General features: G+C 68.5%; 50 protein-coding genes, 3 tRNA genes and 1 pseudogene. 23 read left to right on the top strand and 31 right to left on the bottom strand.

Features of this window, described 5'->3' with window-relative positions; all coding sequences use genetic code 11:
• Window positions 1-144 precede the first annotated feature (144 nt).
• Window positions 145-903: a hypothetical protein gene (locus BEP24_RS04015; protein WP_065960584.1), complete on the bottom strand. Its 759-nt coding sequence runs from the start codon at window positions 901-903 to the stop codon at window positions 145-147.
• A gap of 244 nt (window positions 904-1,147) precedes the next feature.
• Here BEP24_RS04015 and BEP24_RS04010 point away from each other — a divergent pair, with 244 nt between their 5' ends.
• Window positions 1,148-1,480: an Lsr2 family protein gene (locus BEP24_RS04010; RefSeq protein WP_366556877.1), complete on the top strand. Its 333-nt coding sequence runs from the start codon at window positions 1,148-1,150 to the stop codon at window positions 1,478-1,480.
• Between the two features lie 11 nt (window positions 1,481-1,491).
• The gene (locus tag BEP24_RS04005) at window positions 1,492-3,924 is read left to right on the top strand and encodes a hypothetical protein (protein ID WP_141693342.1); all 2,433 of its coding nucleotides are present in this window, start codon (window positions 1,492-1,494) and stop codon (window positions 3,922-3,924) included.
• A 325-nt stretch (window positions 3,925-4,249) separates the two neighbouring features.
• Here BEP24_RS04005 and BEP24_RS04000 read toward each other — a convergent pair whose 3' ends face one another.
• The 12 genes and pseudogenes from BEP24_RS04000 to BEP24_RS03945 all read right to left on the bottom strand — a co-directional run bounded on the left by BEP24_RS04000 (window position 4,250) and on the right by BEP24_RS03945 (window position 15,541).
• Complete coding sequence (locus BEP24_RS04000; protein WP_065960509.1) at window positions 4,250-6,085, bottom strand: hypothetical protein; 1,836 nt, start codon at window positions 6,083-6,085, stop codon at window positions 4,250-4,252.
• 126 nt (window positions 6,086-6,211) lie between these two features.
• A pseudogene (locus BEP24_RS03995) lies at window positions 6,212-6,490 on the bottom strand (transposase); the annotation flags it as partial.
• Window positions 6,491-6,923: 433 nt separating this feature from the next.
• On the bottom strand, window positions 6,924-7,109 hold the full coding sequence (locus tag BEP24_RS03990; RefSeq protein WP_065960501.1) for a hypothetical protein: 186 nt from the start codon (window positions 7,107-7,109) through the stop codon (window positions 6,924-6,926).
• A gap of 48 nt (window positions 7,110-7,157) precedes the next feature.
• On the bottom strand, window positions 7,158-7,532 hold the full coding sequence (locus BEP24_RS03985; protein WP_065960498.1) for a type II toxin-antitoxin system death-on-curing family toxin: 375 nt from the start codon (window positions 7,530-7,532) through the stop codon (window positions 7,158-7,160).
• The gene (locus BEP24_RS03980; protein WP_065960496.1) at window positions 7,529-8,080 is read right to left on the bottom strand and encodes a type II toxin-antitoxin system antitoxin SocA domain-containing protein; all 552 of its coding nucleotides are present in this window, start codon (window positions 8,078-8,080) and stop codon (window positions 7,529-7,531) included. The genes BEP24_RS03985 and BEP24_RS03980 overlap by 4 nt, the downstream gene beginning before the upstream one ends.
• 390 nt (window positions 8,081-8,470) lie before the next feature.
• Entirely contained in the window at window positions 8,471-9,958 is a 1,488-nt protein-coding gene (locus tag BEP24_RS03975) for an ATP-binding protein (protein WP_065960494.1), read from the bottom strand.
• A 136-nt stretch (window positions 9,959-10,094) separates the two neighbouring features.
• The gene (dnaB, locus tag BEP24_RS03970; RefSeq protein ID WP_139197519.1) at window positions 10,095-11,423 is read right to left on the bottom strand and encodes a replicative DNA helicase; all 1,329 of its coding nucleotides are present in this window, start codon (window positions 11,421-11,423) and stop codon (window positions 10,095-10,097) included.
• 711 nt (window positions 11,424-12,134) lie between these two features.
• Window positions 12,135-12,587, bottom strand: a complete 453-nt coding sequence (rplI, locus tag BEP24_RS03965; protein ID WP_065960488.1) for a 50S ribosomal protein L9 — start codon at window positions 12,585-12,587, stop codon at window positions 12,135-12,137.
• Between the two features lie 14 nt (window positions 12,588-12,601).
• Window positions 12,602-12,859, bottom strand: a complete 258-nt coding sequence (gene rpsR, locus BEP24_RS03960; RefSeq protein WP_017887834.1) for a 30S ribosomal protein S18 — start codon at window positions 12,857-12,859, stop codon at window positions 12,602-12,604.
• A gap of 47 nt (window positions 12,860-12,906) precedes the next feature.
• Window positions 12,907-13,491, bottom strand: a complete 585-nt coding sequence (locus BEP24_RS03955) for a single-stranded DNA-binding protein (protein ID WP_065960487.1) — start codon at window positions 13,489-13,491, stop codon at window positions 12,907-12,909.
• Window positions 13,492-13,494: 3 nt separating this feature from the next.
• Window positions 13,495-13,878 (bottom strand): 30S ribosomal protein S6, encoded by a 384-nt coding sequence (rpsF, locus tag BEP24_RS03950; protein ID WP_065960486.1) that lies wholly within the window; start codon window positions 13,876-13,878, stop codon window positions 13,495-13,497.
• A 226-nt stretch (window positions 13,879-14,104) separates the two neighbouring features.
• Window positions 14,105-15,541 carry a CCA tRNA nucleotidyltransferase gene (locus BEP24_RS03945; RefSeq protein WP_065960484.1) on the bottom strand — a complete coding sequence of 479 codons (1,437 nt, stop codon included), beginning with the start codon at window positions 15,539-15,541 and terminating at the stop codon, window positions 14,105-14,107.
• A 130-nt stretch (window positions 15,542-15,671) separates the two neighbouring features.
• Between BEP24_RS03945 and BEP24_RS17975 the strand changes: the two genes are divergently transcribed.
• The 6 genes from BEP24_RS17975 to BEP24_RS03915 all read left to right on the top strand — a co-directional run bounded on the left by BEP24_RS17975 (window position 15,672) and on the right by BEP24_RS03915 (window position 24,701).
• Window positions 15,672-19,865 (top strand): DUF6049 family protein, encoded by a 4,194-nt coding sequence (locus BEP24_RS17975; RefSeq protein ID WP_253181558.1) that lies wholly within the window; start codon window positions 15,672-15,674, stop codon window positions 19,863-19,865.
• Window positions 19,866-20,095: 230 nt separating this feature from the next.
• Window positions 20,096-21,088 carry a thioredoxin-disulfide reductase gene (gene trxB, locus BEP24_RS03935; RefSeq protein ID WP_065960482.1) on the top strand — a complete coding sequence of 331 codons (993 nt, stop codon included), beginning with the start codon at window positions 20,096-20,098 and terminating at the stop codon, window positions 21,086-21,088.
• A gap of 80 nt (window positions 21,089-21,168) precedes the next feature.
• Window positions 21,169-21,495 (top strand): thioredoxin, encoded by a 327-nt coding sequence (gene trxA / locus BEP24_RS03930; protein WP_022832611.1) that lies wholly within the window; start codon window positions 21,169-21,171, stop codon window positions 21,493-21,495.
• A 174-nt stretch (window positions 21,496-21,669) separates the two neighbouring features.
• Entirely contained in the window at window positions 21,670-22,974 is a 1,305-nt protein-coding gene (locus tag BEP24_RS03925) for a PLP-dependent aminotransferase family protein (RefSeq protein WP_065960480.1), read from the top strand.
• 38 nt (window positions 22,975-23,012) lie between these two features.
• Window positions 23,013-23,975, top strand: a complete 963-nt coding sequence (locus BEP24_RS03920) for a D-alanine--D-alanine ligase (RefSeq protein WP_065960478.1) — start codon at window positions 23,013-23,015, stop codon at window positions 23,973-23,975.
• Between the two features lie 81 nt (window positions 23,976-24,056).
• A complete protein-coding gene (locus BEP24_RS03915) occupies window positions 24,057-24,701 on the top strand; it encodes an ElyC/SanA/YdcF family protein (RefSeq protein WP_171898719.1) in 645 nt (214 codons plus the stop codon).
• 669 nt (window positions 24,702-25,370) lie between these two features.
• On the opposite strand, the gene BEP24_RS03910 is transcribed toward BEP24_RS03915, so the two are convergent.
• From BEP24_RS03910 to rpmH, 8 genes are all read right to left on the bottom strand, one after another.
• Window positions 25,371-26,351: a ParB/RepB/Spo0J family partition protein gene (locus BEP24_RS03910; protein WP_065960476.1), complete on the bottom strand. Its 981-nt coding sequence runs from the start codon at window positions 26,349-26,351 to the stop codon at window positions 25,371-25,373.
• Entirely contained in the window at window positions 26,351-27,244 is an 894-nt protein-coding gene (locus BEP24_RS03905; RefSeq protein ID WP_290439171.1) for a ParA family protein, read from the bottom strand. Before BEP24_RS03905 ends, BEP24_RS03910 begins: the two co-directional genes overlap by 1 nt.
• A gap of 77 nt (window positions 27,245-27,321) precedes the next feature.
• Window positions 27,322-27,969 carry a 16S rRNA (guanine(527)-N(7))-methyltransferase RsmG gene (gene rsmG / locus BEP24_RS03900; RefSeq protein WP_065960470.1) on the bottom strand — a complete coding sequence of 216 codons (648 nt, stop codon included), beginning with the start codon at window positions 27,967-27,969 and terminating at the stop codon, window positions 27,322-27,324.
• Entirely contained in the window at window positions 27,966-28,565 is a 600-nt protein-coding gene (locus BEP24_RS03895; protein ID WP_253181557.1) for a R3H domain-containing nucleic acid-binding protein, read from the bottom strand. Before BEP24_RS03895 ends, rsmG begins: the two co-directional genes overlap by 4 nt.
• The gene (yidC, locus tag BEP24_RS03890; protein ID WP_065960468.1) at window positions 28,566-29,528 is read right to left on the bottom strand and encodes a membrane protein insertase YidC; all 963 of its coding nucleotides are present in this window, start codon (window positions 29,526-29,528) and stop codon (window positions 28,566-28,568) included.
• A 7-nt stretch (window positions 29,529-29,535) separates the two neighbouring features.
• Window positions 29,536-29,916 (bottom strand): membrane protein insertion efficiency factor YidD, encoded by a 381-nt coding sequence (gene yidD, locus BEP24_RS03885; protein WP_065960467.1) that lies wholly within the window; start codon window positions 29,914-29,916, stop codon window positions 29,536-29,538.
• Complete coding sequence (gene rnpA / locus BEP24_RS03880; RefSeq protein ID WP_065960465.1) at window positions 29,913-30,278, bottom strand: ribonuclease P protein component; 366 nt, start codon at window positions 30,276-30,278, stop codon at window positions 29,913-29,915. Before rnpA ends, yidD begins: the two co-directional genes overlap by 4 nt.
• 43 nt (window positions 30,279-30,321) lie before the next feature.
• On the bottom strand, window positions 30,322-30,459 hold the full coding sequence (rpmH, locus tag BEP24_RS03875) for a 50S ribosomal protein L34 (protein ID WP_043595303.1): 138 nt from the start codon (window positions 30,457-30,459) through the stop codon (window positions 30,322-30,324).
• Window positions 30,460-31,058: 599 nt separating this feature from the next.
• Between rpmH and dnaA the strand changes: the two genes are divergently transcribed.
• The 10 genes from dnaA (at window position 31,059) to BEP24_RS03825 (ending at window position 42,673) form a co-directional block, all read left to right on the top strand.
• Window positions 31,059-32,519: a chromosomal replication initiator protein DnaA gene (gene dnaA, locus BEP24_RS03870; RefSeq protein WP_253181561.1), complete on the top strand. Its 1,461-nt coding sequence runs from the start codon at window positions 31,059-31,061 to the stop codon at window positions 32,517-32,519.
• Between the two features lie 625 nt (window positions 32,520-33,144).
• Complete coding sequence (gene dnaN, locus BEP24_RS03865; protein WP_065960459.1) at window positions 33,145-34,290, top strand: DNA polymerase III subunit beta; 1,146 nt, start codon at window positions 33,145-33,147, stop codon at window positions 34,288-34,290.
• A gap of 70 nt (window positions 34,291-34,360) precedes the next feature.
• The gene (gene gnd / locus BEP24_RS03860; protein WP_139197518.1) at window positions 34,361-35,248 is read left to right on the top strand and encodes a phosphogluconate dehydrogenase (NAD(+)-dependent, decarboxylating); all 888 of its coding nucleotides are present in this window, start codon (window positions 34,361-34,363) and stop codon (window positions 35,246-35,248) included.
• Window positions 35,249-35,278: 30 nt separating this feature from the next.
• Complete coding sequence (recF, locus tag BEP24_RS03855) at window positions 35,279-36,622, top strand: DNA replication/repair protein RecF (RefSeq protein ID WP_065960455.1); 1,344 nt, start codon at window positions 35,279-35,281, stop codon at window positions 36,620-36,622.
• The gene (locus tag BEP24_RS03850) at window positions 36,622-37,122 is read left to right on the top strand and encodes a DciA family protein (protein ID WP_065960451.1); all 501 of its coding nucleotides are present in this window, start codon (window positions 36,622-36,624) and stop codon (window positions 37,120-37,122) included. Before recF ends, BEP24_RS03850 begins: the two co-directional genes overlap by 1 nt.
• Before the next feature lie 133 nt (window positions 37,123-37,255).
• Window positions 37,256-39,265, top strand: a complete 2,010-nt coding sequence (gene gyrB / locus BEP24_RS03845; protein WP_065960448.1) for a DNA topoisomerase (ATP-hydrolyzing) subunit B — start codon at window positions 37,256-37,258, stop codon at window positions 39,263-39,265.
• Between the two features lie 117 nt (window positions 39,266-39,382).
• Window positions 39,383-42,013, top strand: coding sequence for a DNA gyrase subunit A (gyrA, locus tag BEP24_RS03840; protein WP_065960447.1), 2,631 nt, complete (start codon window positions 39,383-39,385; stop codon window positions 42,011-42,013).
• Window positions 42,006-42,413 carry a DUF3566 domain-containing protein gene (locus tag BEP24_RS03835; RefSeq protein WP_065960445.1) on the top strand — a complete coding sequence of 136 codons (408 nt, stop codon included), beginning with the start codon at window positions 42,006-42,008 and terminating at the stop codon, window positions 42,411-42,413. Before gyrA ends, BEP24_RS03835 begins: the two co-directional genes overlap by 8 nt.
• Window positions 42,414-42,489: 76 nt before the next feature.
• Window positions 42,490-42,566, top strand: a tRNA-Ile gene (locus BEP24_RS03830).
• Window positions 42,567-42,600: 34 nt separating this feature from the next.
• Window positions 42,601-42,673, top strand: a tRNA-Ala gene (locus BEP24_RS03825).
• A 743-nt stretch (window positions 42,674-43,416) separates the two neighbouring features.
• Here BEP24_RS03825 and BEP24_RS03815 read toward each other — a convergent pair.
• Entirely contained in the window at window positions 43,417-43,992 is a 576-nt protein-coding gene (locus BEP24_RS03815; protein ID WP_083230051.1) for a hypothetical protein, read from the bottom strand.
• A gap of 116 nt (window positions 43,993-44,108) precedes the next feature.
• Between BEP24_RS03815 and BEP24_RS03810 the strand changes: the two genes are divergently transcribed.
• Together BEP24_RS03810 and BEP24_RS03805 are read left to right on the top strand one after the other, a co-directional pair.
• Window positions 44,109-44,648: a peptidylprolyl isomerase gene (locus tag BEP24_RS03810; RefSeq protein ID WP_065960438.1), complete on the top strand. Its 540-nt coding sequence runs from the start codon at window positions 44,109-44,111 to the stop codon at window positions 44,646-44,648.
• Window positions 44,649-44,654: 6 nt separating this feature from the next.
• Window positions 44,655-45,509 (top strand): rhomboid family intramembrane serine protease, encoded by an 855-nt coding sequence (locus BEP24_RS03805; protein WP_065960433.1) that lies wholly within the window; start codon window positions 44,655-44,657, stop codon window positions 45,507-45,509.
• Window positions 45,510-45,957: 448 nt separating this feature from the next.
• Here BEP24_RS03805 and BEP24_RS03800 read toward each other — a convergent pair whose 3' ends face one another.
• The gene (locus BEP24_RS03800; RefSeq protein ID WP_058741043.1) at window positions 45,958-46,212 is read right to left on the bottom strand and encodes a cell division protein CrgA; all 255 of its coding nucleotides are present in this window, start codon (window positions 46,210-46,212) and stop codon (window positions 45,958-45,960) included.
• 80 nt (window positions 46,213-46,292) lie between these two features.
• Between BEP24_RS03800 and BEP24_RS03795 the strand changes: the two genes are divergently transcribed.
• Window positions 46,293-46,937 carry a gamma-glutamyl-gamma-aminobutyrate hydrolase family protein gene (locus tag BEP24_RS03795; RefSeq protein WP_065960429.1) on the top strand — a complete coding sequence of 215 codons (645 nt, stop codon included), beginning with the start codon at window positions 46,293-46,295 and terminating at the stop codon, window positions 46,935-46,937.
• A gap of 270 nt (window positions 46,938-47,207) precedes the next feature.
• Here BEP24_RS03795 and pknB read toward each other — a convergent pair whose 3' ends face one another.
• The 7 genes from pknB to BEP24_RS03760 form a co-directional block, all read right to left on the bottom strand.
• Window positions 47,208-49,010 carry a Stk1 family PASTA domain-containing Ser/Thr kinase gene (gene pknB, locus BEP24_RS03790; RefSeq protein ID WP_290439170.1) on the bottom strand — a complete coding sequence of 601 codons (1,803 nt, stop codon included), beginning with the start codon at window positions 49,008-49,010 and terminating at the stop codon, window positions 47,208-47,210.
• Window positions 49,011-49,131: 121 nt separating this feature from the next.
• The gene (locus BEP24_RS03785; RefSeq protein ID WP_065960425.1) at window positions 49,132-50,889 is read right to left on the bottom strand and encodes a protein kinase; all 1,758 of its coding nucleotides are present in this window, start codon (window positions 50,887-50,889) and stop codon (window positions 49,132-49,134) included.
• Entirely contained in the window at window positions 50,886-52,340 is a 1,455-nt protein-coding gene (locus BEP24_RS03780) for a penicillin-binding protein 2 (protein ID WP_065960423.1), read from the bottom strand. Before BEP24_RS03780 ends, BEP24_RS03785 begins: the two co-directional genes overlap by 4 nt.
• On the bottom strand, window positions 52,337-53,788 hold the full coding sequence (locus tag BEP24_RS03775; RefSeq protein WP_065960574.1) for an FtsW/RodA/SpoVE family cell cycle protein: 1,452 nt from the start codon (window positions 53,786-53,788) through the stop codon (window positions 52,337-52,339). Before BEP24_RS03775 ends, BEP24_RS03780 begins: the two co-directional genes overlap by 4 nt.
• Window positions 53,788-55,182 carry a Stp1/IreP family PP2C-type Ser/Thr phosphatase gene (locus BEP24_RS03770; protein WP_083230050.1) on the bottom strand — a complete coding sequence of 465 codons (1,395 nt, stop codon included), beginning with the start codon at window positions 55,180-55,182 and terminating at the stop codon, window positions 53,788-53,790. The genes BEP24_RS03775 and BEP24_RS03770 overlap by 1 nt, the downstream gene beginning before the upstream one ends.
• A gap of 7 nt (window positions 55,183-55,189) precedes the next feature.
• Window positions 55,190-55,747, bottom strand: a complete 558-nt coding sequence (locus tag BEP24_RS03765; RefSeq protein ID WP_065960419.1) for an FHA domain-containing protein — start codon at window positions 55,745-55,747, stop codon at window positions 55,190-55,192.
• Window positions 55,744-56,424, bottom strand: coding sequence for a DUF3662 and FHA domain-containing protein (locus BEP24_RS03760; protein ID WP_065960415.1), 681 nt, complete (start codon window positions 56,422-56,424; stop codon window positions 55,744-55,746). The genes BEP24_RS03765 and BEP24_RS03760 overlap by 4 nt, the downstream gene beginning before the upstream one ends.
• A gap of 110 nt (window positions 56,425-56,534) precedes the next feature.
• Between BEP24_RS03760 and BEP24_RS03755 the strand changes: the two genes are divergently transcribed.
• Window positions 56,535-56,621, top strand: a tRNA-Leu gene (locus BEP24_RS03755).
• A gap of 121 nt (window positions 56,622-56,742) precedes the next feature.
• On the opposite strand, the gene BEP24_RS03750 is transcribed toward BEP24_RS03755, so the two are convergent.
• Window positions 56,743-57,477, bottom strand: coding sequence for a phosphotransferase (locus BEP24_RS03750; protein ID WP_171898718.1), 735 nt, complete (start codon window positions 57,475-57,477; stop codon window positions 56,743-56,745).
• Between BEP24_RS03750 and BEP24_RS17400 the strand changes: the two genes are divergently transcribed.
• Window positions 57,478-57,671 (top strand): FhaA domain-containing protein (locus BEP24_RS17400; RefSeq protein WP_253181556.1); only part of this gene is annotated, 194 nt, incomplete at its 3' end. It abuts the gene before it with no gap.

The following is a 57,671-nucleotide window of genomic DNA, read 5'->3' as shown; positions in this document are numbered from 1 at the left end:
CAGCCATCGTTCGGCTTCCCCCTTTTGTCAGACTAGAAAGCGTAGCCGTCGGTACCGTCACGCCGCTGACCCCCGTCCACGGCACAGGCTGTTGCAGTAGTTGCTTCAACCGTCCTCAAACAGGCAGGAGCGACTCCCGGGTACTCACTCGTCCCCGACGTCCCCGTCGCGGTCGCGGTCGCGGTCGCGAAGGATGGCGACGATATTGTCGCGATAGCGCGGCTTAACACGGTGCCTGATCCCCGTCGCCATCTCCTGAACGATTTTCTGCAACGCGGGCGCGTGCTTGAAGCCCCCACCTACGGCAAAGTACGCGCGCAGCCAAAATGTAGGGTCAACGGGATATCCCTCGACTGCGAAAGCTCTGACGAGTTGCACAACGGCGTCTTTGCCCTTACCAGAGCTAAGCCCGTTGTAGTCCTCGCTCTTGATCATCCCGGCCGCGGCGAGCAAAAGGGAGTCCTCGACGCCCGCGGTCTTCCGCGTGTGCAGGTTCAACGCTCCCATGCCATCGAGCCACGTACGCACGATGTCGTCGCCTGACCACACGAGGATGAACAGCTTGCGCAAGCTGTTCGCATCAGCCACCTTGCGGATCGCTTCGAGGTCGCTCTCCTCGAATGGATGTAGGACGACCACCGTCTGAAGCGTGACGTCAGCACTTGTGGAAAATCGCGGAAGCCGCCGGGTACTCAGGACGCTTCGATTGACCGCATCCGCATCGAGGTACCCTGCCGCTTCGGCATCCGCATCATGATCATCCACACCGAAAGCGCCCGCGTCCGACACTGCGAAGACGTAGGGTCCCGGACCGAGCCAGTCCCGGATGACCACACTCTGGGCAGTCATCCCCGTCCCCTGTTGACCCCAGTCGGCCCGGACCATGTACGCGAGTTCTGTCATGTACACAGTGTCCTGGTACCCGCCGACACGGGGAACGCAGCCGCTGATGCGACGTCCTCCTTCGAAAGACACGTGTTGCACGACAAAGGTAATCAACGACATTCTCGCCGAGGCAGGACAGCCGCGCAGCTCGTGAGTGAGAACCGCCCACCGACGAACGCTCCGACCATTCGACTCCGCGGAGGTTATGCCACAATGATGAGCAACCTCCCCTCCCATGAAAGGCATTCCAGTGGCACAGCGAGTGACTACACACCTCATCGATGACCTCACCGGCGACACGATCACCGAAGGCAAGGGCCGCACCCTGCGCTTCGCTTTCGACGGCAGCGAATACGAGATCGATCTCAGTGACGAGAACGTGGAGGCGCTCCGCGGGGCCCTCTCCGACTACGTTGCGGCCGCCCGAAAGATGGGCGATAGAGCCGCTCGCCGGCGAAGCGGCTCCGCCTCGAAACGAGGCAACGCAGACGAACTGGCCAAGATCCGAGAGTGGGCAAACGCGAACGGTCACGACGTGTCGTCGCGTGGGCGCATCAGCCAGGTAGTCCGCGACGCGTACAACGCTGCGCACTGACACCGCGTCCCGTGCCGACGCTGCACCGCTTCGTCGGCGCGGGAACCGGAGTGTTGCAGGTGTCCGCCTCGTTGGACGGCGATCCCGCGGCGCGGCAAGATGAACCCGTGCCAGCCGCTCTGGAACATCACGAGATATCGACGTCGTACCGACCACCGCGCGTGGCGGTTCTGACTTATGCCGGGTCCTCCTGGCAGGCGTGGGCACGCGAAGCTCTCTCCGCGGTGTCAGCTATCTGGGGTGGCGAAGGCTTCGTCTTGATTCCGTACGGACGGGAGGGCGAGATAGACCCCGGCCTGCTCGCGCAGCTACGCCATTACGATCCCGATTACCTTGCCGTGTATGCCCCCGGAGAGCTGATTTGGTCCGCGTTGTCTCCGGAAGCCTTGAGCGACCGATTGAGCAATGACGGAGACGTCGCTGACTGCGACTCGATGGCTCCGGCCGCGGCGGCGATCGCTGCTGCGACCGCGGGCGCGGAATGCGAGCTGCTTCGTGGATTCACCGACGGCTTGCCGATCCCGCAATACCTTCGACTCCGAGCTGTCGGCGAGAGGCTCCCCCCGCAACTGCTGGCTGCTACAGCGCTCACATCCCCGGTGGCAGCGCAAGTAGCGAGGACCCACTGGAAGTCCAGCGCCGCACTGTTCGCGGCCTTTATCACCGGGAAGCCGCCAATAGGGCCCGCCGAGGACTCGGAGCCGGCCGCTCCGCCAAGCGACCTCATCCGGTGGATCGCCTCACGGGACAGTTCGCACGCTCCAGACGCCTTGACCTGGTTTGCGAACATGGTCCTCTCGTCACGCAGCAGCGACCTGCAACCATGGTTCGATGCAATCGATGACGGCCTGACCTGGTGGGGCAACGAGACACAGCCGGCAACCGTCACCGCGTCAGTCGGGGACACCGCGGACGATTTTGCGCTTGCCGTACTGCTCGACCGGCTGCATGGACAGGCGGTGTGGATCACCACCCCGATGCTCGAGCAGCCGGCTGAGAGCACCGCTCTTGCTGCGGGGCTCGCCGGCCGGATGGCGACCGATCCATTCGAGCGTCCCGCTTATCTCGCGTCAGCTTCCATGTCCGCCGACGAACTAGAAGCGGCGGTACGTGTACTCGGGTCACTCGTCCGAGACGCGGGACTGGAAGACGCCGAGGAGCGTCTGCGCGGAAGCGACCTCCCCATCCGTGCGCCACAGCGGCGCCTACTCGTCGCCGCTCACGCCGATCGTCGGACCACGTTCCCTTTCCTCATCGAGCGCGATGGGACGGCGGTATTGGCCCACGAGCCGACACTCCCACTGCCGTCTACTGCGTCGCCTCTCCTGGCCGACGCCGAACGACCGGGGTGGTTGGTCGACGCTGCGATCGACCATCCGCAGTCCCCGCGCGGGCGAGGAACAGTCCCAGGGAGCCTGCAAGCGGATGGCCGCGCGACTTGGGTAAACCTTCGCGACGCGAAGGACGGCATCACCTTCGATGCTGCATTCACCGGGTACCTTCCGCCCGAGACTCCGCTGGAGCAACGGATGGCCCGGCCCCGACTGCAGTTCCTGGGACTAATGCCGTGGGTACAGCAGACGGCTATCCGCGGAAACATGAGGGCCACCCTGTCCCGCCCGGGGCAACTCGCCGACCTCGTCGCGGATCGGCTCGGCGGACGTGGCGCCTTCCGCCAGCTTGTCGTCTCCTCACGCGGTCGGATGCTCCGCGCCTTCCAAGCCGAGGAACCGTCGGAGGGTGGTCGCGTCCGACTTCGGCGAGACGCCGCCTACGAGTCGTTTCTCACTTTCGATGCACTCCTCGCCCAAGGGTCGACCCCCGATGCGGCGGCGCTGCGGGACGACCTCGACGAGCTGCTGCGGTCGTCGCTACTCACGCGCGGCTTCATGCTCAACTGCGGAGAGTGCAGAACCGTGCAGTTCACGCCCATTGAGCGCGTCGGAAGGACCTACCCGTGCACTCGTTGCGGCGCGCTCAATTCCCTCACGGGTGACCGATGGCATCGGGCAGGAAGTGAGCCCGAGTTCTACTACGACTTGCACCCCGCGATGCGGACCATTCTGAAGGACAGCGGCGATCTCACACTCCTACTTGGCAATCGTCTCGCTCGCCTCGCCGAGGAGTACAGCGACCTAGCGGAGGTCGAGTTCGCCGAGGAAGGTGCCGGTAAACCATCGTTCGAGATCGATCTCATCGCGCATCGAGATGGGGACCTCGTCATCGGCGAATGTAAGGAAGGCGACCTCGGCGGCGGCCAGACACGTCAGCAGCTGATAGCGAAGCGCCTCGACGCCGCGGAGCTGTTGCGAGCGGATCGAATCGTCTTCGGTACCGCTCTTCCGGAGTGGCCGACGGGTGATCAGGACGCAGTCCGCACGCTCGCATCATCGAGAGGGATCAAGGCACAGATCGACTTCATCGCAGACCTCCGACGACACTGATCGCGAGGCCGCCGCTTCGACAACCCGGCGTTAGCTGTGATGCCCTGAGTAGATCGACCGGGGTGGCAGCGGCCACATGCAACGTCAGTTGATGACGCCCAAGCACGCAGCCGCGGACCGCAGTGCAAGGCGTTGCGGGGCGAGACCCGCGTCGCCTTCCGGGTGCGTACGAGCCTTATCGGGACTCATTCCCTATCTCCGCCAGTTCTCGGCAGACTTGCCCGCTAGTTGATTCGCGCCACTCCATGGGCCCGGCTAGCGTCGAGCAACGATCGAACTTGCCACCGACCTCGATGGCTGCTGTTCGCCCCCGAGTGCAGGACCGTCAGACGCGCACAAACCGCCATCGCAGTGGAAGGGGTTGGGGAACTGGCGTTTGTAGCTTCGAACGAGCCCAAGCCGCGTCGCGAGAGGTCAAGTCTGGACTGGTGAGGAGCACCATCAGTCCAGCAACCCGCAACGCAAGAGCAGCTTCTGTGCGGTTGAACGAGAGCTTGAAGCCGTGAGCGAGCGAGTTACGGAGGTCAAAGCCTTCGGGCGTGAGCACAATCCGTAGCGCGCGGTCCCAGTCGGGATCCAGGCCGTTCTTCAGGAGGGCGTTGAGGTAAAGATCTAGAGCGGGGAAGCGCCCGGCGCTACTGCCGGACTCGACGCGGTAGAGCGGCTCGTCGAGCAGTAGGAGCATGCCGCGGGAAGCGGCTTCAGCCAGCGGGGTCGCGAGAGCACCGGCGTCGCTGAAATTGCCACTGAGGAAGACCGCGAGTGCATGTGCAAAGGCTCGTGTGAGTTGCTCGTCAGCGCCGTACTGCAGGAGATGCGCCGCGATGCCTTCCTCATCTAGGTTCGGAAAGCGCGCTGCGATGTGTTCGAGGGCAGATGCCAGCAACGTCCCTCGTACGAGCGCGTTGTACTCCTCAAGCCGACGCTGACGACGGAGCACGGCTTCATCGGTCCTGTGCGTCTTCTGCGGCAGGCCGTGGCCACCGAACTCGACCTGTGTGACGAGGGCAAGCAAGCCCGAGCCCTGCTCTCTTGCTAGCTTCTCGTTCGCTATTCGAGAACCAGTAGGCGCCGCGGATCGCAACCAGGTTTCCAAAGCATCGGTCCAGTGCCGAGCCTGACGGTAGGGCCGGAGCGTGTGCGCTACGGTCCATTTCGGGATCGTCAGGGGCAGGTCGTGCCGGTGCCAGGGCACCGTCGATTGATCGACGCGCTGCAGGGAGATCACGGCTCGATCCCGCTCGGTAATCAAGCCATACCCCGATGCGAGCTTCGCCGCTTCGTTGAGCATCCAGATTTCGCGGAACCCGGACTCGACCAACGCGCCCGACATGTAGCTGTTCACGTGAAGGCGTTGCGCGTCGCGTCTGCCTTCGTCGTCTTCGGCGAAACGAAGCGCAGATCTGGCTAGTGCGTCAGTATTGAGGCCACCGCCGTTGAACAGCTTCCACGCTCGGTCGAGGAGCTTCTCAACCCGCCGACGGAGCGCATCCACCGTCGCAGATCTCGGAGGAACTGTAAGCACGTCGAGCGCTCTCAACGTCAGTCCGGCCAGATCGGTGTCGTCAAGATTGCGCTCCGCGAACTCAAGAAGTCGCCGGCGTGCGGATTCTTCCTGGGGAGCAAGCTTCAAATTACGGGCGATCGTATTGGCCCGCGCGGTGCCGACGACCCACTGCAAGGTCTCGTCTTCCTCAAGCGCGAGATACGCGTCCGCAACATCCCGGCCTGCATCTAAACCAGTCCGTCTGCGAACTGTCCACAGCAGGTCCGCGAAGTGGGCAACGAGCGCGGGCTGCTCCACCGCGTCTCCAACTGCCTCCCAGAGGTCTGTCGTCACTGGCAGGGTGTTTCGGAGCGGGCGCATCCATGCTGCCTCAGTGGCTGCATACGGCTCTAGAGTGATTTTCCCGGGGTCAGTCTCATCCTCACTCAGCTCGTAGCTCAGTGCGCGCGAAATCGCGTGGTCACGGGCTCGCTCTCGATCATCTTCTGCAGCCCGCTCCCAGCGGAAAGCAATTGCCATGAGGTCAGGGGTTGTGGACGACTCGACGCGGACCGCTTCGTCGAGCGCTGGGGCGACAGCGGCGCCGTCGGTGGGGTCGAAGACGTAGGCGCTCTCAATGTCATCGGACACCGAATCGCTGTCGCTACCAGTCATTGCTGAAGTATCCTCCAGTTCATAGTGCCGAAGGGCTCGACGCGCTGCAGCGCGGACCTTCGCCTCGTTGACGGGTTCCTGACGGAGCGGCGAGGACCAGCGGGTAGGTCATTTTGGGAGTTGCGACTGGGCGAAGTACGCGGCCGCCCGGCGGAGGATCTCGTTCTCCTGCTCGAGCAGCCGGATCCGTTTTTGCGCGTCCCGCAGCTCCGCCTGCTCCACCGCTTTCACCGACGGCACCACTGCAACACTGATGCCATCATCGCGGTCCGCGAGCCGCAGCCAGCGGGCCAGGCAGGACTCGGACACGCCGAAGTCCTTCGCGACCTGCCGCACCGTCATCTCGCCCTTCCGGGCGACCGCGATCACATCACGGCGGAACTCTTCCGGATACGCCTTCACCATGGCACACCTCCTTCCAGCAGGAGCCAACGCCCCTACCTCTCAGGGGTCAACCAAACCTGCAGCAGTCCCAGGCATGGTGACTCCGTGTCGATTGCGGCGGCTCGTGTTGCCACGCTCGTGAGGGCATGGCAAAATCCGGACTGGATCGACCATCCGCAAACTCAACAGAGTGTCACCCGGGCTGTCATCCCGGGCCCCGATTTTCAGCGGAGAGCTTCGGCTCGTCCGCTGATTCTTGTGCCCACAAACTAGTCCATGTTCGACAGCCATGCAACCGCAGATGCAACGTGAAACCCCAGATCAGCGTGCTGTTACGGACTAACTCGGCACTGCTCACGTTTGATTTTCGGTGACCGCGACGGTGGCCAGACGGCCGGTGAAACTCGAAGGACTGCCGACTAGCCACCGGCAGTCAGTGTCTGATCGAGACCAGCTAGCCTTCCGCCCGCTCGGCAAGAAGTTCCTCCATGTACCGAGACAGGATCTCCACCTGCTCCTCAAGTCGGTAGATGCGCTCTTCGGCACTGACCGGAAGCTCGACGTCAGGCTCTTGCGCTGTTCGGGCACGCTCAATGTCGTCACGGAACCGCGCCGTAACGTCGCTCTCAGAGGCTCCCATGCGCTCACGGTACTGGCTTTGGGTGCGAACCGCTCGCACCGTCAGCCCTCAGAAGCTGAGGCTGTGTTCGTACAGCCACATCGCTATGGCATCGATGTCGTGTGCGTCCGTCGCCACGGCCTCGACGTAGTCAGCCATGTCGCTCTGTGAGATGCCGGCGAGTTGCTGGTCGTTCATGTCAAGGAACACCACGGTGCTGATCCACGCGCAACGCTTGTTGCCGTCGAAAAAAGCATGGGCCTTCACCAGCCCGTGGAGCAGGGCGGCCGCCTGTTGCCAGAGGGTTTCGAAGACGAGATAGTCTCCGAAACCGCTCTGGGGACGGGCGACCGCCCCTTCCAGCTTGCCGCGGTCGAGCAGCACAGCATTTACCTCAGCATCGTGAAGCGCAATGACTTCGTCGACTGTGAGGAAGACCGTCAACGCTCCGCGAGGATAGCCAGGCCTTCGCGCCAGCTCGCCCTCGCTCGTGCCCCCGCAGTCATCGCCTCCACCGAAGGGGCGGCGCGTCCGAGAAGCCGACGCTTGGGCCGCTCCTGCCCGGTGAGCGCACACCTCGTGTAGTAGTCACGGATGCGGTCGCGTGACACGACGCGCCGACTCCGCTCCTCCTCGGCCAGGCCCTCACGCGTCGCCTTCCATGGCGAGTGCGAGTGAGTGAGGTCGACAAGCTTCGTGAAAGAATGCTGCCCGTAGTAGTCGAGGACGGAGTCGATGATCGACCGCTGGTCCTCGTCGAGGCTCACGCCGTCGAACTTTGGAACCACGCGGTACCGCTGCTCCGCGTACACGGACATCACGACCGGCCCACGTGGCCAGGCTTCAATCTCGTCTCGGAACAGGGGCTTCCCCGTCCACGCGAGCGCCCAAGCCTGCGAGAAGTACACGAGCTTCTGCAGCTTCATGGTGTCGTAGGAGGGGAGCTGGAGGGCGTCGCGAATGTAGCTAGCGACGTTCAGTGCGGTAGTCATGACACTCCTCTCTCTCCTAGGGAGTCAACCTAGGCTCAACACTACCCATTCCTGACCAATGGTCACTCCCGCGTTCGGGTGCCCCGCGACATCAGCACTGCGGTCGGTCGCCCAAATCGAGCAGATATTTCGGGTACACGGCGGCCAATTGCGCCACTGATCAGGGAAAATGCCACCCGGGACGCTAGGCTCAGACCGTTGTGAAGTTGACGAGAGCCTAGCGTCCCGGGTCGAAGAGGTCAACTGAAACTTCGCGTATTGGAAGGGGATTCTCGGGCACGGCTAGCTCGGTGCTGACCAGGCTGCAACCAAATTTTGCGCCCCGATGCCAGTAAACATGCGGTGTTCGCGCTCTCAGGACCCGGATGCAACAACCAAGCAACAACCAAATCAGACGGCAGAGTCAGCCGGTCTTGCCCAGAAGGGCACGTAGGACATCGCCTTGGCGCCAACTGAAGGGTCGAACGCGGCGATGTAGCCAGTGTCGATGGCGTCTTTGATGAGTCGAGAGACGTTCGCCTTGCCGGTCTCCGGGATCCTGAAGCGCTGCCGCAGGGACGCGTTCGTCATGCGGCGCCGACGGACGTACTGCAAGCAAGCGTGGAAGTACACCGCCCGGACCCGCTCGTCCTTGGTCAGTTCGGCGAAGCTTCGGTGAGTGAAGAGGATCACCCGCATGAAGCCGTCGTCAACTTCGATCAGCGGAGCGGGCAAGTCAGTCTCCTCTACGAGAGCAGCGATCTGATCCCATCCGCTCCCGCGCTCTTCGCACATGCCCATCCGGCGCATGAGTGACGCGAGTGCTTCGTTGCGAGACTGAGGTGCCGCATCGATCAACCTGGACGGATCCATCAGCGGTCGCCCAGGGTTGGTCACCTCAATCCGGTCCTGGTAGACCTCGACGACCGGCCCCGTGCCCCTCACACTGAAGTCCTGGTGGATGAGCGCGTTCGCAACCAGCTCTCTCACGGCCTTGTCCGGCAAGACCGGGACGACTTTGCGCACGCCACCTTCAAATGACTCTCTAGCGGGAGTGCGCTCGTTGAGGAAGTTGATGAGTCCCTTGAATCCACTCGCGTAGCCCTTCAAACCCTCCTGCTCCCTCGCAGGCGTGGACTTGTCAATACCTTCGTAGACGATCACCCGAGGGGCTTTGCGAGCCACCGTGGGGAAGAGATCGAGCCGCGACGCGAACAGCACAGCGCCAAGGTTTGTGATCCGCCAGCCGCTACCCGGAGCCCGAAGGACGAGCTTCTCGTCCAGTAGAGCCTGCAGGACAGCTGCCGAGGAGTCGGGCACCGGCGCGTGCATGAGATCGAAGTACGACGCATAGTCGAGCAGACGAAGCACCTCATCGTCGGAAAGCCGCTCGCGCGCAACGGCGTACTCGAACGGCTTGCGATCGAACGCAGCCCACAGCCTCCGCTCGTGGTCAGGAAGGGACTTGAGGTGCTTCACGTAAGAACGGGAGCGGACGTAAGCCTCGCCCTGGAAGCGCACCGGCTGGTGAGAAGCAGCTGCGACCGTGAGGACGACGATGCGCTCGGTTTCGTACTCAAGCTCAGTGAACTCGAAAAAGACCTCCGGATCGAGCAAGCGGCGCAGCCACGGTTCGAGATCTTCGTTTCCCTTGCCCTTCATAGCGGGATCGAAGGTCGTTCCGACGACACGGTGGTCAACGTCGTTCACGCCCCAGACGAGGAAGCCGTGGTCCTTCTCCACCAGCGTCGCTGAGTTGGCTAGCGCCGACACGTACTCGCCGATCTTCACCGGGTTCGCGAACGCCTCTTTGAACTCCGCTACTTCGGTCTCCGTTGGTGCCGCGCGAAGTTCGTCGACGACATCGCGAAGCTGGCCCAAAGAGAAAAGGGTGCTCAACTCGCGCTGCTTCCTATTCGATCCGTTGACTGCATGAACCCTCTGTCGGCGCTCCTGAACCGCGTGAGCACTGGCGCTTGCGACAGTCTTGCTGCGAATGCGACACCCGCGGTGATCACTCGCAACAGACGACCCGTTACTGCGGCATGTCCACGAACCGCGAGAACATCCCGTGGAACGCCACCGTGATCGTGTCCGTCGGCCCGTTGCGGTGCTTCGCCACGATGAGGTCCGCCTCACCCTGCCGCGGGTTGTCCTTCTCGTACGCCGACTCGCGGTGCAGCAGGATCACCATGTCGGCGTCCTGCTCGATGGAGCCCGACTCACGGAGGTCCGAGATCATCGGCTTCTTGTCGGCACGCTGCTCGGGGCCACGGTTCAGCTGCGACAGCGCGATGACCGGCACCTGCAGTTCCTTCGCCATGAGCTTGAGCGCACGCGAGAACTCGGAGACCTCCTGCTGGCGGCTCTCGACCTTCTTGCCCGAGGTCATCAGCTGCAGGTAGTCGATGACGACGAGCTTGAGGTTGTGCTGCTGCTTGAGTCGCCGGCACTTGGCGCGGATCTCGACGAGCGTCATGTTGGGGGAGTCGTCGATGAAGAACGGGGCGTCGTTGATGCGGCCGCGGGTCTGCGCGATCGTCGTCCAGTCGCGGGAGTCGACGGTGCCCTTGCGCATGTTCTGCAGGGGGACGCTGGACTCGGCGGACAGCAGGCGCATCGCGATCTCGGCGCGACCCATCTCGAGCGAGAAGAACGCAGCGGTCTGGTCGTGCTTGAGCGCGGCGGCGCGGCACAGGTCGAGCGCGAGGGTCGACTTGCCGAGCGCCGGTCGGGCGGCGACGATGATGAGCTGTCCGGGGTGGAAGCCGTTCGTCAGTCCGTCGAGCCCGCTGAACCCGGTCGGCACGCCGGTCATCTGGCCGTCGCGTCCCTTGGCCGCCTCGATCTCGTCGATGGCCGCACCGATCGCGTCGGTCAGCGGGACGTAGTCCTCGGTCTGCACGCCGCCGGCGACGTTGTACACCTCGGCCTGTGCGCTGTTGACGAGGTCGGTGACCTCACCCTCCGACGCGTAGCCCATCTGCACGATGCGGGTGCCGGCGTCGACGAGACGCCGGAGGACGGCCTTCTCGGCCACGATCGCGGCGTAGTAGCCGGCGTTCGCGGCGGTCGGCACCATGCTCGTGACGCTGTGCAGGTACTCGGCGCCGCCGGCACGCGACAGCAGACCGGTCTTGGTCAGCTCGTCGGTGACGGCGATGACGTCGGTCGGCTCGCCGTGCGAGTACAGCGACAGGATCGCGTCGAAGATGACCTCGTGCTTCGGGATGTAGAAGTCCACGCCACGGGCGGTCTCGATGACGTCGGCGACGGCGTCCTTGGACAGCAGCATCCCGCCGATCGTCGACTGCTCGGCGAGCATGTCGTGCGGCGGCGTCCGTTCGGCTCCGCGGTCGGCCATGTCCCGCGGGGACGGATCGAGATGCGCGATCGACACACGGACTCCCTCTTTGTCGTTGACGACGCGGGCCCTGACCCGCACCGCGATCCTGCCTCGGACGACCGACATCCCCCGACGGCTCCTGGTCGCTCCGTCACGCTACGGGTACGAAGTTATCCCCAGCAAACGGCCCTGTGGATAACTCTGTGGAGAGCCTCGGGAACACGCCGAGCCTCGGGGTGGGGAACTGGGGACAACGGTGTGGACAACTGGGCACCAGAACACACGTTCGACCGTCTGACCTGGGGTTTCGAGTTCCACACCATGTGTGGAGAAGTGGGGTTCAAGTGCACGTTGAAGGTTGCCGAAACGAGCCCTACCTGTGTGGAGAACGACTTGACAAGCGCCCCGATCGGGGGACCGATTCTCGGCCTGCTCCCAGCAAGCCCGGACGGGCGGGATCCGTAACCAGACAAGCCGGAGACGGAGCGCGGACACCAGGCCGGCCAGAGACAGTCCGCAGCAACCAGATCAGCCAGAGACAGTCCGCAGCAACCAGACCGGCCGGACAGGACGCGCAGCAACCAGACCAGCCAGAGACAGTCCGCAGCAACCAGACCGGCCGGACAGGACGCGCAGCAACCAGACCAGCCACAGGCGGCCCGCAGCCCGCAGGAACGACGAAGGGCGGGCCTCCCGGAGGAGACCCGCCCTGCGACGGTGGTGCGGTGCCTACTTGGCGGCGACGACCTGCAGCGAGATCACTGCGGTGATGTCCTCGCGCAGACGCACGGTGGCCTCGTGGTCACCGACGGTCTTGATGGTCGCGGGGACCTCGACCTTGCGCTTGTCGAGCGAGCCGACGCCCTGCGCCTGCACGGCGTCAGCGACGTCCGCGGGACGCACGGAGCCGAACAGACGACCGTCCTTGCCGGCCTTGACGGTCAGCTTGATGGTCGCGTTCTCGAGCTTCATCTTGAGGTCCTGTGCCTCTTCGATGGTGGCGAGCTCGCGAGCGGCACGGGCCGCGCGGATCGACTCGACCTGCTTCTCGCCGCCCTTGGACCACGCGACAGCGAAGCCCTGGGGGACGAGGTAGTTGCGGGCGTAGCCGTTCTTGACGTCGACGACGTCACCGGCGGAACCGAGGCCGGAGACCTCGTGGGTGAGGATGAGCTTCGACATGTGAACTCCTCCGATCAGCGGCCGGAGCCGGCGTAGGGGAGGAGCGCCATCTCACGGGCGTTCTTCACGGCACGGGCGATGAGGCGCTGCTCCTGGACGGAGACGCCGGTGATGCGACGGGCGCGGATCTTTCCACGCTCCGAGATGAACTTGCGAAGGGTCGCGACGTCCTTGTAGTCGATGACGCCGACCTTGATGGACTTCGCGGGAGCGGCGTTCTTGCCGCCCTTACCGCGAGGCTTCCGGCGGTCGCCGGTGCTCTTTCCAGCCATTGTTGTTCCTTAGAGAAGAAGAAGTTGTGTGTCCGGGGACAGGAGGATCAGAACGGGGTCTCGTCGTCGAACGAGCCACCGGGCGTGCTCCACACGTCGTTCGACTGTGCGTTGCCGCCCTGCTGGCCACCCTGCGGCGACCAGGGCGCGTCGGACTGACCGCCGCCGTTGCCGCCGTTGCCGCCGTTCCAGCTGCCACCGCCGGCGCCCTGGCCACCGCCGGAGGCGTTGCCGCCACCGACCTGGCCACGGCCGCCACCAGACCCACCCGCAGCGCGGGTGATCTGTGCGGTCGCGTAGCGGAGCGACGGGCCGATCTCGTCGACCTCGAGCTCGATGCTCGTGCGCTGCTGACCCTCACGGTCCTGGTAGGAGCGCTGACGGAGACGACCCTGCGCGATGACGCGCGAGCCCTTCGTCAGCGATCCCGCCACGTGCTCGGCGAACTCGCGCCACACACTCGCACGGAGGAACAGCGCGTCGCCGTCCTTCCACTCGTTCGCCTGACGGTCGAACGTGCGAGGGGTCGACGCGATGGTGAAGTTCGCCACGGCGAGCCCGTTCTGCGTGTAGCGCAGCTCCGGGTCCGCGGTGAGGTTGCCCACCACCGTGATGACGGTTTCGCCGGCCACGGGCTACTCGGCGCTCGCGGTCGCGGTGGCCGTGGCGTTGGCGGCCTTGCGGGCGGCACGGGCTTCGTCGCGCTGCTTCTGCGCGGCGACCTGGGCCATGCCCTCTTCGGCGCGGAGGACCTTGGTGCGCAGGACGGCCTCGGAGAGACCGAGCTGACGGTCCAGCTCCTTGGCGGAGTCGGCCGAGGACGTGAAGTTGACGACGGCGTAGATGCCCTCGGACTTCTTCGCGATCTCGTAGGCCAGGCGACGACGGCCCCAGACGTCCACGTTGTCGACGGTGCCACCGTCGTTGCGGATGACCGCGAGGAACTTGTCCAGGCTGGGAGCGACGGTGCGCTCATCGATCTCGGGGTCGAGGATCGCCATCAGTTCGTACTGGTGCATGCGGAACCCACCTCCTTTGGTCTCGAACGGCTCCGGGCGGTTCCCGGAACAGGAGGGTTGATGCGTGTGTCCGGGTGCGCGGGTGCGCGCGGACAACCCCCCAAGCCTAGCTCACGGCCTGGAGGCCCGCCACCGGCTGTGCAGATCGGCTCGCGTCGGGCAGGCGGCCGGGTGCTCCGACCGTCGGGTCGCGTCGGTCAGTCGGTCGCGTCCGTCAGGCGGTCGGTCAGTCGGTCGCGTCGCGGGAGGCCCACCAGGCGCGCAGGCGCGCCTCGGCGTCCTCGGGGTCGAGGGGGCCCTCGTCCATCCGGACCTCGAGCAGGTGCCGGTAGGCCTCGCCCACGGCCCGTCCCGGCGGGATGTCGAGGATCCGCATGATGTCGTCGCCGGTGAGGTCCGGTCGGATCGACTCGAGTTCCTCCTGCTCGGCGAGGGCCGTGATGCGTGCCTCGAGGTCGTCGTACGCGAACCCGAGCCGGTCGGCCTTGCGCCGGTTCCGGGTCGTGACGTCGGAGCGGGTGAGCTCGTGCAGACGCTCGAGCAGGGGACCGGCGTCGCGGACGTAGCGGCGGACGGCCGAGTCGGTCCACGCGCCCTCGGTGTAGCCGAAGAACCGCAGGTGCAGCTCGATCAGGCGTGCGACCGCGGCGATGGTGTCGTTGTCGAACCGCAGCGCGCGGAGTCGCTTCTTCGCGAGCTTCGCGCCGACCAGGTCGTGGTGGTGGAAGCTCACTGCCCCGCCGGGCTCGAGCTTGCGGGTCGCGGGCTTGCCGATGTCGTGCAGGAGCGCCGCGAGCCGCAGCACGGTGTCGGGTGCCTCGCCGGCGTGCCGCTCGGCCTCGTACCCGATCGCCTGGGTCAGGACCGTGAGCGAGTGCTCGTAGACGTCCTTGTGGTGGTGGTGCTCGTCGATCTCCAGGCGCATCGCGGGCAGCTCGGGCAGGAAGCGCTCGGCGAGGCCGGTGTCCACGAGCAGACGGATGCCGGGCACCGGGTCGCCCGTGGCGAGGAGCTTGACGAACTCGTCGCGCACGCGCTCGGCGGAGACGATCTCGATCGAGGCGGCGAGCTCGACCATCGCGTCGCGGACGTCGTCCGACACCGTGAAGCCGAGCTGCGACGTGAAGCGGGCGGCGCGCATCATCCGCAGGGGATCGTCGCGGAACGAGACCTCGGCGGCCTGGGGCGTGTGAAGGCGCTCGGCGAGCAGGTCCTCGACGCCGCCGTGCACGTCGACGAGCTCACGCTGGGGGAGTCGCAGCGCCATCGCGTTGACGGTGAAGTCCCGGCGGAGCAGGTCGTCCTCGATCGTCTCGCCGAACGCGACCTCGGGCTTGCGGGTCTCTCCGTCGTACACGTCGCTGCGGTACGTCGTGATCTCGACCTGCTCACCACGGACCCGGGCGGCGATCGTCCCGAACTGCCGGCCGACGTCCCAGGTGGCGCTCGCGATCGGCTCGACGATCCGCAGGACGTCGTCCGGACGGGCATCGGTCGTGAAGTCGAGGTCGGTCACGGGGCGGCCGAGGAAGGCGTCACGGACGGGCCCGCCGACGAGTGCCAGTTCGTACCCGGCGTCGGCGAAGGTCCGAGCGAGGAGGGCGACGGGCTCGGTGGCGGCGAGTGCGTCGAGTCGCTCGACGGCCTGGGCAACGGAGTGCATGACGGACCTCATCCTCCCAGATGCTCGTGCAGGAGTTCTGCACGTGTCCGAGTGCCCACGGGATCGTCACCACGCGCCCTCGTACACTCGTGCACGGCCGGAACCGACCCTCGGGCCCCTCCGTATGCACATGCTCCGCTCCACCCTCGCCGCCGCAGCGACGGCCCTCGTCGCCATCGGCCTCGTCGTCACGCCCGCCGTGACCGACGGCGCCGACGCCGCGACCGGCTCCTCCCCGACCACCCGGACCACGCACACGGTCGCCGCCGACACCGGCAGGACGACCGTCTCGGTCGCGCCCGGGAACCGCGGCATCGTGCAGCGCGACCAGGACCTCGAGCTCACGGTGATCGTCACGAACGGCACCGACGACGAGGTGCCCGCGGGCACCGCCGAGCTCGACATCTACCGCCAGGTGAGCAGCCGCGGCGAGCTCGCCGACTGGCTCGAAGACACCAGCACAAGCGGTTACTTCGGCGCCCCGATGGGCTCCGTGGACGTCCCGGCCGTCCCGGCACACCGCTCGGTGTCGCAGACGGTCCGGATCGTCCCGGGCAACGTCGGGCTCGGCGGGTACTCCTCGTTCGGTGCCCGCCGCATCGCCGCCGAGTACTCCGCGGGCGACACCTCGGCCGTCGCCCGTTCCGCGATCACCTGGTACCCGGACTTCGACCGCACGCCGGTCGGGGTCTCCGTCGCGATGCCGGTCACCCTGCCCGCGACCACCGACGGCACGATCAGCGCGAACGACCTCGCCGCGGCCACCTCGGTCGACGGCACCCTGTCGCAGCAGCTCGACGCCGCCCAGGACCACAACGTCGCGCTCGCGGTCGACCCCAGGATCATCGCGTCGATCCGACTGCTCGGCGAGAGCGCCCCGTCCACGGCACGGACCTGGCTGCAGCGACTCGAGGGCATGCGCAACGAGACCTTCGCGCTGTCCTACGCGGACGCGGACGTCACCGGGCTGCGCCAGGCCGGAGCCGACGGCGTCCCCGGCGTACTGTCCCTCGACCAGCAGGTCCGGCCCGAGGACTTCCCCGGCGCCGCGACCGCCACGCCCACACCGACCGACGTCCCCACCGGCGACACCGCGACCGCGGACCCGGGAGCGGGGACCGACGCGACCGCACCGGCCGACGGCGACGCCGCGACCGACTCCCAGCCGGGGGCCGACGCCACCGACGACCCGGACGGCAGCGACCAGACGCCGACGCTCCCCACCACCCGGACGCTGCTCGACTTCCCGTGGTCGATGTCCGGCGTCTCCTGGCCGGTCGAGGGCACGGTGGCCGACGGGGACCTGCCCGCCCTCGCCGCCGCCGGCACCACGAGCACGATCGTGGCGAGCGGCAACACCTCCGCGGGCGCCGACGCGACCGTGGCCGCGTCCGAACGGATCGGCGACCAGCACGTCCTCGTGGCCGACCAGTCCGCCTCCGCGCTCCTCCGCACGGCCGCGGACGCCGACGACCAGGCCACGTGGGACACCGCCATGGCCGGTCTCACGGCGACGCTGGCGGCCTCGGCACGGTCCGGCTCCGCGACGAACCCGGTGCTCCTGACCCTCGGGCGCACGTGGCCGACCGACACCCAGCGGCTCGGTCAGGCGCTCGACGCCCTCGAGAGCACCGCCTGGGTGTCGCCGTCCGACCTGTCGAAGACGGCCGCCGCGACGCCCGGTTCCCTCACGCTCAGCGCAGGAGGTGACGACGACGCGCGGCTCGACCGCCTCCGTCGGCTGGTCGAGGGCGAGCGCAGCCTGTCCGCGTTCTCCACGGCCCTCGACACCCCCACCGACGTCACGGCCCCGGCCCGGCTCGAGCTCCTCGCGCTCGCCTCGAACGCCTGGCGCGCCGACCCGGACGCCCTCGCCACCGCGGTCGACCGCCAGGTCGGTCGCTGGGTCAAGACGACCTCGTCGGTCAGCATCCCGAACTCCAGCTCGCTGACGCTCCTCGGCGACCGGACATCGCTGCCGGTGTCGATCCGGAACAGCTCCGCGTACCCGGTCACCGTGAAGCTCCGGGTCCAGCCGTCGAGCTCGGCTCTCCGGATCGTGCGGAACGACATCGAGGTCCAGGTGCAGCCGCAGTCCTCGACCCGCGCGACGATCCCGGTGCGGTCGGTGGCGAACGGCACGGTCACCCTCACCATGACGGTGGTCAGCCCGACCGGCACGACGCTCTCGCAGCCGTCCACGGTCGAGCTCAACGTGCAGGCCCAGTGGGAGACCGTCATCACCGCCCTCGCGGGCATCGGTCTCGTCGCGGTCTTCGGCTTCGGCATCGTCCGGAGCATCCGCAAGCGCGTCCGGCGCCGCAACGGCGAGCTCGACGACGAGGACGAGGACGACCCGAACCGGCTCCTCGCCGAGCAGCCGCCGGCGCCGGGTTCGGCGGCCGCACGGCAGGCAGCCGCAGCCGGCGCAGCGGGCGCAGCGGATGCAGCGGGCGCGGCCACGGCCGGCCCTGGACCGCACCACGCGGCGGGGGCGGGCCGGACCGCGCTAGCCGAGCCGCGCCTCCCGGCCGGTGCCCAGGGCGGTGGCGACGGCAGCGACGAGCACGACGGCAGCGACGACCGCGACCAGCGCCGCGACGGTGCTCGCGACGACCGCGACGCACCGATCACCGACCCCCAGGAGCCGACCATCAGCACCCAGCAGCAGCCCGCCGTCGACGCCGAACCCGCTGCCGAGCGCAACCTCGGCCGGGCCAGCGCGATGCTCGCGGCCGGCACCATGCTGTCGCGGGTCCTCGGGTTCGCGAAGACCTTCGTGCTCGCCTTCGCCATCGGCAACACCGGGTCGGACGCCGCGAACGCGTTCGCCGTGTCGAACCAGCTGCCGAACAACATCTACGCGCTCATCGCGGGCGGCCTGCTCTCGGCGGTCCTCATCCCGCAGATCGTGCGCTCGATGAAGCAGCACACCGACGGCGGCACGGCGTACGTGAACAAGATCGTCACCCTCGGCGCGACCGTCTTCGTTGCGATCACCGTCATCGCGACCCTGCTCGCACCGTTCCTCGTGTGGGTCTACAGCCAGCAGTCGTCGGGTGCGGGCAAGGGCTTCACGCCCGCCCAGACCGACCTCGCCGTGGCGTTCGCCTTCTGGTGCCTGCCGCAGATCCTCTTCTACGCGATGTACTCGCTGCTCGGAGAGGTGCTCAACGCCAAGCAGGTGTTCGGCCCGTTCACGTGGGCGCCGCTGCTCAACAACGTGATCGCCATCGCCGGGCTCGTCGTGTTCATCGCCCTGTTCGGCGGCCGCGGCGTCAACGCAGCGACCGAGGACTGGACGCCGCTGAAGATCGCCGTCCTCGCGGGCAGCGCCTCGCTCGGCGTCTTCGCGCAGGCCGCGTTCCTGCCGTTCTTCTGGCGTCGGGCCGGGCTGTCCTTCAAGCCGGACTTCCGCTGGCGCGGCGTCGGCCTGAAGTCGACCGGGACCGCAGCGGGCTGGCTGTTCGCGATGATCCTCGCCACCCAGGTCGCGGGCATCGTGCAGTCCCGTGTCGCATCGCTCGCCCAGGGCGCCGGCAACGCGACCCTGAGCACGTCCTGGCTGCTGTTCATGCTCCCGCACTCGATCGTCGCCGTGTCGATCGCCACCGCGTACTTCACGCGCATGAGCCACGACGCGGAGCGCGGTGACCTGGACGCGGTCCGGCGCAACCTGTCGCTCTCGCTGCGCATCGTCGGGCTGTTCACGGTGTTCGCGAGCGTCGCGCTCGTGGTGCTCGCGCTGCCGTTCGCCCGCATCTGGGAGAACGAGTTCGCCAACGCGCAGGCGATGGCCCTCGTGCTCGTCGCCTACATGCCCGGACTCGTGCTGTTCAGCATGCTCTTCATCATCCAGCGGGTGTTCTGGGCGTTCCACGACCACCGCACGCCGTTCCTCATGCAGCTCGTGCAGTCCGGCCTGTTCGTCATCGGGGCGCTGTCGGTCGCGATGCTGCCCGGCTCGGCGATCGGTGTCGGCATCGCGGTCTGCACGACGGTCGCCGGGTCGACGCAGACGATCGTCGCGCTCGTCGTCGTCCGCCGACGGCTGCAGGGCATCGAGGGCGCGATCGTGACCCGGTCGCACGTGCAGTTCGTCATCGCCGCGCTCATCGCCGGCGTGGTCGGTCTCCTGGTCGTGAACTTCTTCGGGGCGTTCTCGCCCGACGGGTTCGCGATGGCCGACGTCACCGGCGCGCTGATCACCCTCGCGCTGAGCGGCACCGTGATGGCGGCGGTGTACTTCGGGGCCCTGGTGGTCGCGAAGAACGGGGAGATCCAGAACGCGGTGGCGATCCTCCGGTCGAAGCTCGGGCGCTGAGCGCCGGGGCGGCGGGCGCCGTCGCTCGATGCGCCGCGGGCGCCGTCGCTCGTTCCGGGTCGACGCGCTGCCGCCGCCGGTCGGTCCGCGTCGACACGGTGCCGCCGCCGGTCGGTCCGCGTCGACGCGCTGCGGGTGCCGGGCCGATCCCGGCGCGCACGGGCTGGCCGGAATGCCGCGCCGGTACCATGTGTTGACCCGGTCAGTACGCAACGGAAGGGCAACACGGCATGCGCCAGCTCATCATCATCGGTTCCGGTCCGGCCGGGTTCACCGCCGGCATCTACGCCGCGCGGGCGGAGCTCAAGCCCCTCATCGTCGCGTCCAGCGTCGAGACCGGCGGCGAGCTCACGAAGACCACCGAGGTCGAGAACTTCCCCGGCTTCCCCGAGGGCGTCCAGGGCCCCGACCTCATGATCAAGATGCAGGAACAGGCCGAGAAGTTCGGTGCCGAGGTCCTGTACGACGACGCCACCTCGGTCGACCTGACCGGCGAGGTCAAGAAGGTCACGGTCGGCTCCGGCGAGACGTACGAGGCCCTCGCGGTCATCTACGCGACCGGCTCGGCCTACCGCCACCTCGGTCTCCCCGACGAGGAGCGCCTGTCCGGTCACGGCGTCTCGTGGTGCGCCACGTGCGACGGCTTCTTCTTCCGCCAGAAGAACATCGCGGTCGTCGGCGGCGGTGACTCCGCGATGGAGGAGGCCACGTTCCTCACCCGCTTCGCCGACAAGGTGACGGTCATCCACCGCAAGGACTCGCTGCGTGCGTCGAAGATCATGCAGGACCGCGCGATGAACGACCCGAAGATCGAGTTCGCGTGGAACAAGGAGGTCACCGGCATCACGGGTGACACCGCGGTCGAGGGCGTCACGCTCAAGGACACCGTCACGGGCGAGGAGTCCGAGCTCGCACTCGACGGCCTGTTCATCGCGATCGGCAACGACCCGCGCACGCACCTCATCCACGGCCAGATCGACCTCGCCCCCGAGGGCACCATCGCCGTGCAGGGCCGGTCCTCGAAGACCAACCTGCCGGGTGTCTTCGCCGCCGGTGACGTCATCGACCCGACGTACCGCCAGGCGATCACGGCCGCCGGTTCGGGCACGGTCGCGGCGCTCGACGCCGAGAAGTACCTCGCCGAGCTCGACGACGCGCTGACCGACCAGGCCGAGGGGCGCACACCCACCGAGCCCGCGATGGTCGACGTCACGTCCCTGTAGCCACCACCGGGAGCCGCACGGGGAATGCTCCCCGGGGCGACACCGTTCCAGCACGTACCGACTGCACAGAAAGGACAACCATGTCCAACGCCAAGGCCGTCACCGACGCCACCTTCTCCGACGAGGTCCTCAAGTCGGACAAGACGATCCTCGTCGACTTCTGGGCAGAGTGGTGCGGCCCGTGTCGCGCCGTCTCGCCGATCCTCGACCAGATCGCCGCGGAGCACGCCGACAAGATCGAGATCGTCAAGCTCAACGTCGACGACAACCCGCAGTCCGCGATGAACTACCAGATCACCTCCATCCCGGCGATGAAGGTCTTCAAGGGCGGCGAGGTCGTCAAGACCGTCATCGGCGCCAAGCCGAAGCCGGCGCTCGAGGCCGACCTCGCCGAGTTCCTGGCGTAGGCAGTCCAGCACCGACGGCCCCGTCCTCCTCAGGGAGGGCGGGGCCGTCCGCGTACCCGGGCCGTCCCTGGGACGCCCGGGGCCAGAACCTCAGGATCGGCCCCCGTCTCCCACCGGGGTTCCGGCAGACGATGTCGTAGTGTGGCGGGAATGTCCCACTGAACGGAGCACGCGATGACCAACGGCAACAGCCTGGACCCCTGGTACGACTCCTACGCCCAGCGCACCGCAGGGCTGAGCGCCTCCGAGGTCCGAGCCCTGTTCGCCGTCGCCTCCCGCCCCGAGGTGGTCTCGCTCGCCGGTGGCATGCCGTACGTCTCCGCGCTGCCCCGCGAGCTCGTCACGGGCTCGATCGACCGTGTCATGAACGAGGACGCGGCGATGGCGCTGCAGTACGGCGGGGGGCAGGGCCTGCGCTCCCTCCGCGAGCACATCGTCGACGTGATGAGCCTCGAGGGCATCCGTGCGAGCGCCGAGGACGTCGTGGTCACCACGGGGTCGCAGCACGCGCTCGACCTCGTCACGCGGCTGTTCATCGACCCGGGCGACGTCGTGCTCGCCGAGTCCCCGTCCTACGTCGGCGCGATCGGGGTGTTCCGCTCGTACCAGGCCGAGACGGTGCACGTCACGACCGACGAACTCGGTCTGGTGCCCGAGGCCCTGCGCGAGGCGATCGCGAACCTCCGGACCCAGGGCAAGCGGATCAAGTTCCTCTACACGATCCCGAACTTCCACAACCCGGCCGGCGTCACGATGAGCCGGGAGCGCCGCATCGAGGTCCTGGACATCTGCCGCTCGAACGGCATCCTCGTGCTCGAGGACAACCCGTACGGCCTCCTCTGGTTCGACGAACCGGCGCCGCAGGCCATCCGCTCGATCGACGAGGAGGGCGTGGTCTACCTGGGCTCGTTCTCGAAGACCCTCGCGCCCGGGTTCCGCGTCGGTTGGGCCCTCGCACCGCACGCGATCCGCGAGAAGCTCGTCCTCGCCAACGAGTCCGCGGTGCTCGCCCCGAACTCGTTCGGCCAGTACGTCGTGAACGCCTACCTCGACGCCGCGGACTGGAAGGGCCAGGTCGACACCTTCCGCGGCCTCTACGCGGAGCGCAGGGACGCCATGATGTCCGCGCTGGGGGAGTTCCTGCCCGACCTCTCGTGGACGAAGCCGAACGGTGGCTTCTTCGTCTGGCTGTCCCTGCCGGACTCGCTCGACTCCAAGGGCATGCTCCCGCGCGCGGTCAAGGAGCTCGTGGCCTACACCCCCGGCACGGCCTTCTACGCCGACGGCCGCGGCGGCAGCAACATCCGCCTGTCGTTCTGCTACCCGACGCCCGAGCAGATCCGGGTCGGCGTCAAGCGACTGGCGACGGTCATCAACGACGAGCTCGACGTCCTCGAGACGTTCGGCCCGGCGACCCGTCCGTTCCGGGCCGTCCCGTCGTCCGACTCGGTCTCGGCACCGCCGCCGAACATCTCCTGATCAGCACTTTTCCTCACACCGCAGCAGAAGGATCCAGCATGGCCGACCTCACCCGTCGTCACGTCGTCGTCGTCGCCGGGGGGATCTCGCACGAGCGGGACATCTCGTTGCGATCCGGTCGTCGTGTCGCCGACTCCCTGAGCGGCTACGGCTGGCAGGTCGACCTGCGCGACGCTGACGCGTCGCTGCTCCCGGCGCTCCGCGACGACCGCCCAGACGTCGTGTGGCCGGCACTGCACGGCGCCTCCGGTGAGGACGGTGCCCTGCGGGGCATCCTGGAGGCGCTGGACATCCCGTTCGTCGGCTCACGGTCGACGTCGGCACGGCTGGCATGGGACAAGCCAACCGCCTCCGCGTTGGTCGCGCGGGCGGGCGTCCGGACCCCGCGCTCGATCACCCTGTCGCACGACGTGTTCCGCGAGCTCGGCGCGGTGGGTGTCCTCGAGGCGATCGGGACGGATCACCCGGTTCCCCTGGCCGTCAAGCCGGCGCGTGGCGGCAGTGCGCAGGGCGTCACGCTCGTCGAGGACGTCCACGACCTCCCGCGCGCGATGGTCACGGCGTACACCTACTGCGACGACGTGGTCATCGAGCAGCTCATCCGCGGCACCGAGGTCGCCGTCGGGATCATCGACACCGGTGACGGTCCCGTGGCCCTGTCCGCCGTGGAGATCGTTCCGAAGGACGGTGTCTACGGCTTCGAGGCCCGGTACAACGCCGGGCTGACGACCTTCTACACGCCGGCACGACTCCCGGAGGCGGCGTCGTCCGCGGCTGCGGAGGCTGCGGTCGCCGCACATGAGGCGCTCGGCCTCAGGCACGTCTCCCGCGTCGACCTCATCGTCGACGGTGCGGGGACGCCGTGGTTCCTCGAGGCCAACGTCCTGCCGGGCCTGACCGAGACGTCGCTCGTGCCCCAGGCCCTGAGCGCATCGGGGTTCGATCTCGGGTGGACCTACGCCGAGCTCGCCGAGCGGGCCATCCGCGACCACGGCGCCTGAGCGCGGAGTTGGAACGGCAATGTTCCACGTGGAACATCGACGTCGATGGGGTTGTGCGAGCAGCGGTGGGGGGTTGCTGACGTGAGCACCGTCCGGAGCAGCCGCATCGTGCCGACGATCGTCGCTGCGAGCACGGCGGCCACTGCTGCTGTCCTCGTCTGGGGGGAGTGGGTGCATTGGTCCGCCGACCGCCGGGAAGCGCACTTGCCCGTCGGCCCCACACTCGCCGCGCCTCCGGACCCGGCAGGCCCGCGGATCGCCGTCCTCGTCCTGGGCTTCGGCAACCTCGGCCAACAACCGAACCTCGTGAACCGCTGGCGTGCACGCTTGGCCGTCCGGACCGCGCGCGACGTCGAGCGCCGCGGGGGATCGGCGACCATCGTCTGCAGTGGCGGACCGGTCCGCGGACCGATCAGCGAGGCGCGACACCTCCGGAGTGCTGTCCGACAGTCGGGATGGGACGGGCCGGTCAGCATCGAGGAGTCGAGCCGAGCGACCTGGCAGAACATCGAGAACACGCGAACCCTGCTCGAGGACTTCGACGGTATCGCGATCTGCTCGAACGGGCTCCACGCCGAGAAGGCCCGCGTGTACCTCGCCCGCCAGGACGAGCACCTCGCCCGTCGACTCGTGCGCACGAAGTGCTACCGCCTCGGGGAGATGACCTTCGTCAAGCCGGTGTTCGCCGCGTTCGGGCTGCGGAAGCTGCGGGCGCTCCGCTCCTGAGCGCCTCCGCCACTGGGTCCAGGGAGTGCAGCTGCCGGGCGGGCGCCGCGCCGTCGTGCTGCGGTCGGCGCGAGACGGCCACGCGCTCTCCACCCGGCGTCAGCGAGTTCGCAGCTCGTCAACCCGGCTGCACCAGTTCGCCACGTGGCCTCCTCAAGCTGCCGAGGGAGCGGCAATCCGGGCGGAGCGTGACGCCGGACCAGAGGGTTCCACGTGGAACGGTGCGTGCGCCCCGCACGCCGCCCCTTCTCATCACGATCAATCGCGCCCGACCTCGGCCGATACCGGCGCCTGAGGTCTGCCTGGCCTTGGTCGCCGCACCAGTCCCGCGTCCTGGAGCGCTCCCCACTGGGCCTCACAGGCCCTCTCGCAGTCGCCTGGTCCATCGACCCGCCCGCAGGTGCGATCGCCCCGGAGATGCGCGTACAGCGGTTTCGGGTCGCCGTCTACCGACTGTCAGATCGACTCCGTCGCACTGCCGTACGCCGGAAGGATCCAGACGGTCCCACTCCGCGCCGCCCCTGCAGACCAGGCTCCCCGTGGAACTGCGGATCTCAGCGCCCCGGGGCGACTCGCCGATGTTCCACGTGGAACACCGGGCCTCCGGAGCGAGGCTCGACGATGTTTCACGTGGAACATCGGCCCCTGCAAGGTCGACGACGCGACGGATCAGCCCGTGACGTCGCCCAGGCCGAGCTCGCCGAGGATCCGGTTCAGGTCGTCGCCGTTCGCGAAGTCGATCGTCACCGAGCTCTTGCGCGCGCCGACGGCGATCTTCACCCGCGTGTTCAGCCGGTCGCCGAGTCGCTCGGCGACGTCGTTGAAGTGGGCCTGCTTCTTCGACGGCTCGGCCTTGGGCTTCGCCGGCGTCTTCGTGCTGAGCTGTTGCGCGATGGCCTCAGCCGCACGAACCGAAAGGTCCTCGTTCACGATCTTCTCGGCGAGGTACTCCATCGCCTCGGCGTCCGGAGCAGCGAGGATCGCGCGAGCGTGCCCCGCGGACAGCACACCGGCCGCCACTCGACGCTGCACGGGGGAGGGGAGGCGGAGCAGGCGGATCGTGTTGGTGATCTGCGGACGTGAACGGCCGATGCGCTGCCCGAGCTCCTCCTGGGTGATGCCGAAGTCCGCGAGCAGCTGCTGGTAAGCCGATGCCTCCTCCAGCGGGTTCAACTGCGCACGGTGCAGGTTCTCCAGGAGGGCGTCGCGGAGCATCGCGTCATCTGGGGTGTCCTTGACGATCGCGGGGATGGTCGTCAGGCCGAGTTCCTTCGTCGCACGGAGGCGGCGCTCGCCCATGATGAGCTCGTACTGGGGCTCGGTACCGGTCGCACCCGCGATGGGGCGCACCACGATCGGCTGCAGGAGTCCGATCTCGCGGATCGAGTGCACGAGCTCCTGGAGCTCCTCCTCGCGGAACTCCTTGCGCGGCTGCTGCGCGTTCGGCACGACGTCGAGCGGATTGAGGTTCGCCAGGCGTGCACCGGGCACCGCGAGCAGGTCCTCTGCGGTCTGCCCCGAAGCACTGGGCGCCGAAGCCGGCGTGCCTCCCGTGGGGAAGAACACGTCGACGGGACGGTCCTGCTGGTCACTCGCGGTCGGGATGAGTGCGCCGATGCCTCGTCCGAGGCCGGTTCGCTTGGGTGCCATCAGTCCTGCGCTCCTCGTGCTGCGATCTCGGCGGCCGCCTCGAGGTACGAGAGCGACCCGGACGAGTTGACGTCGTACGACACGACGCTCTGGCCGTAGCTCGGAGCCTCGCTGACCCGGACGGACCGGGGGATCATCGCCTGCAACACCTGGTCGCCGAAGTGCTCTCGGACGTCCGCAGCGACCTGGTTCGACAGGTTCGTGCGCCCGTCGAACATGGTGAGCAGGATGGTCGAGACCCGCAGGTTCGGGTTCAGGTGCCGCTCGATGAGTTCGATGTTCCGCAGGAGCTGGCTCAGGCCCTCGAGCGCGTAGTACTCGGTCTGGATCGGGATGAGCACTTCCTGCGCCGCGACGAACGCGTTGATCGTCAGGAGTCCCAGCGAGGGCGGGCAGTCGATGAAGACGTAGTGGTACGGCTCGTCCAGCGAGCTGAGGTACTGGTCCAGTGCCGTGCGGAGTCGCTGCTCGCGGGCCACGAGGGAGACGAGTTCGATCTCCGCGCCAGCGAGGTGGATGGTGGCCGGCACGCACCAGAGCGTGTCCGACTCGGGGGAGCGTTGCACGGTGTCCGCGATCGGCGCCTCGTCGACGATGACGTCGTAGATGCTCGCGACCTCGGCCTGGTGGTCCACTCCGAGCGCCGTCGACGCGTTGCCCTGCGGGTCGAGGTCGATCACCAGCACGCGCGCCCCACCGTGCGCGAGCGCCGCCGCGAGGTTGACGGTCGTCGTGGTCTTCCCGACGCCGCCCTTCTGGTTCGACACCGTGAAGATCCGCGTCTTCGGCGGCAGCGGGAACTGCTGCGTCGCGATCGCTCGGCGCCGACGGTTGAGATCGGCGATCTCGCGCGCGAGGGGTGTCGACGCGTCGTAGTCAGTCGATGAACTCAACGAAGACCTCTTCCCCGGTTCGATGTTTCACGTGGAACGTGCCGGCGATCACCGGTCGAACCGGCCGAGCTGCAGCGTCAGTCAACTGTAGCCCGGAAGACTCGCGTGGTCTCCTCGACCACACCGTCCCCGAGCTCGAGAACCTCGACGTCGGCGAGCCGCTTCCGGAGGATGACCTTGCGGGCCTTCTCGATCTCCTCGTCGACCCGGGCGCCCTTCATCAGGATGAGCTGCCCTCCGGAACGAACGAGCGGCACCGTCAACGGGATGAGCTTCGACAGGGCACTCACCGCGCGCGCGGTCACCTGGTCGACGACGATCTCGTCGGCGACGTCCTCAGCCCGGCCGCGGACGACCTCGACGTTGTCGAGCCCCAGGCGCGTGGCCTCGCTCGTCAGCCACTCGCAACGCCGTTCCATCGGCTCGATGAGCGTGAACGACACATCGGGCCGAGCGATCGCGAGCACGAGACCCGGCAACCCGGCACCCGAACCGACGTCGGCGACCCGGCCACGCGCCTCCAGGAGCGGTGCCAGCAGTGCAGAGTTGAGGATGTGTCGTGTCCACAGCCGAGGCAGCTCGAGCGGGCCGATGAGGCCCAGCTCCTCGCCACGACGCGCGAGCTCGTGTGTGAAGGAGCGTGCGAGCTCGATCCGATCGCCGAACAGGTCGACCGCCGCGGCGGGCTCCTGTTCCAGGACCGGGGCCGGTGCCTCGTCCGTCATCGGGTGACGACCGTGTGGCGGTCCCGACCCTCACCCTCGGACTCCGAGTGCAGGCCCTTCTCGGCCACGAGGTCGTGCACGAGCTTGCGCTCGTAGGACGACATCGGGGGAAGGGCAGCCGACGGCGCACCGGCCTCGATGCGCTCGGCGGCGGTGTCGACCAGGCGCTGCAGCTCGGACGCACGGGCATCGCGCGAGCCACCGATGTCGAGGATGAGACGGCTGAACTCGCCGGTCTCGGCCTGCACGGTGATGCGCGTCAGCTCCTGGAGCGCCGACACGGTGTCCGGCTTCGCGAGCACATGGAGGGCACCGCCCTCGTCGGAGACCGACAGGTAGACGCGTCCGGCGCGCTCCTCGATCTCGATGTCGCCGTCGAGGTCGCAGATGTCGAGGAGCTCCTCGATGTAGTCCGCCGCGATGTCCGCTTCGTCACGGACGTCCCCGTCACGGACGTCCCCGTCACGGACGTCCCCGTCACGTACGTCCCCGTCACGTACGTCCCCGTCGCGGACGCCCCCGTCCGTGCTCGCGGCCTGCTCGCCGTCGGTGTGCTCGTCCACCACGTCGGCGGCGGCGATGTCCTGCTCGGTCACTTACTTCTTCCCAGTCTTCTTGGAACGGTTCTTGCCCACGGGCTGCTGCCGCTGCGTGTTCACCCGGACGGCCTCTGCCTCGACGGCACCTGCGCCGACACCGGCCTCGGCGAGGACCGGGGTCCCACGACGCTGGGCCTTCTTCGCCAGGCGCGCCTCGCGCGCCAGAGCCGCCTCGGAGCCCGGGGTCGGCATGCTGCGGATCACGAAGAACTGCTGGGCCATGGTCCAGACGTTCGAGGCGAGCCAGTAGAACATGACGCCGAGCGGGAAGCTCAGACCCGAGATCACGAAGACCAGCGGGAGGATGTACAGCATCATCTTCTGCTGGCGGTACATCGGCGACGCCTTGGTCTCCGGCGACATGTTCTTGGCGACGAGCTGCAGCTGCGTGATGAACTGCGAGACGGTCATCACGACGATCATGAAGCCCGCGATGACCCGCACCTCCCACCCGGAGGCGTTCGTGAAGGTCTCGTGCAGGGGGGCGCCGAACAGGGCGGCGTTGCCGAAGTCCTGCGCCAGTGTGTTCGTGAGCAGGCCGATGCCCGTCTTGTTGATCTGCGCCTCGTGCAGCACCGAGTACAGCGAGAAGAAGATCGGCATCTGGATGAGCAGCGGCAGGCAGGAGCTCAGCGGGTTCGTCCCGGTCTCCTTGTAGAGCGCCATGGTCTCGCGGCTCATGGCCTCACGCGAGAACTGGTCCTTCTTGCCCTTGTACTTGTCCTGGATCTTCTTCAGCTGCGGGGCGACCTCGAGCATCCGGCGCTGCGACTTGATCTGCCGCACGAAGATCGGGATGAGTGCCGCGCGCACCACGAAGGTCAGGAAGATGATCGACAGCACCCAGGTGATGCCCGCCGAGGGGTCCATCCCGATGCTCTCGAAGATCCAGTGGAAGGCCACGAGGATCGCCGAGACCACCCACTTGAGGGGCCAGAGGATGGTGTTCAGGATTCCCATCGGGAGTTCACGCCTTTCGAGTGCGCTGGGTGAGCAGGACCGGGCGGTGGGCACCGACCGGACGGGATCCCTGCTGCGGGGTCGGCGCGAGCACGAACCCGAACCGGTTGACGAGGTAGGGACGACGTCGCTCACGCACGTCGTCGATGCCGCCGGCGGCCCAGGGGTTGCACCGTGCGATGCGCCACGCGCCCATCGCCGATCCGCGGACGACGCCGTACTGCTGGATGGCCTCGAGCGCGTACCGGGAGCACGAGGGGTGGTAGCGGCAGACGTTGCCGTACAGCGGGGAGACCACCGCGCGGTACACGCGGAGCACGACGACGCACGCGTTGCGCGGGAGCAACGCGAGGACCCAGCCGAGCCGGGTCAACAGGGTGCGGTTCATGCTGCTGCCTTCTCCACCCCGCGCGCGAAGGAGCGCGAGACGTCTTCGAGCAGGGTAGGCCATGTGGCACCCGCTGCGGCTGGCAGTGCCCTGATGACCACGTCGTGCCCGGTCGGCACCTCGGTCAGCAGCTCGTGCGCGATCGCCTTGAACCGTCGACGGAGCAGGTTCCGCGTGACCGCGTTCCCGACGGTCTTCGCGACGATGAACCCGAAGCGGGTCGGGGCATCGACCGCGACTGCGCCACCGGGAGTACGCCTGACCACGGATACGACGACGTGCGCCGTGGCGCTCCTGCGACCACGACGCACGACGGACCGGTAGTCGGAACCGCTGACGATGCGGTTGGCGCGGGCCAACACGATCGCTACCGGGTCCGGGACCGGATCAGGCGCTCCAGCCCGATCAGGCGGAGAGCTCGGTGCGGCCCTTGCCGCGACGTGCGGCGAGGATCGCGCGGCCGGCACGGGTGCGCATGCGGGCGCGGAAGCCGTGCTTCTTGGCGCGACGACGGTTGTTCGGCTGGAAGGTGCGCTTGCTCATGATGATCTCCACACGGCTGCGCTGGAGGGATGGGCTCAGCGCGAGCCGTCACGTATGTATGTAGAGCCGTCCGACGTGGCCGGACGACGCGATGGGCGCGACCAAGAGGCCGCAGTCAACTGGATAACGGTACGTGACGGCGGCGGTCAGGTCAAACGCAGCTCCGGACGCGCACGCACGGTGCCGGGCGTGACCCCGTCCTCCACATTGGGGAAAACCTTCGTTCGGTACGACCACCCCTGACCCTTTACAGTGGTGTGATCGATCGGCCCGTTCCCCGGAGCCACGGGGGAGTACCCCCCAGAGCGCCGGCGCGGTCGACGTGGACAGGACTGTGGACAACCCTGTGGACCACCGCTCGCGGGGCCCGCACCGCTGGACCCCGGACGACACGTCCCGTACCCGGACCGACGACGGTGCCGCCCGGGCCCGGACCGGGTCCCGCGGGGCACACCGGCTCAGCCGGCCCGGCACAGACCAGCACGCAAGAACCGCCGGGACCGCGGCCCGCACGACGAAGACCCACCACCGGACACGACCACCACCGGCCGAGCACGGCCGACCACGACAGCGAACCTGGAGACGAGCGCGACATGACGATGCCGGCCGATCCCGTCGAGGACCTCTGGTCCTCCGTCCTGGGCCTCCTGTCGGAGGACGACCGCATCACGCCGCAGCTGCACGGCTTCCTCAACCTGGTCGAACCGAAGGGCGTCCTCGCCGGCACCCTCTACCTCGAGGTCCCGAACGACCTGACCCGCGGCATGCTCGAACAGCGGATCCGGATCCCGATCACCGAGGCGGTCTCCCGGGTCGGCGACGACTCGGTCGCGAACTTCGCGATCACGGTCAACCCCGACATGGCCTCCGAGCCGCGGGTCGACCCGGTCGTCTCGTCGCACGTGCCCGAGTACGCCGAGCCCGTGCAGCAGCCCGTCGAGCAGAGCGCGGCACCGCGGCAGTACATCGAGGCGCCGTTCGTCCCGAGCCAGATCGACGCACCGGGCACGAGCGGGCGCCCGGAGTCCCGGCTCAACCCGAAGTACAACTTCGACAACTTCGTCATCGGGTCCTCGAACCGGTTCGCCCACGCCGCAGCCGTCGCGGTCGCCGAGGCCCCGGCCAAGGCCTACAACCCGCTCTTCATCTACGGCGACTCCGGGCTCGGCAAGACGCACCTGCTCCACGCGATCGGCCACTACGCCGAGAGCCTCTACCCGGGGATCCGCGTCCGGTACGTGTCGAGCGAGGAGTTCACCAACGACTTCATCAACTCGATCGCGAACAACCGCGCGAACCAGTTCCAGCAGCGGTACCGCGACATCGACATCCTGCTGATCGACGACATCCAGTTCCTGCAGGGGAAGGACTCCACGCAGGAGGCCTTCTTCCACACGTTCAACACGCTGCACGACCACAACAAGCAGGTCGTCATCACGTCGGACGTCGCGCCGAAGCACCTCACCGGCTTCGAGGACCGGATGCGCTCCCGCTTCGAGTGGGGCCTGATCACCGACGTGCAGGCACCCGACCTCGAGACCCGCATCGCGATCCTCCGCAAGAAGGCGCAGTCCGACCACCTGCAGGTGCCGGACGACATCCTCGAGTTCATGGCCTCGAAGGTGTCGAGCAACATCCGGGAGCTCGAGGGGACGCTCATCCGCGTCACGGCGTTCGCGAGCCTCAACCGGACGGCCGTCGACATGGCCCTGGTGCAGACGGTGCTCAAGGACCTGATCACCCTCGACGACGACAACGTGATCGCGCCGACGGACATCATCAACCACACCGCGGAGTACTTCAAGCTCTCCGTCGACGACCTCTACGGGTCCTCCCGGTCGCAGGCGATCGCCACCGCTCGGCAGATCGCGATGTACCTGTGCCGCGAGATGACGAGCCTGTCCCTGCCGAAGATCGGGCAGCTGTTCGGCAACCGCGACCACACCACGGTCATGTACGCGAACAAGAAGATCACCGAGCTGATGAAGGAGCGGCGGTCGATCTACAACCAGGTCACCGAGCTGACGAGCCGCATCAAGCAGGACCGCCGGTACCGCTGAGCCCGGCTCCACCACCAGGTCACCGAGACCGCACCCATCTCCGGCAGCCGCACCGAGCAGGACCGCGAGCCGCATCAAGCAGGACCGCCGCTCCCGCTGATCCGCGCGACGCGGTCCATCCGCTGCCCCCGGGACGTCCGACGCGCCCCCCGCCGACCCTGCGGGCTCGGTTCCGTCGTCGCGCCCCCAACCCGGCCTGGAGGCACGGATCACCTCCCCGGATCGGCCCGTCTCAGCGCCCATCCACCATCTGAGACGGTTCCATGGGCCGAGATTCCCACAGTGTGGAAAGCCTGTGGATAACTGTGGAGGACACGCGGTCCGGTTGTACACAGATCCACACCCACCTGTGGAGACTGGGGATGGAAGTGGATAGATGACTTTTGCTCATCCAGAAGCCGTCAACATCCCACTCACAACTCACACGTGTGTAGTTCCCTGTGGAGAACTGGGATGCACAGAGTTGTCCACAGTGTGCACAGGCGTTAAGACCATTACTCCTTGTCATCTAGATCACTCCAGGGGCCAACCTTGTGGAGGGCCGAACGACAAGAAATCCGGCGCTCCCTCCGCTGTGCCACAATGGGGCGGCCGGACAGTCAACCGATCGACAGGGGTCCCAGCTGTGAAGTTCGAGGTCAACCGGGACGTCTTCTCCGAAGCCGTCTCCTTCGCGGTGAAGCTCCTCCCACAGCGCACGACCCTCCCGATCCTCTCCGGCGTCCTGATCCACGCAGAGGGCGACCGGCTGACGCTCTCGTCGTTCGACTACGAAGTCTCGGCGCAGACGTCGATCACGGCCCAGGTCGACGAGTCCGGCACGGTGCTCGTCTCCGGCCGGCTCCTGAACGACATCGCGAGCCGCCTGCCGAGCGCCCCGGTCACCTTCACGACCGAGGAGTCCCGGATCTCGGTCGCCTGCGGCCCGGCGCACTTCACGCTGCTGTCGATGCCGGTCGAGGAGTACCCGACCCTCCCCGAGATCGGCGAGCAGACCGGTGTCATCCCGGGCGACGCCTTCTCGGAGGCCGTGTCCCAGGTCGCCGTCGCCGCGAGCCGCGACGACGTCACCCCGGTGATCACGGGCGTGCAGCTCGAGGTCGGCGACAACGACCTGTCGCTCACCGCGACCGACCGCTACCGCGTCGCGATCCGCACGATCGCGTGGGACTCCGGCCGCGTCGGCTCCGAGCCCCTGCACGCACTCGTCCCTGCCCGCACCCTGCAGGAGGTCGGCCGCACCTTCGGCTCGGCGTCCACGGTGTCGGTGTCGATCAGCGGCAGCTCGGACCGCGAGCTCATCGCGTTCCACGCCGACGACAAGACGGTGACGTCGCTGCTCATCAAGGGCAACTACCCGCCGGTCCGCCGGCTCTTCCCCGAGACGGTCCAGGACCACGCGGTGATCAACACCGCGGAACTGGTCGAGGCCGTCCGACGGGTCTCCCTCGTCCTGGAGCGCGAAGCCGCCCTCCGGTTCTCCTTCTCGGTCGACGGGCTCACGCTCGAGGCGATCGGTTCCGAACAAGCGCAGGCGTCAGAGTCGATCAGTGCGTTGCTGACCGGTGAGGAAACGGTGGTCTCGCTGAAGCCCGCCTTCCTCCTGGACGGGTTGAACGCGGTGCACTCCGAGTTCGTCCGGATCTCCTTCACCAAGACGGAGAACCCCAACAAGCCGGGCCCGGTGCTCATCACCGGCCAGACCTCCCAGGAGGCCCCGGCGACGGACGGATACCGGTACCTGCTGCAGCCCAATCTCCTGCTGCGGTAAGCGCAACAGCCGAACACTGCGCTGACGCGCCAACCGTGCATCAGCGCGACGACGAACAGAAGAGGAAATCATGCACATCGGTCTTGTCGGCCTCGGTCGCATGGGCAACAACATGCGTGCCCGTCTCCGCAACGCAGGCATCGAGGTCACCGGGTACGACGCGAACCCCGCCGTCTCCGACGTCGCCGACCTCGGCGCACTCGCCGCCGCACTGCCCGAGGGCAAGAAGCTCGTCTGGGTCATGGTCCCGCACGGCAAGATCACGGACGACGTGATCTCCGACCTGGCCGAGGTCCTCGGCGAGGGCGACCTGGTCATCGACGGCGGCAACTCGAAGTGGCTCGACGACGAGGTGCACGCCAAGCAGCTCGACGCCAAGGGCATCCGCTACATGGACGCCGGCGTCTCGGGCGGCGTCTGGGGCAAGGACAACGGCTACGGCCTCATGGTCGGCGGTGCCGCCGAGGACGTCGAGTTCGCGATGCCGGTCTTCGACGCGCTGCGTCCCGAGGGCCCCCGCGAGGAGGGCTTCTCGCACGCCGGCGGCGTCGGCGCGGGCCACTACGCGAAGATGGTCCACAACGGCATCGAGTACGCGATCATGCAGGCGTACGGCGAGGGCTACGAGCTCCTCGAGGCGAAGGACATCGTCCACGACGTGCCCGCGGTCTTCGCCGGGTGGCAGCGCGGGACGGTCGTCCGTTCCTGGCTGCTCGACCTGCTCGTCCTCGCGATCAACGAGGACCCGAAGCTCGACGAGCTCGAGGGCTACGTCGACGACTCGGGCGAGGGTCGCTGGACCCTCGAAGAGGCGATCGAGCTCGCGGTGCCGATGCCCGCGCTCTCGGCCGCGATGTTCGCCCGCTTCGTCTCGCGTCAGGGCAGCCAGTCCCCGACGATGAAGGCCGTCGCGGCGCTCCGCAACCAGTTCGGCGGCCACGCCGTCAAGAAGGCGTAGCCCGGGTACCCACCCGGACCCTCGGCCCGCGTGCACGTCGACCACCTGCAACTCACCGACTTCCGGAACTACCGGGAGGCGGAGGTGGTCCTCGCACGCGGGCCGAACCTGTTCGTCGGGCGCAACGGGCAGGGCAAGACCAACCTCGTCGAGGCGATCGGCTACCTGTCCACCCTCGGATCGCACCGCGTCCCGACCGATGCGGCACTCGTCCGCCAGGGCTGCGACGCCGCGATCGTCCGCGCACGTCTCGCCCACGACGACCGCAGCATCCTCGCCGAGGTCCAGATCAACCGGACCGGGTCGAACCGTGCGCAGGTGAACCGGGCGGCGATCAAGCCGCGCGAGCTCCCGCGCTACTGCACGAGCGTCCTGTTCGCACCCGAGGACCTCGCGCTGGTCCGCGGCGAACCGGCCGGCCGGCGCCGCATGCTCGACGAGCTGCTCGGCCAGATCGCGCCGCGGATGCAGGGCGTCCTCGCCGACTACGACCGCACGCTCCGCCAGCGGAACACCCTGCTGAAGTCGGCGCGCGCGACCGGGTCCCGCGCTGGCTCCCTCGCGACGCTCGACGTCTGGGACGAGCGACTCGTGGCCTTCGGGGCCGAGGTCATCGCCGCGCGCGACCACCTCACCCGCCGGTTGGCGCCCTTCGTCACCGAGGCGTACGCGACCGTCGCCGGTGAACGGCACGAGGCCACGATCACGGGTGTGCTCAGCGTGCGGGGCGGCGACCCCGAGGACGCCGCGGCGACCGACCCGGTGCTCGGCACCCCGGAGGAACCGGTCTCCGTGGTGGCCGCCGCCGATGCCTTCCGGGCCGCGCTCGAGCGCCGTCGCCGCGACGAGCTCGACCGTGGCCTGACGCTCGTCGGACCCCACCGGGACGACGTGCTCTTCCAGCTGAACGGGTTACCCGCCCGTGGGTACGCGAGTCACGGGGAGTCGTGGTCGTTCGCGCTCGCGGTCAAGCTCGCCAGTGCCGCTGTCCTGCGCGCGGAGTCGACCCTCGGCGACCCGATCATCATCCTCGACGACGTGTTCGCCGAGCTCGACGAGTCCCGCCGGGAACGCCTGGCCGGGGCGGTCGCCGACTACGAGCAGGTCCTCATCACCGCCGCCGTGCACGGGGACGTGCCGGCGCAGCTCGCGGCGCACACCGTGCGGATCGAGGCCGGGACGATCGTGACCGACGAGGCGGAGGCGAGCAGCGCCTCCCGTCCGACCGCCGACCACGCGACCGGCGCGTCCGAAGCAACTGACCCGTCCGACGCGACCGACGCGACCGACCTGTCCGGCGAGACCGACCCGTCCGACGCGACCGTCACGGCCGCGGCGGCACCCGCCGCGACGACGACCGGGGCGGACGCCTGATGCCGAAGCCCTGGAAGCCCACCGAGCCGAGCCGGGTCTACCGCCACCTCCGCGCGGTGTACGGCGACCCCTCCCTCCGGACCGTCGACGCCCGTCGCCGTCGTGCCCGCGAACTCGACGCCGACTCGGTGCCGTACGGTCGCGGCCGCGAACCCCGGGGTCTCGGCGACGTCGTCGGCTCCCTCGCCGCCGAGCTCGGCTGGACGGAGCCGCTCGCGCGCTCCGAGCTGTTCGTCGACTGGCCCGCGGTGGTCGGCGAGGAGCTCGCGAAGCACTCGCGACCGATGACGATCGACGACGGTGCGCTGGTCATCCGGTGCGACTCGACCGCGTGGGCGACGCAGCTCCGGCTCATGCGCGCCACGGTCACCACGACGATCGCCGAGCGGCACCCCGAGGCCGGGGTCCAGTCCATCCGGGTTTCCGGGCCGGACGTCCCCACCTGGAAACGCGGTCCCAGGACCGTCCAGGGGCGCGGCCCGCGCGACACCTACGGCTAGGCCGACGAAATCGTCCTACCGGACGAAAAAACCCCGTCTGTGGGCCGAACACGGCCTCGGATGCGGGGGTCCCTACGGTAGACTCGGGGTGCAGTGTGCGGCCGTTCCGCGCGCAGGCAGGAGCCACTTCGAGATGACAGCAGAATCTGACGACGACCAGACGATCCCGCAGGGCGAGACCGAGCAGGCCCCGCAGCCGGAACCATCGTACGGCGCAGACCAGATTCAGGTGCTGGAAGGGCTCGAAGCGGTCCGCAAGCGCCCCGGCATGTACATCGGCTCGACCGGTCCGCGCGGGCTCCACCACCTCGTGCAGGAGATCGTCGACAACTCCGTCGACGAAGCCCTCGCCGGCTACTGCGACACCATCGACGTCACCATCCGCGAGGACGGCGGCGTCCGCGTGGTCGACAACGGCCGTGGCATCCCGGTCGACGTGCACGCGGCCGAGGGCGTCTCGACGCTCCAGGTCGTCCTGACCGTCCTGCACGCCGGCGGCAAGTTCGGCGGTGGCGGCTACGCGGTCTCCGGTGGTCTGCACGGCGTCGGCTCCTCCGTCGTGAACGCGTTGAGCTCCGAGCTCGACGTCGAGGTCCGCCGTCAGGGACACGTCTGGCGCCAGAGCTACACCGACGGCGTCCCGGTCGCCCCGGTCGCCAAGGGCGAACCCACCGACGAGACCGGCACGACGATCACGTTCTGGCCGAACGCCGACATCTTCGAGAGCGTCGAGTTCGACTACGAGACCCTGCGCACGCGCTTCCAGCAGATGGCCTTCCTCAACAAGGGCCTGCGGATCACGCTGCGCGACGAGCGGACCCCCGACGAGGGCGAGGAGTCGCGCGGCGACTCCTTCCGCTACGACCGCGGCCTGCCCGACTACGTCGAGTACCTCAACGCGCAGAAGAAGGCCGACCTCGTCCACCCGGACGTCATCGCCATCGAGGCCGAGGACACCGAGCGCAAGATCGCGCTCGAGATCGCGATGCAGTGGAACACCTCGTACCAGGAGAGCGTCCACACCTTCGCGAACACGATCAACACGCACGAGGGCGGCACCCACGAAGAGGGCTTCCGCGCCGCGCTGACCTCCCTGGTGAACAAGTACGCCAAGGACACGAAGATCCTCAAGGAGAAGGACGACAACCTCACGGGTGACGACATCCGCGAAGGGTTGACGGCCGTCATCTCCGTGAAGCTCGGCGAACCGCAGTTCGAGGGCCAGACGAAGACGAAGCTCGGCAACACCGAGGCGAAGGGCTTCGTGCAGCGCGTCGTCGGCAGCGAGCTCAGCCACTGGTTCGAGAGCAACCCGACGCAGGCGCGCGACGTCATCCGCAAGGCGATCCAGGCGTCGCAGGCCCGTCTCGCCGCCCGCAAGGCCCGCGAGACGACCCGTCGCAAGGGGCTGCTCGAGTCGGGTGGCATGCCCGGCAAGCTCAAGGACTGCCAGTCGAAGGACCCGACGCTCTCCGAGATCTTCATGGTCGAGGGCGACTCCGCCGGTGGCTCCGCCGTGCAGGGTCGCAACCCGATGACGCAGGCGATCCTGCCGCTGCGCGGCAAGATCCTCAACGTCGAGAAGGCCCGGCTCGACCGCGCTCTCGCCAACCAGGAGATCCAGTCGATGATCACGGCGTTCGGCGCCGGCATCGGCGAGGACTTCGACCCGGACAAGGCCCGGTACCACAAGATCGTGCTGATGGCCGATGCCGACGTCGACGGGCAGCACATCACGACCCTGCTCTTGACGCTGTTGTTCCGGTACATGCGCCCGCTCATCGAGCGCGGTTACGTGTACCTCGCACAGCCGCCGCTGTACCGCCTGAAGTGGTCGAACGCCGCACACGAGTACGTGTTCAGCGACCGGGAGCGCGACGCGATGATGACCGCGGGTCTCGCCTCCGGCAAGCGCATCCCGAAGGACAACGGCATCCAGCGCTACAAGGGCCTCGGCGAGATGGACTACAAGGAGCTCTGGGACACCACGATGAACCCGGACACCCGCACGCTCCTGCAGGTCACCCTCGAGGACGCCGCCGCGGTGGACAGCGTCTTCGCGACGCTGATGGGCGAGGACGTCGAGTCCCGTCGCCAGTTCATCCAGCAGAACGCCAAGGACGTCCGGTTCCTCGACATCTAGACCCGGTCTGGAGGCGCGGTGCCAGCCGCGTCGACCAGTCCCGACCACCTGTGGTCGCGCCCGGCGCGACGAACGGAACCCCTGCCTCCAGGCAGTGCAGAAAGGTGACCAGGCCACATGGCTGACGACAACGAGACGAACGACGAGCAGCCCGAGATCGTGCACGGCGACTCCGGCGACATCGTCGTCTCCGGAGACCGCATCTCGCAGGTCGACCTGCAGCTCGAGATGCAGCGCTCCTACCTGGACTACGCGATGTCGGTCATCGTCGGCCGCGCCCTGCCGGAGGTCCGGGACGGGCTGAAGCCGGTGCACCGTCGCGTCATCTACGCGATGTTCGACGGCGGCTACCGCCCGGACCGCGCGTTCTCGAAGTGCTCGCGCGTCGTCGGCGACGTCATGGGGCAGTTCCACCCGCACGGCGACAGCGCGATCTACGACGCACTCGTCCGCCTGGTGCAGCCGTGGTCGCTCCGGTACCCGCTCGCGCTCGGCCAGGGCAACTTCGGTTCGCCCGGCAACGACGGCGCCGCAGCCCCCCGGTACACCGAGACCAAGATGGCGCCGCTCGCCATGGAGATGGTCCGGGACATCGACGAGGACACCGTCGACTTCCAGGACAACTACGACGGCCGCACGCAGGAGCCCGCGATCCTGCCGGCCCGCTTCCCGAATCTGCTCGTGAACGGCTCCGTCGGCATCGCGGTCGGCATGGCGACGAACATCCCGCCGCACAACCTGCGCGAGGTCGCGGCCGGTGCGCAGTGGGCGCTCGAGCACCCGGACGCGACGCGTGAAGAGCTCCTCGGGGCGCTCATGCAGCGGATCAAGGGCCCGGACTTCCCGACCGGTGCGCAGATCCTCGGCACCAAGGGCATCCAGGACGCGTACCGCACGGGCCGCGGGTCGATCACGATGCGTGCGGTCGTGAACGTCGAGGAGATCCAGGGCCGCACGTGCCTGGTCGTCACCGAGCTGCCGTACCAGGTCAACCCGGACAACCTCGCGATCCGCATCGCCGAGGGCGTCAAGGACGGCAAGCTCGCCGGCATCGCGGACATCCGCGACGAGACCTCCGGCCGCACCGGCCAGCGCCTGGTCATCGTGCTGAAGCGCGACGCCGTGGCGAAGGTCGTGCTGAACAACCTGTACAAGCACACGCAGCTGCAGGAGAACTTCGGCGCGAACATGCTCGCGATCGTCGACGGCGTGCCGCGCACGCTCGCGCTCGACGGCTTCATCTCGGCGTGGGTCGACCACCAGATCGACGTCATCGTCCGCCGCACGCAGTACCGGCTGCGCGAGGCCGAGAAGCGCGCGCACATCCTGCGCGGCTACCTCGCGGCACTCGACGCCCTCGACGAGGTCATCGCGCTCATCCGTCGCTCGCCCGACGTGGAAGAAGCGCGCACGGGCCTCATGGACCTGCTCAGCGTCGACGAGATCCAGGCGCGCGCGATCCTCGAGCTGCAGCTCCGTCGCCTGGCCGCCCTCGAGCGGCAGAAGATCCACGACGAGGCCGACGAGCTCGAGCGCAAGATCGCCGACTTCCAGGACATCCTGGGCTCGGAGACCCGGCAGCGCAGCATCATCAGCGACGAGCTCGCCGAGATCGTCGACCGCTTCGGCGACGACCGCCGCAGCGAGATCCTGCTCGGCTACGACGGCGACATGTCCATCGAGGACCTCATCCCCGAGGAGGAGATGGTCGTCACCATCACCCGCGGCGGGTACGTCAAGCGCACGCGCAGCGACAACTACCGCTCGCAGCACCGCGGTGGCCGTGGCGTCAAGGGTGCCCAGCTCCGGGCCGACGACATCGTCGAGCACTTCTTCGTCACGACGACGCACCACTGGCTGCTGTTCCTCACCGACCAGGGCCGGGTCTACCGCGCCAAGGCGTACGAGCTCCAGGAAGCCAGCCGCGACGCCAAGGGCCAGCACGTCGCGAACCTCCTCGCGATGCAGCCCGACGAGCAGATCCAGCAGGTGCTCGACATCCGCGACTACGAGGCCGCGCAGTACCTCGTGCTCGCCACCGAGCAGGGTCTCGTCAAGAAGACCGCGCTCACCGAGTACGACACGAACCGCACCGGTGGCATCATCGCGATCAACCTGCGCGAGGGCGACAAGCTCCGCCAGGCGTTGCTCGTCGACGAGACCGACGACCTGCTCCTCGTCTCGAAGCACGGCATGTCGCTGCGCTTCACCGCGACGAACGACAGCCTCCGTCCGATGGGGCGCTCGACCTCCGGCGTGAAGGGCATGTCGTTCCGCGGGGACGACTCGCTGCTCGCGGCGCGGGTCGTGTCCGACGACGGGTACGTCTGGGTGATGACCGAGGGCGGCTACGCCAAGCGGACCTCGGTCGACCAGTACCGGGTGCAGGGCCGTGGTGGTCTCGGCATCAAGGTCGCCAAGTTGGCGGCCGACCGGGGCGACCTCGTGGGAGCGCTCATCGTGGGCGCCGACGACGAGGTGCTCGTCGTGCTGCAATCGGGCAAGGTGGTAAGGTCTGCCGTGTCCGAGGTGCCCGCCAAGGGTCGCGACACGATGGGTGTGGTCTTCGCGAGGTTCGCGGAGAACGACCGGATCATCGCGGTGGCCCGGAACAGTGAGCGGAACCTGGACGACCAGGACGACGCCGAGATCGAGCCCGCAGGCCCGGTGGAGACGGTCAGCCCTGACGAAGCGGCCCCCGAACCGACCGAGCCCGTGGCCGGAGAGGACCAGTCAACCAATGAGTAGTGTTGCCGAGAAGCTCCAGAAGAAGGCGAAGCGGCCCGTCGGCACCCGTCAGGTGCGACTGCGGCTCGTGTACCTCGACTTCTGGTCGATGGTCAAGCTGTCCTTCCTGATCGCCCTGGCCGGCTCGATCGTGATCGTCGTGGCGACCGCCCTGGTGTGGATCATCCTCAACCAGACCGGTGTCTTCACGCAGATCGACGCCCTGCTCAAGGACGTGACCGGGCAGAGCGGGTACTCGATCATGGACCAGTTCTCACTGGGCCAGGTCCTCGGGTTCTCGGTCGTGGTCGGCATCCTCAACGTCGTCGTGGGCACCGTGCTCGGCGCGATCGTGAGCGTGCTCTACAACCTCAGTGTGCGGATCACCGGCGGCTTGCTCGTCGGGTTCACGAACAACTGACACACCCGGGCTGGGTGGGTCGATCCACTCGATTTCGTTCTGCGGGATCGGTGCGGTAGGCTTTCATCCGGTCTGAGGGGCTATAGCTCAGGCGGTTAGAGCGCTTCGCTGATAACGAAGAGGTCCAAGGTTCAAGTCCTTGTAGCCCCACCACGTACGACATCCGGTCGGTACCTCGGTACCGTACGGGGCCTTAGCTCAGTTGGTAGAGCGCCTGCTTTGCAAGCAGGATGTCGGGAGTTCGATTCTCCCAGGCTCCACTCCGAACAGCCCCTGGTCGCCGCTGGCGTCGCAGGGGCTTCGTCGTTCCCGGGTTTTCGTGCGTGTGCGTGTGCGTGTGCGCGTGCGCGGCGTTCGGGGGTGCGCGCCGAGGTGCCGGAATTCCGGCATCTCGCCGGCGCTGGGCGCGGGGAGTTCCGACACCTCGACGTGCTGGGCGCGGCGAGTCGTGTCGCCTCGGTGTGGCGCACACGCCGGCCTGCGGCCGGGCACAACGCGACGATCTACGACGTGACGGAACGGCGGGGCCGTCGCGTGAGCAGGGTGCGCACCGGACGGGAGGCGCGGGGCGGGCTGGCAGCGCGCCTCCAGTCCGCGCTGCCGACCAGCAGTACCGACGCACGCCGCTTGCCGACGGGCGCACGCCGCTTGCCGGCGGGTGCACGCCGCTTGCCGGCGGGTGCACGCCGCTTGCCGGCGGGTGCACGCCGCTTGCCGACGGGCGCACGCCGCTCGCCGACGGGCGCACGCCGCTCGCCCATGGGCACGCSGCTTGCCCATGGGCGCGCCGGTCGCCCAGGGTCGCACGCCGCTCGCGCACCCCACCGGCGAGCGGGCGGGACGCGCCGCGTGGAGGACGGCGGGAGGGCGGTGTTCGTCGCCGTGGGCCGCCGAGTGTGACTGATCGTGCGCGCTCAACGGGGCCCAGCGCCGTCGACCTCCCGTGCCAGGGACGACGAAGGGCCCCGGCGCAGTGCCGGGGCCCTTCGAACGAACCGGGAGGTCAGGCGGACTTCTTCTCCGCCGAGTCAGCGTCGTCGGCGACCCACAGGTCGTCGTCGGCGCGGAGCGTCTGGTACGCCGCGTAGGCAGCACCGGCGACGGCGACGACACCGACCACGATGAGGGCGACCCCACCGAAGCCGAGGCCCTTCTTCTGGTGACCGGGCGTGTACTTCGCCGCGGCCTTCTTCGCCTTGGCGCCCTTCTTCTGGGCGTCCTTCACGATCTTCTTGACGCGCGGGTCCTTCGCGAGGTCCTTGACGCTCAGGACCGAGCCAGCGGTGGCGACGAGCCCCGGGACGACCTCGGTCTGGAAGCGGTGCGAGGCGTTCTGCGCGGCCGAGGTGGCTGCGTGGACGCTCGTGGCGACAGCGGGACGGATCCCGTTGTCGATCGCGTTCTGCACGCGGGGTGCGATGTCCTTGCGAGCTGCGTCTGCGGCGTGCGAGCGAGCCTCGGCGAGGATCGCGTTCGCGTGCTCCAGGACCTTGCGCTGCTCGCCGAGGAGCGAGGCGGTCTTGCCCTTGAGCTTCTTGATCTGCTTCCGACGCTTGCGCGGGATCTCGATCGTCGTCATCTGGTACCTCCATCGGAACGGCGTGACCCCATCCTGCCACCGGGGCGGCTGACAGGTCACGGAGCCTCAGCTGTGCAATCCGTGTCTGCACCGGGAGTACATGCGAGAATCGGAACATGTCTCTGCACACCGCTGTCGCAACGATCCACACGAACAAGGGCGACGTCCGCGTCAACCTGTTCGGCAACCACGCTCCGAAGACCGTCAAGAACTTCGTCGACCTCGCGACCGGCAAGCAGGAGTGGACCCACCCGGGCACGGGCAAGGTCTCGACCGACAAGCTCTACGACGGCGTGATCTTCCACCGCATCATCAAGGACTTCATGATCCAGGGCGGCGACCCGCTCGGTCAGGGCATCGGTGGCCCGGGCTACCGCTTCGACGACGAGATCTCCCCCGAGCTCACCTTCCAGAAGCCGTACATCTTCGCCATGGCGAACGCCGGCATCCAGGGCGGCCGGGGCACGAACGGTTCGCAGTTCTTCATCACCACGGTCGCCACCCCCTGGCTCCAGGGCAAGCACACCATCTTCGGTGAGGTCGCGGACGACGAGTCGCGCGCGGTCGTCGACGCGATCGAGGCCGTCCCGACCGACGGTCGCGACAAGCCGCTCGAGGACGTCGTCATCCAGAGCATCGACGTCGAGGACGTCTGAGTCCAGGTGACGGACCACGCTGCGAACCCGGGCAACTTCTGCTACCGACACCCGGACCGGCAGAGCTTCATCCTCTGCCAGCGCTGCGGACGGACGATCTGCACCGAGTGCCAGACGCCGGCTGCCGTCGGGGTGCACTGCCCGGAGTGCGTCCGTGAACAGCGGGCACAGTTCGCGGCGAACCGGAAGGCATCCGGAGCGCCGAGCGGCCTGACCGTCGCTCGGCGCCGGTTCGCCATGCTCGACCAGAAGGGCACGTTCGTGCTCGTGGTCGTCTCGGTGGCGATCTGGCTGCTCGACCAGGTGACCGGCCGGTACCTGACGGCACTCCTGGCCTACAACTCGCTGCTGCTGCCCACCCAGCCGTGGCGGATCGTCACGTCGCTGTTCGTGCACTCGGGCTTCTTCCACATCGCCTTCAACATGTGGGCGCTGTGGGTGTTCGGGCGCATGCTCGAGAACCTGCTCGGGACGTGGCGCTTCCTGGCGCTGTACTTCATCTCCGGGATCTTCGGCACCCTGGCGGTCACCGTCCTGGCGCCCGGCACCGGTGTGCTCGGTGCCTCGGGGGCGATCTTCGGGCTCTTCGCGGCGTTCTTCGTCATCCAGCGGAGCCTGGGGATCAACGCCGTGCAGCTCCTGGTGATCATCGGCCTCAACCTCGTGATCGGGTTCCTGCCCGGGACGAACATCTCGTGGCAGGCGCACGTCGGCGGCATCGTGGGCGGCTTCCTCACCGGCCTGGTGTTCGCCCAGACGCGGAACATCCGCCGTCGGCCGTTGCAGATCGCCCTGCTCGTGGCCGAAGCCGTCGCGGCGATCGCCCTGATCTACGTCGGGTACGCCGTCACGATCGGCTGATCGCGGCCTGCTTCGTCGAACGCCCCACCGCAGTGCGCGGTGGGGCGTTCGTCGTTCCCGCGCCCTCGAAGCGGATGTGACGGCCAGTGGCGCGGATGTGACGGGCCCGCGGAGCGCAGGACGTCGTCGTTCTCCACACCTCTGCACGGAGTTCTCCACAGCTGGGGACAACTCGGTGAGTTACACGCGTGTGATTATCCCCACTGTGGATGCACATGTGGATAACTCCGGGACGAGGGTGTGGATGACGCTGGGGAAAGTGTGGAGAACTGGGGAGAACTCCGCCCGTGGTGTGGAGAGCGGCGCCGACGGCCGGCCGAGCTTGTGGACAGACCGGAGTGCGTTCACGCAACCGAGCACCACGCTGCTCCGGGCAGCTTCGACCCCGGGTACACGACGACGCCCGCCGCACCGAGGGGTGCGACGGGCGTCGGAACAGCGGAGGTGGCTAGCGCCAGCGTGTGGTCATGAGGAAGCCGACGAACATGATGCCGAATCCGATGAGGATGTTCCACGACCCGAGCGACGGCACGGGCAGCGTCGTGTTCGAGATGTAGAAGACGATGACCCACGCCAGCCCGACCAGCATGAAGCCGAACATGACGGGCTTGAACCACACGGGGTTCGGCTGGTCGCCGGCCGTGTCGACCGAGTCGGCTCGGGTCCTCCGGGCGGGCTTGGTGCGGTCCTTGTCCTTGGCCATGGCCGGTATCCTACCGTGACCGCGTGTGCGGCACGGCCCCCAGGAGCCGCACACACCCCCACAGGTACGGTGATGCGACCATGACCAAGATCCTCGTCGTCGACAACTACGACAGCTTCGTCTACACGCTGAACGGGTACGTGCAGCAGCTCGGAGCCGAGACCGACGTCGTCCGCAACGACGCCTTCCCCGAGTCCGAGATCGCCGAGCGGCTCGCCGACTACGACGGCGTGCTGCTCTCCCCCGGCCCGGGGACGCCCGCCGACGCCGGGGTCTCCATCCCGACGGTGCGCGCCGCGATCCAGGCCGAGACGCCGCTGCTCGGGGTGTGCCTCGGCCACCAGGCCATCGCGGAGGCCCTCGGCGCGACCGTCACGCACGCCGAGGAACTCATGCACGGGAAGACCTCGCAGGTCGACCACGACGACAGCGTCCTGTTCACCGGCGTCCCGCACCCCTTCACCGCGACGCGCTACCACTCGCTGGCGATCGTCGACGGCACGGTGCCGGACGAGCTCACCGTCACCGCGCGGACCGGTGGCGGCGTCATCATGGGTGTCCAGCACCGCGACCACCCCGTGTACGGCGTGCAGTTCCACCCGGAGTCCGTCCTCACCGAGGGCGGGTACCGGATGGTCGGCAACTGGCTCGAGACGACCGGCCTGACCGGTGCGGCCGAGCGGGCCGCGGCGCTGAACCCGCTCATCGCCGCACAGCGCGGCTGAATCGACCGCGCGGACTGCCCGCCGCCGGCGGGGCGGCCGCGGGTGGCGGGCTCTGGAGCCAGCCATGTGGCCCGCCGAGCAGTCCGACGGACGTGGGGCGTGCCTCCAGACCGGTGCGAGGCGTCCCCGCGGGTCGCGACCGTCCCGTCGCTGGGGGATGCGCTGAACGCAACCCGACGCGACGCGTCGCGTCCGAACCGGCGAGGGAGTCGCCGGTCGCCCCCAGGCCGTGCCGATCGGGCGCTTGAGGGCCGCCCGCGTCGGCGGTTGCTACTGGCCGGGGGACGGCGGCGTGCCGCCCTGCTGCTGGCCACCGTTCGCCGGCGACGACGGCTGCTGCGTGGGCTTGTCCGAGGCGGCGCAGTAGACCAGCGTGACCGAGCTGCCCTGTGCGATGTCACCCTCCGGTGCGCTCTGCTGCACGACGAGGCCGCCGGTGCAGGAGTTCGAGGCCACGGGGACCACGGTCAGGCCGAGCGAGACGAGGGTCTGGTTCGCGGTCCCGAAGGGCTGCTGCGTGACGTTCGGCAGGCGGACCTTGCCGTTCGAGACCCGCAGGTTCACGACCGAGCCCTTGGTGAGCTGCGTCGTCGCTGCTGGGTCGGAGTCGATGACGGTGCCCTCGGGGATGTCGTTCGAGTAGTCGGAGTTGATCGCACCGACCTGGAAGCCGGCCGCCTTCAGTGCCTGTTGTGCGGCGTCCTGGGTCTGCCCCGCCAGGTCGGGGACCGCCACCTGCTCGGGGCCGAGCGACACGATGACCCGGATGCTCTGCTTGCGCGCGACGTTCGTGCCGGAACCGGGCTCGGTGCGGATGACGGAGTCCTTCGGGACGTCGTCGGAGTTCTCACCGACCTCGACCGGGCTGAGGTCGCGCTGTTCGAGCGCGGACTTCGCCGAGTCCCACGTGCCGCCGACGACGTTCGGGACGGAGACCGAGGACGACACCGGCGCCTTGCCGGGCTGCAGGTTCGCGACGAAGAAGCCGACGCCGGCGATCACGGCGATGGTCAGGATGATGCCCACCCAGATCCACGCCACCGGCGGGCGGTTCTGGGTCCGCTGCGGGCGGTGCTCGGCGGTGTCGTCGTCGAGCTCGCGGAACGCGACCGCGGGGTTCGACGTCGTGCGCGGGTTGACCCCGAACAGCATCGTCGATGCGTCGTGCGCGGCGTTCTGCTGGAGCTTGCGGGTCGACACCGGCACCTTGCCCGCTGCGGCCTGCTGCAGGTCGGAGCGGAACTCGGCGGCGTTCTGGAAGCGTCGGGTGCGGTCCTTCACGAGCGCGTGCAGCGTCACGGCGTCGAGGGCAGGCGACACCGCGTGGGCGATCGTCGACGGGGCCACCGGCTGCTCGCTCACGTGCTGGTAGGCGACCGCGACGGGCGAGTCACCGATGAACGGTGCGCGGCCGGTGAGGAGCTCGAAGAGCACGACGCCCGTGGAGTAGATGTCGGTGCGCGCGTCGACCGTCTCGCCGCGGGCCTGCTCCGGCGAGAAGTACGAGGCGGTCCCGAGGATCGACGTCGTCTGCGCGACGGTCGCCGAGGTGTCGGTGATGGCCCGGGCGATGCCGAAGTCCATGACCTTGACCTGGCCGTTGTGGGCGACCATCACGTTCGCGGGCTTGATGTCGCGGTGGACGACCCCGGCGCGGTGCGAGTACTCGAGCGCGGTGAGGATGCCCTCGGTGATGCGCACGGCCTCGGACGGGTCGAGCGGGCCCTCGGCGACGATGTCCGAGAGCGCACGGCCCTCGACGTACTCCATGACGATGTAGGGCACCTGCACCTCGGCGCCCGAGGTCTCGGTGACGGTCTCCTCGCCGGCGTCGTAGACGCGGACGATGGTGGGGTGCGCCATGCGCGCAGCCGCCTGGGCTTCCTGGCGGAAGCGGATGCGGAACGCAGGGTCGTTGGCGAGGCTCGGCTTGAGCAGCTTCACCGCGACCTTGCGTCCGAGTCTGGTGTCGGTGCCCACGTGCACCGTCGCCATCCCACCGCGACCGATGACGTCGCCGATCTCGTAGCGGTTGGCGAGGAGCGCGATCCCCGCGGTCACACCTTCAGGCACGTACTCCTCCGAATGTCCGTCCGGGACAGTGTACGGCAGCGTTCACTGGCAGCCGGCTGACGGCGGAGGCTCCCGACCAACCGTTACGCAACGGTGTCGGAAGCCCCCGTCCGGGTGACGCTCAGCCGGTCTTCGAGGTACCCGTACCGGTGCCCGTTCCCGCCCCGTTCGCCGGGGGCGTGGAGGTCGGCGAGGGGCTCGACGTCCAGGTGGCCGTGGCGGGGTCCGAGTCCTCGGAGGGCGCGAGCGAGCCGCACGTCACGTTGTAGCTGAACGACACCGGGGTGCCGGCGGCGTCGGCCTGGATCGTCACCGCGGTCGAGCTGGTGTCACCCGAGGTCGCACCGGAGGCGTCCTTCCCACCGGTGACCTTCCACGAGTACTTCGACACCGAGTAGCCGTCCGGGCAGGTGGCGGCCGACCAGCTGAAGGTGACCGACCCCGTGCTCGACACCGACGACGCGTTCGGGGTGTTCGGCTTGTTGGCCGTCGGCGGGGTCGTGTACTGCGTGACCGTGATGGTCGTGCCGTCCATGACGCTGCCCGTGGGGGTCAGGTCGGCGACGGTGTTCGCCTGTGCAGCGGTCGGTGCGGGGCTGCCGTCCTGCACGTCCACCTCGAAGCCGAGCTCCTGGAGGGCGTTGCGGACGTCGTCGGTGGCACGGCCGACGTACTGGCTCTTGTCGATGAACTGCCGGGCCGGCTGCGACGGGGTCGGGGACGGCGTGTTGCTCGGCCGCGCCGAGGCGCTGGGCGACTGGGACGCCGGGGCCTTCCCTCCGTCGCCGTCCCCGCCGCCGTTGAGCGCGAACGCGACGACCGCGCCGATGATCGCCAGGAGGGCGACCCCACCGACGACCCACCAGATCCATGCACGCTTCTTCGGCTCGTCCTCGTCGGGCGAGGCGGGCGATCCCGGCGTGGTCGGCGGACCGGCGAGGGCGCCGGCCTGGGTGCCGATGAGCGCGGTCGCCTGCTCGTCGCCGCGGTCCGCCGGGGGGTTGAACGCGACGGTGCCGGCACCGCCGACGGCGGGGACCGCGACGGTGGCGGCCGCGACGTCGCCACGGCGGAGCGCCTGGGCGGCACGCGCCAGGTTGGCCGCGGTCGCGGGACGGTCGGCGGGCTTCTTCGCGATGCAGGACAGCACGAGTGCGGCCACGGGCTCCGGCACGTCGGACGGCAGCGCGGGGGGTTGCTCGTTGATGTGCGCCATCGCGATCGCGACCTGCGACTCACCCGTGAACGGGCGCCGGCCGGCGAGGGCCTCGTACGCGACGATGCCGAGCGAGTAGACGTCGGTGGACGGCGAGGCCGGGTGACCGCTCGCCTGCTCGGGTGACAGGTACTGGACCGTGCCCATCACCTGCCCGGTCGCCGTGAGCGGCACCTGGTCGGCGATGCGCGCGATCCCGAAGTCGGTGATCTTGACGCGGCCGTCCGGGGTGATGAGCAGGTTGCCCGGCTTGATGTCGCGGTGCACGAGGCCCACGGCGTGCGCGGCCTGCAGTGCGTTCGCGGTCTGCGCGACGATGTCGAGCACCTTGTCGACCGGGAGCGTGTGCTCGCGTTCGATCATGGTCGACAGGGCCTCGCCGGGGACGAGCTCCATCACGAGGTAGGCGCTGCCGTCCTCCTCGCCGTAGTCGAAGACGTTGGCGATGCCCTCGTGGTTGACGAGCGCGGCGTGCCGGGCCTCGGCGCGGAAGCGCTCGAGGAAGCCCGGGTCGCCGAGGTACTCGTCCTTGAGGATCTTGAGTGCGACGGTCCGTCCGATGACGAGGTCGGTGGCCTGCCAGACCTCGCCCATGCCGCCGATCGCGACACGGGAGGAGAGCTGGTACCGCCCACCGAAGGTGAGTCCGCTGGTGGGTCTCATTTGTTCAGCACCGCCTCCATGACTTTCTTCGCGACCGGGGCCGCGACCGTGTTGCCGACGCCGGACTGTCCGCGTCCGCCACCGTTCCCGACGACGACCGCGACGGCCACCTCCGGGTCCTTGGCCGGGGCGAACCCCGTGAACCAGAGCGTGTACGGATCGCCCGTACCGCCTTCCGCCGTGCCGGTCTTGCCGGCGACGTCGACACCGTCGATCTTGGCATTGGTACCGGTGCCGTCGTTGACGACGCTCTGCATCGCCTCGGTCAGGTCGGCCGCCTCGGAGCCGGACAGCGGGTCGCTGTACTGGCGCGGCGAGAACGACTCGACGGTCTTCAGGTCGCTCGTGGTGATCGAGTCGACGAGCGACGGCTGCATGACCTTGCCACCGTTGGCGATGCCGGCCGACACCATCGCGATCTGCAGCGGCGACACGCGCACGCTGGCCTGGCCGAAGGCGCTCAGCATGAGCTGGGCGGTCGAGTCGACGTCGGGGTACTGGCTCGCCGTGGCGCGCATCGGCACCTCGATGGCGTCGCCGAACCCGTACTCGTCGGCGACGGACTTGATCTCGTCGTACCCGAGCTTCTGGCCGAGCTCCGCGAACGGGATGTTGCACGAGTACTGGATCGCCGTGCGCAGCTTCACCGTCTCGCCACCGCCGCAGGACCCGCCCTCGGCGTTGTTGATGAACGTGTTCGTGCCGGGGAGCTGGAGCCGGGCCGGGTTCGGGAACTCGGAGTCGAGGTCGTACTTGCCGTCCTTGAGCGCGGCCGACGCGACGACGAGCTTGAAGACCGATCCCGGCGTGTAGAGGTCGCCGCCGATGGCGCGGTTCTGCAACGGGGTGGGCTTCTGCGCGAGGAGGGCGTCGTACTCGGCCTTGACCTTCGCGGTGTCGTGCGAGGTGAGCGCGTTCGGGTCGTACTCGGGCTTGGACACCATCGCGAGGATCTTGCCGGTCTTCGGTTGGATCGCGACGACGGCGCCGGAGTTCGACCCGAGGGCGTCGTACGCGGCCTGCTGCACGTCGGGGTCGATCGTCAGGTTGACGTTGTCGCCCTGGATGTCCTGCCCGGTGAGGATCGCGTTGAGGTTCTGGAAGAACGAGGCGTCGGAGTTGCCCGACAGGACCGAGTTCTCGGCGCCCTCGATGCCGGTGTTGCCCTGGCCGATCGTGAAGTACCCGGTGACGGCCGAGTAGAGCGCGCCGTTCGTGTAGGAGCGCTGGTACTGGTACTGGTCGTCCACCGGGGTCGACTCGGCGATCGGGCTGCCGTTGACGAGGATCGCGCCCCGCTTGGTGGAGTAGCTGTCCAGGATGGTCCGGGAGTTGCGCGAGTCGGCGCGCAGGGAGTCGGACGCGAAGAACTGGATCGAGGTCGTCGACACGAACAGTGCGACGAACATGAGCACGATGACGGTCGAGACACCGCGGAGCTGTCGGTTCACCGGCTGTGCTCCTTCCTGGTCGCGGCCTTCGTGCGCGGAGCCTTCCCGCGCGCGGCCGGGATCGCGCCCTGCTGGACGCGCTGTTCTGCGGGGATCGCGTCGGTCAGTCGCAGCAGCATCGCCGCGATGATCCAGTTGGCGATCAGGGAGGACCCACCGGCCGCCATGAAGGGCGTGGTCAGACCGGTCACCGGGATGATGCGGGTGATGCCGCCGACGACGACGAACACCTGCAGGGCGATCGTGAAGCCGAAGCCGACCCCGAGGAGCTTGCCGAAGTCGTCCTGGGCCATGAAGGCCACCCGCAGGCCGCGGGAGGCCAGCACGATGAACAGTGCCAGGATCGCGAAGACACCGATGAGCCCGAGTTCCTCACCGAGGGACGCGACGATGTAGTCGGCGTTCGCCACCGGGGTGATGTACGGCCGGCCCTGCCCGAGGCCGGTCCCGGTGATGCCGCCGTTCGCGAACCCGAACAGGCCCTGCACGAGCTGGTAGCTGCCCTGCGTCTGCCGCGAGAAGATCGCCTGGTCGAACGGGTCGAGCCACTGCTCGAACCGGCCGCGCACGTACACGAGGGCGGCCTGGGCGACGATCGCACCACCGATGAACAGCGTCAGGCCGATCGCGACCCAGCTGAGCCGTCCCGTCGCGACGTAGATCATCACGAGGAACAGGCCGAAGTACAGCAGCGCCGTGCCGAGGTCGCGCTGGAAGACGAGGACGGCCATCGCGGCGCCCCACATCACCAGGATCGGGCCGAGGTCACGCGCTCGCGGGAACGTCATGCCGAGGAACTTCTTGCCGACGATCGACAGCGAGTCGCGGGCGGTGACGAGGTACCCGGCGAAGAACAGCGCCATGGTGATCTTCGCGAGCTCACCCGGCTGGAACGAGAACGGGCCGATCCGGATCCAGACGCGTGCGCCGCCGATGTTCTCGCCGATCCCCGGCAGCATCGGCATGAGGAGCAGGAAGATCGTCAGCGCCATGAAGATGTAGCGGTAGCGCTGCAGGAACCGGTGGTTGCGGACCACCACGACGGTGATCGTCGCGAGCACCATCGCGAGCATCGTCCAGACGATCTGCTTCACGCCGATCGCGTCCCAGCCGGTCAGGCCGTTGTGGACGTCGATGCGGTAGATCTCGGCGATCCCGATGCCGTTGAGCACGAGGGCGACCGGCAGGATGAACGGGTCGGCGTTCTTCGCGACGACCCGGAGCACGCAGTGCATGACGAGCGCGAGCCCGAGGATCCCGCCCCCGACCCACAGCACGCCCGTGTCGAACAGGCGGCCCTTGGTGCCGAGCTGGACGAGCACCATCGCCCCGGCGCAGATGCCGCAAGCGATGACGAGCAGCACGAGCTCGAGGTTGCGGGCGCGCGCGGGTTCGCGGAGCTTGATCGTGATCGCCTGGGTGAAGGACTGTGCGGTGGCGGTGCTCATCACAGCGCCTCCGCCCCGGGCGAGGGCGTTCCCGCTGCCGCCGCTGCCGCCGGTGCTGCCGGCGCCTCGGTCGGGGAGTCGGACGGGGTGGGCGTCGGCGAGGACGACGGGGACCCGTCGCCACCGGTCCCGGCCTGGTCCTGTCCGGTCTCCGCGGCCTTGCGCAGGCGGTCGACGATGTCCCGAGCGTCGGACAACGACGTCGCGTTGATCGTCGAGCGGACGTTCTCGCGGGTGTACTCCGGCAGCGACGCGGTGCTGATGTCGGTGTCCTCGTACACGTCGGACAGCGCGATCGGACCGATCGACTGCTGGACGCCCTTGTAGATCGCGACGGTGCCGCGGTCGGTGCCCACGTAGTAGTGGTCCTGCGTGATCCGCCAGCCCAGGAACACGGCGCCGACGAGCAGCCCGACCGCCGCGACGAGCGCGATCGTCCAACCGATCCGTCGGCGCACCCGGCGACGACGGTCCTCGGCGATGAGCTCGGCGAAGTACTGGTCCGACTCTGGCTCGAAGTGCGAGTCCTCGGGCGCGGCGCTGACCTTGAGGGGGTGCAGCAGGATCGTGGGGAGGCGGATCGGCTTGCGGCCGGTCGACGCCTCGAAGGTCAGGGGTGCTGCGGCGGACCCGACCGTGGTGGCGGCCTCGTCGTCGTCGACCACGTCGCCGTCGGTCACGTCCATCACGACGACGGTGACGTTGTCGGGGGCGCCGTGGTCGAGCGTCTCCTTGACCAGGCGCTGGGTGACCTGGTTGGCGTCCATCGTCGACGCCAGGGCGTGTCGGATGCGCTCCTCGGCGAGGTACGAGGACAGGCCGTCGGAGCACAGGAGCCAGCGGTCGCCGGCCTGGATGTCCATGACGGCGGTGTCGACCTCGGGTGCCGCGTCGACGTCGCCGAGCACCCGCATGAGCACCGAGCGGCGCGGGTGGACCGCTGCTTCCTCCGGTGTGATGCGACCGCTGTCGACGAGCCGCTGCACGAACGTGTGGTCGGAGGTGATCTGCTGCAGCTCACCGTCGCGCATCCGGTAGATGCGCGAGTCGCCGATGTGGGCGATGGCGATCTGCTCGCCGACCCGGATGAGCGCGGACACCGTGGTGCCCATGCCGGTGAGTTCCTGGTGCTCGAAGACCGTCTCGGTGATGAGCTGGTTCGCGGCGATGAGGGCCGACTGCAGGGCGAACTCGGCGTCGTGCGCGGAGGGGAACTCGCGGTCCACCTCGCGGATCCGACGGATGGCGATCGCGGAGGCGACGTCGCCGCCCGCGTGGCCGCCCATGCCGTCGGCGACGGCGAAGAGGTGGGTGCCGGCGTAGCCGGAGTCCTGGTTGTTGGCGCGGATGCGCCCCACGTGGGACACAGCGGCGCTCAGCGTGCGAGCGGTCATGTCCGGGTTACCGCCGCAGCTCGAACGTCGTCGTCCCGATCGTGATCGGTGTCCGCTCCGCGATGGTCACGGGGGTGGTCACCTTCTGACCGTCGACGAAGGTGCCGTTCGTGGACTCGAGGTCGGTGAGGACCCACCCCGACGCCCGGAGTTCCAGGCGGGCGTGGTGGGTGGACGTGTAGTCGTCGCGGATCACGACGTTGGACTCGCTCGAGCGGCCGATGGTGATCGGTCCGCCGCCGAGCGGCATCTCGAGGCCCTCACGTGCGCCCTCGGTGATGACGAGCCGCGTCGGGACGCCGCTCGCGGTCTGCTGCGGCGTCGGTCCGGAGGACTGCCCGATCAGCTCGGTGAACGCACCACCCGACGCGGCCGCCGGAGCAGCCGCAGCGGGGACCACGGGGGTCGTCGGGCCGGACGGTGCGGCCTTCGGATCGGTGGGGATCGTGCGCACGCGCTGGCCGAAGAGGTCGCTCCGCAGGGCGAAGACGATCACGAACACGAACAGCCACAGCACCGCGAGGAACGCGAAGCGCAGGACGAGCAGGGTCAGCCCTGTGGTCATCGAGCACCTCCGTCGCTCTCGGGGATCACCCGGAACACCATACGGGTACGACCGATCTCGATCGTCGAGTCCGGCTCCACGATGGCCTGCTGGAAGCGCTGACCGTCGAGTTTCGAGCCGTTCGTCGACCCCAGGTCGTTGGCCTGGGCGTGCTTGCCGTCCCAGATCACCTCGACGTGCTTGCGGCTCGTGCCGGTGTCGGCGACGGTGATGTCGGCGTCCGTCCCGCGGCCGATCACGGTGCGTCCGCGCTGCAGCCGGTGACGCTGGGAGCCGATGTCGAGGACCGCGACCCACGCGACGTCGCGCTGCACGGTGCTCGAGTCGACCTGCAGGATCCCGGTCGAGAGCGTGCCGTCCTGCTGCAACCGGATCGTCACCGGGCCCGAGAACGAGTAGTTCTGCGCCACGGCGTGCTGCTGCACCATCGAGGTCAGCTCGTCGATCAGCGGTCGTCCCACGTCGTTCATGCGCGTGAAGTCCGGCGGTGCGAGCCGGACGGTGAACTCGTTCGGCACGAGGATGCGCTCCCGCGACACCACGGCGGCCTTGGTGTCGAGCTCGCGGCGCAGGGCGCTCGAGATCTCCACGGGCTGCACGCCGGAGCGGAAGGTCTTCGCGAACGCACCGTTGACGGCGCGCTCCAACCCTCGCTCGAAGCTGTCCAAGAGGCCCATGTGTCTCCAGTGTCGTCGGTCACGGACCACTGCATGGTAGTGGGTGGCACCCGGGCCCGTCTGACAGTGGTCACGGGGCCCCTCGGCGCCGTGCTAATGTTGCCGGGCTGGCGCGAGTGGCGGAATTGGTAGACGCGCACGGTTCAGGTCCGTGTGCTGGAAACGGCGTGGGGGTTCAAGTCCCCCCTCGCGCACCAGGTGAGGAACGGCCCCCGGAGGAATCCGGGGGCCGTTCCGCGTTTCCGGGAGTCTGCTGCCCCGGGACGTCCGCTGCCCCGGGACGTCCGCCGCCCCCGGGGGGTCTCCTGGCCCGGCCCGTCAGCCCGCGAAGGCAGCGAGGGCGTCGTCGAGCATCCGGTGCCCCTGCTCCTCGAAGCCGGCGTCACCCACCTCGTGTGCCCACACCGCGGTGCCGACGGCCTCGCGGAGCTGGATCCAGCGCCACGCGTCCGGGGTCCGGGGATCGCCCCCGTACCCGTCGATGAAGGCGGTCTCGAGCGCCGGGTCGTGCTGCCAGTGCAGGACGGCGAGCCGTGTGAGGTCCGTCGCGGCCGGACGGAACGCGAAGCGTCCGAGGTCGATCGCGCGGAGGCGGCCGTCATCGACCACCCAGTTGCGGGGCTGCCAGTCGCCGTGCGTCGGCACGACGGTCACCGGGGTCGGACGGAACCGGGCGAGCACGGCGCGGACGGCCTCGACCCGCTCGGCCGGGATCCGGTGCCGCCGGTCGAGCTGAGCCGTGGTCTTCGCCTGCTCCTGCTCGGCGTAGGTCGGGTCGGTCCGCGCCGTCTGGTCGTGGAGGCGTCGGAGCAGGGCGCCCGCCTGCCGGTGCACCGCGGGGTCGTGTTCGTCCGGGGTGCCGAGCGCGAGACGGCCCGGGACCCGGTCGAGCACGAGGACCCGGGTGTCCTCGTCCGCCGCGACCAGGGCTCCGGCGTCGCCGCGCGCGACGAGCACGTCGGTCCACCCGCGGTGCGCCGTGAGCTCGCGGGGGAAGTGGGTGTTCTGCGGCCCGCACGCCTTGACGACGAGGTCGCGTCCGCCCGACCGCACGTGGAGCACGACGGTGTCGAGCAGCCCCCAGGAGTGGTCGGCGACGAGTTCGCCGTCCGGCTCGCACCGCCGGACTTCACGCGCATGAACGACGTGGGACGACCGCTGATCGACGAGCTGACCTCGATGGTGCAGCAGCACGCCGTGGCGCAGAACTACTCGTTCTCCGCCGTGGCGCAGAACTACTCGTTCTC

The organism is Curtobacterium sp. UCD-KPL2560, from assembly GCF_001705035.1.
Classification (GTDB): Bacteria; Actinomycetota; Actinomycetes; order Actinomycetales; family Microbacteriaceae; genus Curtobacterium.
Note: the sequence above shows the minus strand (reverse complement) of the source record. Positions and strands in the feature narration are given on the sequence as shown.

Excerpts from the sequence above, each read along its gene's own strand:
- rplI (WP_065960488.1), bottom strand. The coding sequence starts at position 12,587 with ATGTCGAAGCTCATCCTCACCCACGAGGTCTCCGGCCTCGGTTCCGCC.
- BEP24_RS03810 (WP_065960438.1), top strand. The coding sequence starts at position 44,109 with ATGTCTCTGCACACCGCTGTCGCAACGATCCACACGAACAAGGGCGAC.
- BEP24_RS03800 (WP_058741043.1), bottom strand. The coding sequence starts at position 46,212 with ATGGCCAAGGACAAGGACCGCACCAAGCCCGCCCGGAGGACCCGAGCC.
- rsmG (WP_065960470.1), bottom strand. The coding sequence starts at position 27,969 with ATGACGGACGAGGCACCGGCCCCGGTCCTGGAACAGGAGCCCGCCGCG.
- trxB (WP_065960482.1), top strand. The coding sequence starts at position 20,096 with ATGCGCCAGCTCATCATCATCGGTTCCGGTCCGGCCGGGTTCACCGCC.
- gyrA (WP_065960447.1), top strand. The coding sequence starts at position 39,383 with ATGGCTGACGACAACGAGACGAACGACGAGCAGCCCGAGATCGTGCAC.
- BEP24_RS03785 (WP_065960425.1), bottom strand. The coding sequence starts at position 50,889 with ATGAGACCCACCAGCGGACTCACCTTCGGTGGGCGGTACCAGCTCTCC.
- BEP24_RS04000 (WP_065960509.1), bottom strand. The coding sequence starts at position 6,085 with ATGACTGGTAGCGACAGCGATTCGGTGTCCGATGACATTGAGAGCGCC.
- rpsR (WP_017887834.1), bottom strand. The coding sequence starts at position 12,859 with ATGGCTGGAAAGAGCACCGGCGACCGCCGGAAGCCTCGCGGTAAGGGC.
- BEP24_RS03765 (WP_065960419.1), bottom strand. The coding sequence starts at position 55,747 with ATGACCACAGGGCTGACCCTGCTCGTCCTGCGCTTCGCGTTCCTCGCG.
- BEP24_RS03775 (WP_065960574.1), bottom strand. The coding sequence starts at position 53,788 with ATGAGCACCGCCACCGCACAGTCCTTCACCCAGGCGATCACGATCAAG.
- yidD (WP_065960467.1), bottom strand. The coding sequence starts at position 29,916 with ATGAACCGCACCCTGTTGACCCGGCTCGGCTGGGTCCTCGCGTTGCTC.
- BEP24_RS03795 (WP_065960429.1), top strand. The coding sequence starts at position 46,293 with ATGACCAAGATCCTCGTCGTCGACAACTACGACAGCTTCGTCTACACG.
- BEP24_RS03815 (WP_083230051.1), bottom strand. The coding sequence starts at position 43,992 with ATGACGACGATCGAGATCCCGCGCAAGCGTCGGAAGCAGATCAAGAAG.
- trxA (WP_022832611.1), top strand. The coding sequence starts at position 21,169 with ATGTCCAACGCCAAGGCCGTCACCGACGCCACCTTCTCCGACGAGGTC.
- gyrB (WP_065960448.1), top strand. The coding sequence starts at position 37,256 with ATGACAGCAGAATCTGACGACGACCAGACGATCCCGCAGGGCGAGACC.
- rpmH (WP_043595303.1), bottom strand. The coding sequence starts at position 30,459 with ATGAGCAAGCGCACCTTCCAGCCGAACAACCGTCGTCGCGCCAAGAAG.
- BEP24_RS04015 (WP_065960584.1), bottom strand. The coding sequence starts at position 903 with ATGACAGAACTCGCGTACATGGTCCGGGCCGACTGGGGTCAACAGGGG.
- dnaB (WP_139197519.1), bottom strand. The coding sequence starts at position 11,423 with ATGGCCGACCGCGGAGCCGAACGGACGCCGCCGCACGACATGCTCGCC.
- BEP24_RS03850 (WP_065960451.1), top strand. The coding sequence starts at position 36,622 with ATGCCGAAGCCCTGGAAGCCCACCGAGCCGAGCCGGGTCTACCGCCAC.
- BEP24_RS03770 (WP_083230050.1), bottom strand. The coding sequence starts at position 55,182 with ATGACCGCTCGCACGCTGAGCGCCGCTGTGTCCCACGTGGGGCGCATC.
- BEP24_RS03945 (WP_065960484.1), bottom strand. The coding sequence starts at position 15,541 with ATGCACTCCGTTGCCCAGGCCGTCGAGCGACTCGACGCACTCGCCGCC.
- BEP24_RS03980 (WP_065960496.1), bottom strand. The coding sequence starts at position 8,080 with ATGACTACCGCACTGAACGTCGCTAGCTACATTCGCGACGCCCTCCAG.
- BEP24_RS03835 (WP_065960445.1), top strand. The coding sequence starts at position 42,006 with ATGAGTAGTGTTGCCGAGAAGCTCCAGAAGAAGGCGAAGCGGCCCGTC.
- BEP24_RS03920 (WP_065960478.1), top strand. The coding sequence starts at position 23,013 with ATGGCCGACCTCACCCGTCGTCACGTCGTCGTCGTCGCCGGGGGGATC.
- BEP24_RS17975 (WP_253181558.1), top strand. The coding sequence starts at position 15,672 with ATGCTCCGCTCCACCCTCGCCGCCGCAGCGACGGCCCTCGTCGCCATC.
- gnd (WP_139197518.1), top strand. The coding sequence starts at position 34,361 with ATGCACATCGGTCTTGTCGGCCTCGGTCGCATGGGCAACAACATGCGT.
- rpsF (WP_065960486.1), bottom strand. The coding sequence starts at position 13,878 with ATGCACCAGTACGAACTGATGGCGATCCTCGACCCCGAGATCGATGAG.
- dnaA (WP_253181561.1), top strand. The coding sequence starts at position 31,059 with ATGCCGGCCGATCCCGTCGAGGACCTCTGGTCCTCCGTCCTGGGCCTC.
- BEP24_RS03760 (WP_065960415.1), bottom strand. The coding sequence starts at position 56,424 with ATGGGCCTCTTGGACAGCTTCGAGCGAGGGTTGGAGCGCGCCGTCAAC.
- BEP24_RS03925 (WP_065960480.1), top strand. The coding sequence starts at position 21,670 with ATGACCAACGGCAACAGCCTGGACCCCTGGTACGACTCCTACGCCCAG.
- BEP24_RS03910 (WP_065960476.1), bottom strand. The coding sequence starts at position 26,351 with ATGGCACCCAAGCGAACCGGCCTCGGACGAGGCATCGGCGCACTCATC.
- yidC (WP_065960468.1), bottom strand. The coding sequence starts at position 29,528 with ATGGGAATCCTGAACACCATCCTCTGGCCCCTCAAGTGGGTGGTCTCG.
- BEP24_RS03990 (WP_065960501.1), bottom strand. The coding sequence starts at position 7,109 with ATGGGAGCCTCTGAGAGCGACGTTACGGCGCGGTTCCGTGACGACATT.